This window comes from Streptomyces sp. NPDC058308 (assembly GCF_042880275.1).
In the GTDB taxonomy this organism is placed as follows: Bacteria; Actinomycetota; Actinomycetes; order Streptomycetales; family Streptomycetaceae; genus Streptomyces.
On sequence record NZ_JBHVZA010000020.1, the window covers coordinates 1 to 54952 of the forward strand.

The following is a 54952-nucleotide window of genomic DNA, read 5'->3' on the forward strand; positions in this document are numbered from 1 at the left end:
CACCAAGAAGGTGACGTACCGCAACCTCGGCAAGGACGACGTCACCCTCGACCTGACGGCGACCGCCACCGACCCCAAGGGCCGTCCGGCACCGGCAGGCTTCTTCACGCTCGGCGCGAAGAAGGTCACCGTCCCGGCGGGCGGCACCGCCTCCGTCGACCTGACCGCCGACTCCAAGCTGGGCGGCACGGTCGACGGCGCGTACTCCGCGTACGTCGTGGCCAACGGCGGCGGCCAGTCCGTGCGCACCGCCGCCGCGGTGGACCGCGAGGTGGAGTCGTACGACGTCACGCTGAAGTACCTCGGCCGTGACGGGCAGCCGACGAAGAACTACGACGCCTCGCTACAGGGCATCACCGGCACGGCCATCGGCGTGGACCTGTCGCCCTACGACGCGTCCGGCACCGTCAAGGTCCGGGTGCCCAAGGGCGCCTACATCCTCGACTCGAGTGTCGCGGTCGACCTGGAGGACCTCTCCAAGGGCATCGACTGGCTGGCCCAGCCGAAGCTCGACGTCACCAAGGACACCACGGTGACGGTCGACGCGCGGACCGCCAAGCCGGTCGATGTCACCGTGCCCGCCACCGGCGTCAAGGGTGTGCTGGCCGCGCCCGACTACACGGTCGAGACGGCGGACCTCGCCAGCGGCTACGGCTGGCTGCTCGACGAGTTCCAGAACTTCCGCACCGGCGCCGTCGGGCCCGTCCCGACCGGCGTCAAGGTCAGCCAGCAGTGGGCGGCCGTCTGGACCAAGGGCGACGACACCGAGTACAACACCCTCGCCGGCGGTCCGGTGAAGCAGGTCGCCACCGGCTACACCAAGCACTACAAGGCCGCGGAGCTCTCCACGGTCAAGGCCGGTCTGGGCGCCTCCACGCGCGGCAAGACCGGTGCGCTGCGCGCGTCCGGCGAGCTGCCCTCGACCGGGGGCGGCTGGTCCGTCGGCGTGCCGACGAAGCTGCCCACCACCCGCACCCTCCACGTCTCCACCGGGGACAAGGTGAAGTGGGGCCTGGAGTTCGAGCAGAACGGCCCGCTGGACGAGGACGGTTTCCCGACGACCGAGGCGGCCTACTCGCTGGGCACCCCGCAGACCTTCGAGGCGGGCAAGACCTACGAGAAGACGTTCAACACGGCCGTCTTCGGCCCGCGCATCGGCGGTGCGTACGGCGTCTTCCGGCGGGGCAACGAGATCGAGGGCTACCTCCCGCTCTACGCGGACGGCCAGACGCACACCGGCTACTCGCTGTACTCGTCGGTGAAGACGATCCTGTACCGCAACGGCACCAAGGTCGGCGAGAACGACGACCCGCTGGTCGGCGACAAGCCGTTCAAGGTGCCCTCGGGCGATGCCGCGTACCGGCTGACCACGTCCGTGAAGCGCAGCGTCCGGATCGGCGCGGCCACCACGCGCGTCGACGCGAGCTTCTCGTTCCGTTCCAAGAAGGCGGACAACGCGAAGCTCCCCGTCTCCGCGGCGCGGTTCAGCCCGGCGGTCGACCTGTGGAGCAGGGCGAAGGCCGGCGAGAAGCAGTCCGTGCCGGTCAAGGTCCTCGGCTCGGCGGCCGGTGCCAACCTCAAGTCCCTGGCCGTGTACGTCTCCTACGACTACGGCCAGACCTGGAAGAAGGCCACGGTCAGCAACGGAAAGATCTCCGTGAAGAACCCGGCGAAGGACAAGGCGATCTCGTTCCACGCCAAGATCGCGGACAAGAAGGGCAACAAGTCGACGCTGTCGATCTACAACGCGTACTACGGCAAGTGAGGTTGCCGTCCTGACGCGTTGTCAGTGAGTTCGGTTGACTGACCCCGGCGCGGCGCCGAAGGGACTGACGGTCACGTACCGCCAGAACCCCCTCGGCGCCGCGTCGCTCATGGGGGCCGGGCCTGGCTACTGTGCCTCCATGACGAAGAGCCTGCCGGACGCCTCCGAACCCCTTCCCAAGGCCGAGTTCGGCTTTCCCGGACCGCTGCGCGACCAGCTCGTGGCGGCCGTCCTCGACGGGTCCAAGACCTCGACGACGGGACTCGTCGCCGACTACGAACACGCGGGCGACGCACTGCCGGCCGTGGGGGAGCGCGCGCTCGTCGTCGACTCCGACGACCGGCCCGTGGGCGTCATCGAGACGACCGAGGTGCGCCTCGCGCCGCTCGCCGACGTGGACCTCGCCCATGCCGTGGACGAGGGCGAGGGATACACGACGGTCGCCCAATGGCGGGCGCAGCACGAGGAGTTCTGGCACGGCCCCGAGATGCGCGCCGCGCTCGACGACCCCTCCTTCACCGTGGACGACACGACCCCTCTCGTCCTCCAGCGCTTCCGGCTCGTGGCCGACCTGCGGGAGAAGTGACCGGCCGGGCCCCTGGTGCTGATCGCCGGGCAGCCGAACGACCGCCACGGGTGGGATCTGGCTCAGGCCCCGCTGCCGTAGGGCCTGGTGATGATCTCCAGGTTGTGGCCGTTGGGGTCCTCCCAGTAGAGGCCCCGGCCGCCGTCGTTCGTGTTGATCTCGCTGACGCGCCGGTGGTACGGATCGGCCCAGTAGGTGAGGCCGCGGCTCTTGATGCGCCCGAAGATCTGGTCGAAGTCGTCGTCGGAGACCAGGAAGGCGTAGTGCTGCGGGGCGAAGGGGCCCTGGTCGCCGTCGTAGTAGTCGAGGGTGACGCCGTTGGGGATCTCCACCGGGATGAAGGGGCCGAACGGGGGGCCGACCTCAAGACCGAGGATGTCCGCGAGGAACTGGGCCGAGGCCTTCTTGTCCTGCGCGGCGACGATGGTGTGGTTCAACTCGATCGACATCGTGTGACCTCCTGCTGTCCGTCGCTGATGCCGACCACGGTAGGTCCGCACACCCGGCCGCCGTATCGGCCGCGGGAACGAAACAGTGCGCCATGGGGCCTAAGCCCCATGGCGCACTGGATTCAGGCCACGTCCCCCGGGCCGCTCAGGCCCCTGGGACTGCCGGGACTCCCGGGAGTCCCAGGACTCAGATCGTCGCCGTGTCGATCACGAAGCGGTAGCGCACGTCGCTGGCGAGGACCCGCTCGTACGCCTCGTTGATCTGGTCGGCGCGGATCAGCTCGATCTCCGACCCGAGCTTGTGCTCCGCGCAGAAGTCCAGCATCTCCTGCGTCTCCTGGATGCCGCCGATCATGGAGCCCGCGAGGGTCTTGCCGCCGGCGATCACCGAGAAGAGGTTGAGGGAGACCGGCTCCTCCGGGGCGCCGACGTTCACGAAGGCGCCCTCCGAGCGCAGCAGGCCCAGGTACCTGTCCAGCGGCAGCGGCGCGGACACCGTCGAGAGGATCATGTCGAAGGAGCCCGCGAGCTGCTCGAAGGTGGCCTCGTCGCTGGTCGCGTAGTAGTGCTCGGCGCCGAGCCGCAGGCCGTCGTCCTTCTTGCGCAGGGACTGCGAGAGCACGGTCACCTCGGCGCCCATGGCGTGCGCGATCTTGACGGCCATGTGTCCGAGGCCGCCGAGGCCCACCACGGCGACCTTCTTGCCGGGGCCCGCGTTCCAGCGCTTGAGCGGGGAGTACGTGGTGATGCCGGCGCACAGCAGCGGCGCGGCCACGTCCAGGGAGATCCCCTCGGGGATGCGGACGGTGAACGCCTCGTCGACGACGACGTGCGTGGAGTAGCCGCCGTAGGTCGGCTCGCCGTCCTTGCCGATGCCGTTGTAGGTCGGGACGTTGCCCTTGACGCAGTACTGCTCCAGACCGGCCTTGCAGTTCTCGCACTCGCGGCAGGAGTCGACCATGCAGCCGACACCGACGCGGTCACCCACGGTGAACTTGGTGACACCGGGGCCGACCTCAGTGACGACTCCGGCGATCTCGTGGCCGGGCACCATCGGGTAGATGCCCTCGCCCCAGCCGTCCCGGGCCTGGTGGATGTCCGAGTGGCAGATACCGGCGTACTTGATGTCGATCAGGACGTCGAACTCGCCGACGGCGCGGCGCGGCACGGTGGTCCGCTCCAGGGGCGCCTCGGGGGCGGGAGCGGCGTAGGCGGAAACGGTGGTGATCTGCTCAGTCATGTCATCGAGGCTGCCAGTGACCTGTGCGTTCGCCCAGACACCCGTTCTGCCTACGACCACTGTGCCTACCACTGGCGGGGTCAGGCTCAGGGACGTACGCGCCTGGCCACGGGGAGGCGAGCCTGGATACTGGGAAGCATGGACGAGAACCCCGCGCTCCTCGACAGTCGGGCGGAGCTGAGTGAGTTCCTGCGCACCCGCAGGGCACGGCTGCAGCCCCAGGACGTGGGTCTGCCGGACTTCGGGCGGCACCGCAGGGTGCCCGGCCTGCGCCGCGAGGAGCTCGCCCAGCTCGCCGGGGTCTCCGTCGCGTACTACACCCGGCTCGAACAGGGCAACGGCCGCAACGTCTCCGGCGAGGTCCTCGACGCCATCGCGCGCGCCCTGCGCCTCACCGACGCCGAGCACGCCCACCTGACGCGCCTCGCGAAGCCGAAGGCCCTCAAGAAGAAGCGGGCGGTGCGTCAGCAGCACATGCGGCCCGCGCTGCAGCAGCTCCTGGACACCATCCAGACCGTGCCCGCGTACGTGGTGGGCCGTCGCACGGACATCCTCGGCTGGAACGCGCTCGCCGCCGCGCTCTTCGGCGACTGGGGGCGGCTCGCGCCGGCCGACCGGAACTGGGCGCGGATCTGCTTCCTCGACCCGCGCTCGCGCGACCTCTTCGTGGACTGGGACAAGAAGGCGTCGGACATCGTCAGCTACCTGCGCATGGACGCGGGCTGCTACCCCAACGACCCGGAGCTGTCCGCTCTGGTCGGCGAACTCTCCGTGAAGAGCGAGGAGTTCAGGGGCCTGTGGGCCACGCACGACGTCAAGGAGAAGGGACACGGTGTCAAGCGCATGCACCATCCGCTGGTGGGCGATCTGACGCTGTCGTTCGAGACGCTGCGGCTGCCCGACGACTGCGACCAGTCCCTGATGATGTACCACGCGGAGCCGGACTCGGCGTCGGCGCAAGGGCTTCGGCTGCTCGCCAGCTGGGGGCGGGACGCGTCGTCGGTGGGCTCGACGCCGAAGTAGCCCTCCCGGGGCGGGATTTCGCGCCCGGCGGAACGCCGCGTGCTGACCCGGTGGCGGTACGGCTCCTAGGCTGGCCAAGTGAGCAGCCACGAGGCCCAAGAGCCGCAGAAGTCGCAGACGTCGCCGGAGCGCGAGCAGCAGCCGAAGCCGGGCACGGCCCGCGTGATCCCTTTGCGCCCTCCGGGCAAGGAGGGCACGGCGGCCAAGGAGCCCCTCTGGCGGGACCTCGTCGGTGACGTCCTGCGCCGCGAGCGCCTGGCCCAGGAGCGCACGCTCAAGGACGTGGCGGACGCCGCCCGGATCTCCATGCCCTACCTCTCAGAGCTGGAGCGCGGCCGCAAGGAGGCCTCGTCCGAGGTCCTCGCGGCCGCCGCCCGTGCCCTCGGTCTAGGCCTGCCCGACCTGCTGTCCCTGGCCCAGACGCGGCTGGCCGGCCTTCCCCGCGCGAGGCCGGCCAGGGCGTCGTACCAGGCCGAGGTCCGCCTGGCGGCCTGACCCAGGGTCTCTCCGGGGGGTGCCCGGCCCTCAGGCGGCGACGGGCAACGCCCGTCGGCCGAGCACCTGGTCGGCGAGTCCGTACGCGACGGCCTCCTGCGCGGTGAACACCTTGTCGCGGTCCATGTCCGCGCGCAGGGTGGCCACATCGTGGTGCGTGTGCTGGGCGAGGACCTCCTCTACCTGCGACCGGATCCGCAGCATCTCCTTGGCCTGCAGGCTCAGGTCGGACACGGTCCCCTGCTGCCCGCGGCTCGCGGGCTGCCCGAGCAGCACGCGCGCGTGATCGAGCACGAACCGCCGTCCCGGGTCGCCGCCGGCGAGCAGCACGGCGGCCGTGGAGGCGGCCTGGCCGACGCAGAACGTCGAGATGGGGGCGGTGATGAAGCTCATGGTGTCGTAGATCGCCATGAGTGAAGTGAAGGAACCGCCCGGCGAGTTGATGTAGATGGCGACCTCGCGGTCGGGGGCGGACGACTCCAGATGGAGCAGTTGCGCGATGACGACGTTGGCGACGCCGTCGTCGATCTCCGTCCCGAGGAAGATGATGCGCTCGGAGAGCAGCCGGCTGTAGATGTCGTACGCCCGCTCACCCTGCGGAGTGCGCTCGACGACGGTCGGAATCGTGTACTGACTCATTCTGCTCAGTCCCCTCGTTCTCTCAGATTCCCAGACCGATGCGCCGCTTCGACCCCGCGGGCCGTACGTCCTCCAGGGACTGGACGACGTGGTCGACCATCCCGTACTCCTTGGCCTGCTCGGCCGTGAACCACCGGTCCCGGTCGCCGTCCCGCGAGATCGTCTCCTCGCTCTGGCCGGTGTGCTCGGCGGTGATCCGCTCGATGGCCCGCTTCGTGAACTCCAGGTTCTCCGCCTGGATGGCGATGTCGGCGGTGGTGCCGCCGATACCCGCGGACGGCTGATGCATCATGATCCGCGCGTTCGGCAGTGCGAAGCGCTTGCCGCGCGTCCCCACGCTCAGCAGGAACTGCCCCATGCTCGCGGCGAATCCCATGGCGAGGGTCGCGACGTCGTTCGGGATGAGCCGCATGGTGTCGTAGATGGCGAGCCCGGCGGTGACGGAGCCGCCCGGGCTGTTGATGTACAGACTGATGTCGGTCTTCGGATCCTCCGCCGAGAGCAACAGCATCTGCGCGCAGACGCGGTTGGCGGACACCTCGTCGACCTGTGTTCCGAGGAACACGATCCGCTGGTTGAGCAGTTGTGCGGCCAGGTGGTCGTCGAACCGCGACGGGGCGGTCTCCCCGTCCTCGGCCCGCGGTCGCGCCACCGCGTTCCAGCCGCTGTCGAGCCCTGTCATCGCGCCTCCCTGAAGTCCCGCGGCACTCGACGCCGCGCAGTGACTTCACTGTTGACCGGGGAGGCGCCCGCTGTCAGAGATCTCGTCTTGTGGCAGATTCGCTGAGGGCAGAGCGTCCAAGACAGGCTCTCAGGGGTCGGAGGGCCCCGGCAGAGGCGGCAGGCGCAGGCCGTGGTGGACGACGGCCCGGGCGAGGTCGGACAGGTCCGTCTGGCGGGTGTGGGCGTGCGCGCGCAGCAGAGCCAGCGCCTGACCGGCGGTGAGGGAGTGGCGGTAGCTGATCATCCCGGTGGCCTGGTGGACGGCTGCGTCGGTCGGCAGGAACCAGGCGTCAGTGGCGTCGTCCGCGTCGGGCACGGGCACGGTCAGGAGAAGGAGTTCGGCCGCGTCGACGTGGGTGCGGGCCGTGTTCAGGTCCGCGTCGGCCAGCTGGCCGGGCCGGTCGCGGTAGACGCACAGGACGAGCCCCGGCTGGGGCCGGGTCTGACGCCGGCCGGTGGTGGGGAGCGCGAAGACCGCGCGGATGCCGTGCCCGCGCGCCTGCTCCGCGTAGACGGGCCAGGCGCCGGTGACGTCCGTGTCGTCGAGGTCGGGGGCGAGCACCGCCTCCAGACGTGCGAGGGCCTCGACACACGGCCCCTCTCCCAGGTTGACCTGCAAGGCTTCGCCCCGGGCGGCCAGCGGGCCGACAGCGGCCAGGGAGACGCGCTGCGCCAGGGCCGCGTCCGCCGCCAGCGTCAGCCCCACCGAGCAGGTGTCACGCAGCTCGGTCCGGCAGGCCTGTACGAGGCTGCCGGCCGGGTCGGGATCGTCCAGGTGGAGGGCGGCCAGCTCGACAACTGCCGCCCGGGGCGTGGTCATGTCAGACAGACGGAGAGGACGGCGAACGAGCGCGCGCCCGGGAAAGTACGCATGGCGGTGGATCCGATCTTTGGCACTCACCGCCGATGCTGCCCGTGATCGGAAGCCAATGTCAGGGTTATCGTGCGAGACGAAACCATCTGTTCGGGCGGGAGACAGCCTGCCTCTCCACCCTACGCCCGCGCGCCACGCATTGTGGCGCGAACCCGCCACGGGTCGCTGTCGCGCCTAGACTGAGTAAGCCGTTTCCTCGATGGTCTCGGCCTGGCAGGAGGGTGGCGGGCCATGGGCGAGGGCGACCTTGCCGCCGTACTGGAAAGCCTGCGCCCGGCCCCCGAAAGCGGAGGGCTGGCCGACGCGGACGCGGAGGTGTGTGCCCGTGCGCTGGGGGTCGACGGCGTTGCCGTGTCCGTGACGTTCGGCAACGGACACAACGAACTGCTGTGGTCCACCCCCGGTACCAGCACCCGCCTCGAAGACCTGCAGTTCACCCTGGGCCAGGGGCCGGGCCCGGAAGCCGCGGCCTCCGGCACGGCCGTCTCGGTGCCCGACCTGGCACGCGAGCCCGCGGACCGCTGGCCCGTCCTGCTGCCCGAGGCGCTGGCCCTGGGGATCCGGGCGGTGTTCTGCCTTCCGCTGCGCGTCGGCAGCGCCTGTCTGGGCGCCCTGACCCTGCAGCGTGCGACGGCCGGCCCGGCACAGGAGGAACCGCTGCCCGACGCGTGGATCGTCACGCACGCACTGAGCGCCGCGCTCATCCAGGACGGGGAGTCGTGGGAGGCCTTCGGCGCCGCCGAGGACGGCTCCCACTTCTACCGGGCCGCGGTGCACCAGGCCGCCGGGATGATCAGTGTGCAGGTGGGCATATCCCTGGCCGAGGCCTTGATCCGCCTGCGGGCTTACGCCTTCCGCCAGGGCCGTCCGTTGAACGAGGTCGCCGATGACGTGGTGGCCCGACGGGTGCGCTTTCACCAGGATGATGGAGACGAGCCGGGCGTTCGTGGCCGGCGGAAGGACTGAAGAGCCATGACCCGAGAAGAACGCCTGCTGGCGGCCGTCATCGACGCGGTCGACACGCTCGTCGACGACTTCGATCTGATCGACTTCCTGCACACGCTGTGCGATCGCTGCACCGAGCTGCTCGACGTGTCGGCGGTGGGCGTCATGCTCGAAGACCCCGGCGGCACGCTCCAGCTGATCGCCGCCTCCGACGAGCACACCCGCCTGCTGGAACTCTTCGCCGTCCAGCACGACCAGGGGCCGTGCGTGGAGTGCCACAAGAGCGGCGCGGCCCGGCTCAACATCGACCTCGTCTCGCCCGTGCTGACCAGCCCCTTCCCGGTCTTCGCCGCTCGCGCCCGGGAAGCCGGCTTCCTCGTCACCCACGCGCTGCCGATGCGGCTGCGCGAGGAGGTCATCGGGGCGCTGAACCTCTTCGACTCCCGTGCGCAGGGCCTCTCGGCCGCCGACGCACGGGTCGCGCAGGCGCTCGCGGACGTGGCGACCATCGCCATCCTGCAGCACCGCACCGTCGCCCACGCCAACCAGCAACGCGCCCAGATGCACGCCGCCCTGACCAGCCGCGTCGTCATCGAGCAGGCCAAGGGCATCCTCGCCGAGCGCTGGAACACGAGCGTGGACGACGCCTTCGACGCCCTGCGCCGTTACGCCCGGTCCCATCAGCTCGGCCTGTCCCCGCTGTCCCGGCAGCTCGTCGACGGCCGGCTCGACACCGAAGCCCTACGACGTCCCTGACCCGCCATCCCGTCGAGGCGGCCGCGAGCGGAAGCAACCGGTCCGCCGACTCGGCCACCCTCTCCTGCCGAGGCACTCCATGTACGAAGACCATGCCGCCGTCTGGCGCCGGATCGCCGCCGCCGTAGGCGGGCTCACCCTCGCCGCCGCCGCCCGGGCCTGCGCGTCGGATCTGGCCATCGACTGCCTCGGCGTGAGCCTGGTCGTCGCCGGTGAACTGCGCTTCATGGGCCACGCTACCGACGAGCGCGCCCGGCACCTGGAGGACGCTCAGCTCACCACCGGAGAGGGCCCCTGCACCGACGCGTACGTGCAGCGCACGCTGGTCGAAGAGGCGGACCTGCACCAGGCGTTCAGCCGGTGGCCGGTCTTCACCCAGGTCGCCGCCGAGCAGAACGTGCGCTCCGTGGCAGCACTTCCGCTGGCCATCGGCCACCTGTGCGTCGGCGCCGTGGACTTCTACCGCACCGAGCCCGGGCTGCTCACCGACCGGGACAAGTCCCGGGGCCGCTCCTACGCCCGCATCCTCACCCTGCTCGCCCTCGACGAACACCCGCACCTGCTGACCGCCCAGCACCACCCCACCCGGCCGGGACCGCAGGGCTACCCGCCCAGCGTCCACATGGCCGCCGGTGTCCTCGCCGAGAAGTATCAGCTCCCCCCGGATGACGCCCTGGCCCGCATGCGGGCCCACGCCTTCCGGCACAATCAGCCCCTCCATCAGACCGTGGACCACGTCCTCACGCACCACAGCCTCGACTGACTCCCGAGGGCCGCTCTCGGATCAGACCGCATGCGCCGGGTCTCAGTGTTCGCGGTCGAGGGCCTCCTGGACGGTGTCGAAGAGTTCGAAGTGCTTGCCGAGGCCGGCGGCGTGCAGGATCCGCAGGTGCCAGGGCCGCACGCACACCAGCGCCAGACGCCCGTCGCGCTGCCCCGCCCTGCGCCGGGTCCGGCAGAGCAGGCCGAGGGTGGCGCAGTCGAGGAAGGTCACCGGCCGCAGATCCACGATCAGGTGGGCGCCCTGCGCTTCCGAGGCGGCGTCGGTGTGTGTGCGTACCTCGGCGAGAGTGCTCACGTCGACGGTGCCCCGGATCTCGACCACGGTGACGCCGCGGCGCAGGAAACTGCACGCGTGCCGACTGGGGGGCGGCAGCTTCCCCGGCACCGGGCGGTCGGGATGCTGCCCAGACGCGTCCTGCGCGTCCTGTGTGTCCATGGAGATTTTCCTAAGCGGGAGAACCCCCGGGGAACAGGGATTTCACGGGCGTTGGACCATCACCAGGGACTGGGGCAACGCGATCACCTTAGGAAGCGCGGAGGAGAAGGAACGTTCATGCTTGCAGTGATTCACCCTTCGAGGGGGACCTGCCGGGGAACGGGCTCTGACCAACGCCTCTTGTGCTAGGCAGTCCTACTGCTCCGCCGCCTCCGGCGCGGGCGCGATCCCGGTGGGGCAGGCGCGCCCCCAGTTCGTCTCCGACGGGGCGTCGAGGACCGCGCCCGTGCCGCCGATGCCGCAGTAGCCGTCGGGGTTCTTGTCCAGGTACTGCTGGTGGTACGGCTCGGCGGGCCACAGCGGGCGGGTGTCGGCGGGCAGGACCGTCGTCGTGATCGTGCCATAGCGCGCGGTCGTCAGGACCTGCTGGTATGCCTCCAGGGAGGCGGTCGCCGCCTCCCTCTGGGCGGGGGAGTGGGTGTAGATCGCCGAGCGGTACTGCGTGCCGACGTCGTTGCCCTGACGGAAGCCCTGCGTGGGGTTGTGGGACTCCCAGAACAGCTTCAGGAGCGAGGCGTACGAGACCTCGGCCGGGTCGAAGACGACGCGGACCGCCTCCGTGTGGCCCGTCAGGCCGGAGCACACCTCTTCGTAGGAGGGGTTTTCGGTGTAGCCGCCCTGGTAGCCGACGTACGTCGTCCAGACGCCCGCGGTCTGCCAGAACTTGCGCTCGGCGCCCCAGAAGCAGCCCAGCGCGAAGTCGGCGACCTCAAGGCCGGCGGGGTAGGGACCGAGCAGCGGGTTGCCGAGGACCGTGTGGCGGGAGGGGACCTCGAATTCCGGGGTCGCCCGGCCCTTCAGGGCCTGCTCGGGGGTGGGGAGCTCGGGCGTGCGGCCGAAGATCATGGGGTCTCTCCTCGTGCGTGACAGGGGTCTACGAGGTCAACGTGGGCGGGCGCCGCCGCATTCCGTCAGTGCGGGAGCGTCGCCGGGCTGCCGCCGTTCGCCTCGTAACCGGCGACGGCGAGCGCGCGGTACACCGCGTACCCCCCGGCCGGGTCCTCGGTCAGGGTCCAGGGCAGGGCGCCGACGTGGCCGTCCACGTGCACCAGCTGGTTCATGGCCTCGCCCCAGCGCTCGCCGCGGACCAGGAAGAGGACCAGGAGGTGGCGGACGTGCGCCAGCATCGGGTCGTCCGGGCGGGCGGCGTGCACCGCGAAGAGGGCGCCCTCGACGGCCTTGGTGACGACCTCGCTCTCGTAGAAACCACGGACGAGGGTGACCTCGGGGAGGTGTTCGTAGACCGCGAAGAGGGGGAGCGCGGCGAGCAGGGAGCCCCGGGGGGCGCGGGCGGCGGCCGCCTCCGCGAAGCCGTACGCGAGGTCCCGCGAGCCGTGCCACTTCTCGCACCAGTAGTGCAGCGCCGCCAGGTGCGCGCCCATGTGCGCGGGCGCGCGGTCCAGGATCTTCAGCCACAGCTGCTCGAACTCCTCGCGGGAGTACGCGAGTCCGCGCGCGATGGAGAGCTCGATGACGTACGGGACGGGGTCGCCGGGGGAGAGCAGCGCGGCCTGCCCGCACGCCTCCCTGGCCTCCTCCAGGATGATCCGGAACTCGTCCGTCCCCTGCACCGCCGTGCGCCACGCCTGCTGGACGAGGAACTCCGCGTGCACCGCCGCGCCGCCCGCGTCCTTGGGCGCCTCCGCACGCCAGACCCGCAGCCACTGCCCGCCGGGGCTGTCGCTGACGCCGCCGGGCCGCTGCTGGAGCTCCAGGGAGGCCGCGCCCGCGAAGGCCTGCACGCGCTGCCAGCGCCGCTCGCCGTGCGTCTCCGTGCCCGCGAGGAGCTGCGAGGCCGCCTTCCACTCCTGCGTGCGCTGCACGAGGTCGAGGACTTCCAGGAGGTCGGCGTCCGGACCCGGCATGCGGATGTCCAGCTCTTCCTGGCGCAGGAAGCCGTAGTTCTCCGGGTCCGCGGCGTCCGGCGAGCCCGGGGCCACCTGCCGGATTCCGCCGCGCCTGCGCAGCAGTACGGGCCCGAGGACCGCACCGATCATGATCACCGCGAACAGGAACCAGAGAATCTCCATGACACAAGCGAACCAGAAGCGTCGGACAATTGGCCAACCTGCCCGGACGTACCGGGACCGACCCTCCGTAAGAGGCCGTGCGCGCACTACGCTCAGGCCGCATGAGCGACTCGCACAGCACCCAGAACTTCGAGACCGTGGCGATCCACGCGGGCAACACCGCCGACCCCCTCACCGGCGCCGTCGTCCCGCCCATCTACCAGGTCTCCACCTACAAGCAGGACGGCGTCGGCGGCCTGCGCGGCGGTTACGAGTACAGCCGCAGCGCCAACCCGACGCGGACCGCCCTGGAAGAGAACCTGGCCGCACTGGAGGGCGGCCGCCGCGGACTCGCCTTCGCGTCCGGCCTTGCCGCCGAGGACTGCCTGCTCCGTACGCTGCTCGGCCCCGGCGACCACGTCGTCATCCCCAACGACGCGTACGGCGGCACCTTCCGCCTCTTCGCCAAGGTCGTCTCGCGCTGGGGCGTGGAGTGGTCGGTGGCCGACACCTCCGACCCGGACGCCGTGCGGGCCGCGCTGACCGACCGTACGAAGGCGATCTGGGTGGAGACCCCCTCCAACCCGCTGCTCGGCATCACCGACATCGCCGCGGTCGCGCAGATCGCCCGCGAGGCCGGCGTCCGGCTCGTCGTCGACAACACCTTCGCGAGCCCTTACCTCCAGCAGCCGCTCGCGCTCGGCGCGGACGTCGTCGTGCACTCCATGACCAAGTACATGGGCGGCCACTCGGACGTCGTCGGCGGCGCGCTCGTCGTCGACGACGCCGAACTGGGCGAGGAGCTGGCGTACCACCAGAACGCGATGGGCGCCGTCGCGGGCCCCTTCGACGCCTGGCTGGTGCTGCGCGGCATCAAGACCCTCGCGGTGCGCATGGACCGGCACAGCGAGAACGCCGCCAAGGTCACCGAGATGCTGACCCGGCACGCGCGCGTGACGCACGTCCTCTACCCGGGTCTTGCGGACCACCCCGGCCACGAGATCGCCGCCAAGCAGATGAGGGCGTTCGGCGGCATGGTGTCCTTCCGGGTCGAAGGCGGCGAGGAGGCGGCCGTCGAGGTCTGCAACCGCGCCGGACTCTTCACCCTGGGCGAGTCCCTGGGCGGCGTCGAGTCCCTGATCGAGCACCCGGGCCGCATGACGCACGCCTCGGTCGCGGGCTCGGCCCTGGAGGTCCCCGCGGACCTCGTACGCCTCTCCGTGGGCATCGAGTCGGCCGACGACCTCGTCGCCGACCTGCAGCAGGCGCTGGGCTAGGTCCTGTCGTCGAACTCGCGTCGTCCGCCCGGAGGGCGGCCTCGCGGCGTCCGGTGCGTGCGCTCGTAAGGCGGAGGCTCATCCCGGTACTGGGCGTACCGGGATGAGTCCGACAACGCGGCGAGCATGCGTGCCGGGCGTCCAGCACGACGGCCGGGACTCCCTGGCCAACGGCAGACGTCCGGCGCGTCACGCAAGACGCGACAGGGCCGCTTCGGACGGACTCCCGGCCGTCGCCTGGTACACGATGATCACCTGTTGCCCGGCGCCGCCGACGGTGAGCGCCTGTCTTCGCAGGGCGAGGCTGCCGACGACCGGGTGCGCGAAGCGCTTGAGTTCGTCACGGGCGGGCCGCGTCTCGTGCCGCAGCCACAGACGACGGAACTCCTCGTCCGTCTCCAGCTCGGCGACCAGGCGGACGGTTCTGGGGTCGCGTGGGTCGGCTTCGGCGCGCAGGGCCGCCGCGGTCTGCGCGGCCACCTCCGGCCAGTCGGGGAAGAGCCGACGGGACGCCGGGTCGAGGAACACCGCTCGGACCAGGTTGCTCCCGGGCTCGTACATCGGGGCGAGCGCACGGGCCTGCTTGTTCGCCGCCAGCACGTCGAAGCACCGGTCGCGGACGTACGCAGGGCGGTCCGCCCACGCGTCGAGCAGCCGGTGCACGTCCGAGGACGCCTCGGTCCGCGACGGCGGCACGGGACCGGGGTCGACGAGGGCGTGCAGGTGAGCGGAGGCGTCGGCGTCCAGCTCCAGCGCCCGCGCGAGGGAGCGCAGCACCTGGGGCGAAGGGTGCCGGTCGATGCCCTGTTCGAGCCGGACCAGGTACGGCTCGCTGATCCCGGCGAGCCGGGCCAGTTCCTCCCGGCGCAGTCCCGTGACCCGGCGACGTCCGCCGACGGGTCCCGCCATGTCCACCGGAGCGACCCGCCCGCGACGGGCCTTGAGAAAATCTCCCAGAAGGTTGTCGGCCGCCATGGCGCGAGGGTAACCCTGCGGGGGTGCTGGCTGCCGAGGTGCGGGCGGCGCAGGCTCGGTGCCATGAAGACTTGGTTCATCACCGGCGCGTCCCGCGGCTTCGGCCGTGTCTGGGCAGAAGCCGCTCTCGAACGCGGCGACCGCGTCGCCGCCACCGCACGCGATCCCGAGACCCTGCGACCCCTCCTCGACGTCCACGGGGACGCTGTCCTCCCGCTCCGCCTCGACGTGACCGACCGCACCGCCGTGACCACCGCGGTGGGGCGGGCCGCCGAGGTCTTCGGCCGCCTCGACGTGGTCGTCAACAACGCGGGTTACGGCCTGTTCGGCATGGTCGAGGAAACCACCGAGGAACAGGCCCGCGCGCAGCTCGACACCAACCTGTTCGGCCCGCTGTGGGTGACGCAGGCGGCCCTGCCGTACCTGCGGACCCAAGGCAGCGGACACATCCTGCAGGTTTCCAGCCTCGGTGGCCTCGCCGCCTTCCCCACGCTCGGGCTGTACAACGCCTCCAAGTGGGCCCTGGAGGGGATGAGCGAGGCCCTGGCCCAGGAGGTCGCTCCGTTCGGGATCAACGTGACCCTCGTTGAACCCGGTCCCTACGGCACCGACTGGGCGGGCGCCTCCGCGGTGCACACCGAGCCGCTCCCCTCCTACGAACCCGTCCGCGCAGCGCGCCGGGCCGGTGCGTCCGACCGCACGCCCCAGGACGCGCGAGGCACCGCCGCCGTCGTCCTCGACCTCGTCGACACCGACGAACCACCGCTGCGGCTCTTTCTGGGCACCTACCCCTATCCGGTTGTCGAGTCGGCCTATCGGAAGCGGCTCGACATGTGGGACGAGTGGCGACACCTCGCCTCCCGTGCGTGACCGGTACGGAGCGCGTTCGACGAGCAGCCCGCCTAGCCCCACCGGGTCAGGGGTGGAGTCGTGTCCGAGGGCGGCTCCACCCACGGCCGGGTGAGCGAGGCCCACACCACGAACGCCACCGCCGCGGCGAACAGCAGGGTCCAGAACAGCCGCCGCACCGCCGTACGGCGCCGCAGCAGCCGGCTGCCGCGCCGCACCGCGTCGTGGAGGAGTTCGGGCGGCACAGCGGGCGCCGTGCCCTCAAGGAGGCGCCGCACGGCCTGTTCCTTGCGCTCGTACTGGCTCATGAGGGGGCCGTCCCGCTCAGCGCCGCGGGCGGGGCGGGCCCGCCCCGCGGGTGCAGGGCCGTCGCCGTGGCGCGGGCGCAGATCAGCGCGACCCGCTCCGCCGGCAGCCCGAGGAGCGCCGCCGTCTGCTCCTCGGCCACGCCCTCGTACACCCGCAGGACGAGTATCAGCCGCTCCTGGGGGCTGAGCCCGGCCAGGACCCCGCCGTGGCCGCGGTGACGGCGCCAGGCCGCGCGCCCGAAGCGGACGGCGAGCTGCTGGCGGGTGCGGTCGTAGGGGTCCTCGCCGCGCAGCCGGTCCCACGTCGCGTACGTGTGGGCGAGGGCCGCGGTCAGCAGGGCACGCGCGCGTGGGTTGTCGTCCGGGAGCTCGGCGGTGAGCAGCGTCGAGGCATGCAGGAGCCGCCCTGCCGCGCCCGCGACGAACGCCTCGAACTCCCGGGCACGGCGGGCGCTCTGGAGCGCCTGCCGTTCTCGCACCACGCCTCCCGGCCAAAAGGAAGGGGGGTCCCGGTCTCATCCGATGCCAGATGCGGGGCCGGGGTCAAGACTCCGGAGTGGCCGGAACTTCTCCCGCGGGGGCCGTCTGGGACGTCTGTCGTGCCGAGAGGGCGGAATTGAAGCGTGTGAGGAGCGCGCAGAAGCTCTCGCGCTCCTCCGGAGCCCATTCCTGGGTCAGCTCGGCCATGAGTTCGCGGCGCGAGGAGCGCACCTCGTCGAGTCTGGCCTGGCCGCGCGGTGAGAGCTGCAGGACCACGGCGCGGCCGTCCTCGGGGTGCGAGGTGCGCTTGACGAGTCCGGTGTCGACCAGCGGGGCGACCTGCCGGGTGACCGTCGAGGAGTCGATGCCCATGCTCGCGGCAAGCGCCTTGACGCCCATCGGGCCTTCCTTGTCGAGCCGGTTGAGCAGCAGGTACGCGGCGCGGTCCATGGAGTTGCGGACCTGGCCTACGCCGCCGAGGCGCGTCTGCTCCGCGCGGCGTGCGAAGACGGCCACCTGGTGCTGGAGGCTGTCCAGGAGGCCGGGGTCGCTGGCGGTCGTCATGTCCGGAGTTGTGGGCATGGCCGGGGGCTCACTTCATGCGAGGGCGATGGGTTGGGGGACAGGGTACGCGGCCGGGGCGCGCCCCGTACCTGCGCTGCGCAAACCTACGAGGAGAACGGTCTCGTCCCTTGGTCGTCCCAGGAGGAACGGGGCGCCGGCTGCAAGACTTGCCGACATGAGCTACCGCACGCCTCACTCCTTGCCGACGGTCACCCTCGACGACGTGCGCGGCGCGCAGAAGATGCTCTCCGGAGTGGCCCGGACGACCGCGATGGAGGGCAGCCGGCACCTGTCCCAGCTGGTCGGGGCTCCAGTGCACCTCAAGTGCGAGAACCTCCAGCGGACCGGCTCCTTCAAGCTCCGCGGCGCGTACGTACGGATCGCGGGCCTGCTCCCCGAGGAGCGCGCCGCCGGTGTCGTCGCCGCCAGCGCGGGCAACCACGCGCAGGGCGTGGCCCTCGCCTCCTCGCTCCTCGGCGTGCGCTCCACGGTCTTCATGCCGGCCGGGGCGCCGCTGCCCAAGGTCGCGGCCACCCGGGAGTACGGCGCCGAGGTGCGGCTGCACGGTCAGGTGGTCGACGAGACGCTGGCCGCCGCGCAGGAGTACGCGTACGAGACGGGCGCCGTCTTCATCCACCCCTTCGACCACCCGGACATCATCGCGGGCCAGGGCACGGTCGGCCTGGAGATCCTGGAGCAGTGCCCGGAGGTGCGCACCCTCCTCGTCGGCGTCGGGGGCGGCGGCCTCGCGGCGGGCATCGCGGTCGCGGTCAAGGCGCTGCGCCCGGACGTGCGGGTGGTCGGCGTGCAGGCGGCGGGCGCCGCGGCCTATCCGCCCTCGCTGGCCGCCGGGCGCCCGGTGTCGATCGAGAACCCCGCGACGATGGCCGACGGCATCAAGGTCGGGCGCCCCGGCGACGTGCCGTTCCAGCTCTTCGAGGAGCTGGTCGACAGCGTCGTGACGGTCTCCGAGGACGAGCTGTCCAGCGCCCTGCTGCTCTGTCTGGAGCGGGCCAAGATGGTCGTGGAACCGGCCGGGGCCAGCCCGGTCGCGGCCCTGCTGAGCGATCCGAAGGCGTTCGAGGGGCCGGTGGTGGCGCTGCTGTCCGGCGGCAACGTGGACCCGCTCCTGATGCAGCGGATCCTGCGGCACGGCATGGCGGCGGCGGGCCGCTACCTCTCGCTGCGGTTGCGCCTGACCGACCGCCCGGGCGCGCTGGCCACGCTCCTCGGGGTCCTGTCGGAGGTGGACGCCAACGTCCTGGACGTGAGTCACGTACGGACCGACCCGCGGCTGGGGCTGACGGAGGCGGAGGTCGAGCTGCACCTGGAGACGAAGGGGCCCGCGCACTGCACGGAGGTGGGCGCGGCGCTGCGGGCGGCGGGTTACACGGTCATCGGCTGAGGCCGTAGGGGGCGCGGGGACCGGGGCCGTAGGGGCCCGGCGGCCGGGGCCGTAGGGGTCTCCCGGATTCTTGGCCCGTCTTTCGGAAAACAGCTGAGGCAACGCGATGTATCGCGTTATGGTGTGTCCCGTGTCACCCGTTCGCCGGGCGGGCCAAGTCCGGCAAATCTAAGCTCTTTTGCAGGAAGTCACCCACACCCTGGGAGAACCCACATGCCAGGCGCCATCTACGCCGAAGGCCTGGTGAAGACCTTCGGCGACGTAAGGGCTCTGGACGGCGTCGATCTCGATGTCCCGGAAGGAACCGTACTCGGCCTCCTCGGGCCGAACGGCGCGGGAAAGACCACGGCGGTCCGCTGCCTGACCACGCTGCTCACACCGGACAGCGGCAAGGCGGTCGTCGCGGGCGTCGACGTCCTCAAGCACCCCAACGAGGTGCGGCGTTCCATCGGCCTCTCCGGTCAATTCGCCGCCGTGGACGAGTATCTGACAGGCCGTGAGAACCTGCAGATGGTCGGCCAGCTCTATCAGATGAAGGCCAAGGAGGCCAAGGCCCGGGCGGCCGAGCTGCTCGATCGGTTCAACCTCGCCGACGCCGCCGACCGCCCCTCCAAGACGTACTCGGGCGGTATGCGCCGCCGCCTCGACCTCGCCGCCGCGCTGGTCGTCTCCCCGCCGGTGATGTTCATGGACGAGCCGACCACCGGCCTCGACCCGCGCAACCGCCAGCAGCTGTGGGAAGTCATCCAGGAACTCGTCGCGGGCGGCACCACCCTGCTCCTGACCACCCAGTACCTGGAAGAGGCCGACCACCTGGCGCACGACATCTGCGTCGTCGACCACGGCCGCGTCATCGCCCGCGGCACCTCCGACCAGCTCAAGGCCAGGACCGGCGGTGAGCGCGTCGAGGTCGTGGTGCACGACGCCGACCACATCGCCACCGCCGCCGAGGTGCTGCGGGGCTTCGGCAAGGGCGAGGTCGCCGTCGCCCGGCACACCCGCAAGCTGACCGTCCCGGTCACCGGCGGCGCCAAGCTGCTCGCGGAGGTCATCCGCGAACTGGACACCCGCGGTATCGAGATCGACGACATCGGTCTGCGCCGCCCGACCCTCGACGACGTCTTCATCTCCCTCACGGGCCATGTCGCCGAGCAGTCGGCCGAGGGCAACGGCGAGAGCGCCGTGACCGACCCCCAGCGCGAGGAGGAGGCCGACAAGTGAGCACCGCCACCGACGCCGTGCCCACGGCGGGCCCCAGGCCCTCCGGCGGCATCGGCCAGTCCGTCAGGGACTCCCTGGTCATCGCCCGCCGGAACCTGATCCGCATGAGCAGGATTCCCGAGATGGTCCTGTTCGGGCTCATCCAGCCGGTGATGTTCGTGATCCTGTTCACGTACGTCTTCGGCGGCTCCATCCAGGTCGGCGGCTCCCTGTCCTCGCAGGACTACCGCAACTTCCTGATGGCGGGCATCTTCGCGCAGACCGTCACCTTCGCCACCGCGGGCGCGGGGGCGGGGATCGCCGACGACATGCACAAGGGACTCATCGACCGCTTCCGGTCGCTGCCCATGGCCCGGGGCGCGGTCCTCACCGGGCGCACCGTGGCCGACCTGGTGCAGACGGCCCTGACACTGGTCGTGCTCGCCCTGGTCGCGCTCCTCATCGGCTGGCGCACCCACGAGAACTTCGGCAAGGTCCTCGCGGGCTTCGGCCTGCTGCTCCTGCTCGGCTATGCCTTCTCGTGGATCGGCGCCCTGATCGGCCTCTCGGTCCGTACGCCGGAGGCGGCGACCTCCGGTGGCCTGATCTGGCTGTTTCCGCTGACGTTCATCTCGAACGCCTTCGTGGACTCCAACAAACTGCCGACGTTCTTCCGGCACATCGCCGAGTGGAACCCGTTCAGCACCACGGTCCAGGCCTGCCGGGAACTCTTCGGCAATCTGCCGCCCGGCTTCAGGACCCCGGACGCCTGGCCCATGCAGCACCCGGTGTGGGCGTCGCTGCTGTGGTCCGTGATCATCCTCGTGGTCTTCCGGACGCTGGCGGTCCGCAAGTACCGCTCGGCGACGGCCTGACCGCACGGGAGCGGACAGGACATGACAGGGCCCCCGGTGCTCACGGCGCCGGGGGCCCTGTCATATGCGGAGCTCGAGGAGCGCGCTAGGCCTTGTACGGCTTGGCCTCGAGGATCTTCACGGAGGCGAACTTGCCGTTCGGCAGCTCGTACTCCGCGTTCTCGCCGATCTTCTTGCCGTTCACGCCCGTGCCCAGCGGGGACTGCGGCGAGTACGTCTCGATGTCGCCGCTCGCGTACTCACGGGAGGCGAGCAGGAACGTCGTGGTGTCGTCCTCGTCGCCGTCGAAGGCGATGGTCACGACCATGCCCGGCTCCACGACACCGTCGTCGGCGGGCGCCTCGCCGACCCGCGCGGTCTCCAGGAGCTGGGTCAGCTGGCGGACGCGGAGCTCCTGCTTGCCCTGCTCCTCCTTGGCCGCGTGGTACCCGCCGTTCTCGCGCAGGTCGCCCTCCTCACGCGCTGCCGCGATCTTCGCCGCGATCTCGGTGCGCGCGGGACCAGACAGGTACTCCAGCTCGGCCTTGAGCTGGTTGTACGCCTCCTGGGTCAGCCAGGTGACGTTTTCGCTGGTCTGGGTCACAGGTGCTCCTCGTAGGTACTGGGAATACAAAGCATCGCCCTACCCAGAAGGATGTTCCTTCACGGGTGGGCGAAACCACGAGCCTAACAATTCAGGCGCCCCAGGGGGAGGACATAAGCCGTCAGATTTGCGTCAACGCAGGTGAGCGCGGTAAAGCCGGTCGATTCAGTCGGAGTGGCAACCCAGCAGCTCGACGTTGGTGGCCTTCCCCGTTGTACGCAGCGTGACGGTCCGGTCGATCCGGCCCGAGCGCTCGTCGAAGCGGAAGTCCGCACGGCCCACCTCGGCACCGGACTCGGCCTGCGAGCGCAGGGTGCAGTAGCCGCGCGCGTCGGCGTCCTTGCGCACTTCCAGGTGGGCCTCGACGGCGTGGTCCGACACGACGTCGAACTTGATGACCTCGCCGCTGACCTTCGTGCCGTCGATGTAGTCGTAGCCGAACCAGCCGACCATGCCGAGCAGGAGCACGCCGAGCACCGAGCCGATGATCTTCAGCTTGCGGTCGGCCGCTTCGTCGGCCGTGCGCGAGCGGCCGTACCGACCCTCGGGGAGCCCGCCGGAAGGTCCCTCGGGGAGCTTCGCGCTCGCCGCCGCCATGATCGTCCTCCAGGAACAGGGGATGCCGGAATTTTCCGCCCCCCGGTTCCGTCACTATAGAAGCCGCGTGTTGCGCCGGATGACCGAGGGCGCCCAAAAACTTGAGGATCGAGTCTTGACTGAGCAGCTGCGACTGATGGCCGTGCACGCCCACCCCGACGACGAGTCGAGCAAGGGCGCGGCCACCATGGCCAAGTACGTGTCCGAGGGGGTGGACGTGCACGTCGTGACCTGCACGGGCGGCGAGCGCGGCGACATCCTCAACCCCAAGCTCCAGGGTGACACCTACATCCAGGAGAACATCCACGAGGTGCGCAGGAAGGAGATGGACGAGGCGCGCGCGATCCTCGGCGTCAAGCAGGACTGGCTCGGCTTCGTCGACTCCGGCCTGCCCGAGGGCGACCCGCTGCCGCCGCTGCCCGAGGGCTGTTTCGCCCTTGAGGACGTCGACAAGGCGGCCGGCGAACTGGTCCGGCAGATCCGTTCCTTCCGTCCGCAGGTCATCACGACCTACGACGAGAACGGCGGGTACCCGCACCCCGACCACATCATGACCCACAAGATCTCGATGGTCGCCTTCGACGGTGCGGCCGACGCCGAGAAGTACCCGGAGAGCGAGTTCGGCCCGGTCTTCCAGCCCCAGAAGCTCTACTACAACCAGGGCTTCAACCGGCCGCGCACCGAGGCGCTGCACCACGCGATGCTCGACCGCGGCCTGGAGTCGCCGTACGGGGACTGGCTCAAGCGCTGGGACGAGTTCGGGCGGGTCGAGCGCACGCTGACCACGCACGTGCCGTGCGGCGACTTCTTCGAGATCCGCGACAAGGCGCTGATCGCGCACGCCACGCAGATCGACCCCGAGGGTGGCTGGTTCCGCGTGCCCATGGAGATCCAGAAGGAGGTCTGGCCCACGGAGGAGTACGAGCTCGCGAAGTCGCTCGTCGATACTTCCCTCCCCGAGGACGACCTCTTTGCGGGCATCCGCGACAATGCCTAGCGTGAACGCACATCTGGCAATGACGCATCTCGTCCCTCTTGCCAAGGAGGTCGACGACGACAAGGTGACTCCCGGCGTCCTGGGCTTCATCGTCTTCGCGGTGATGGCACTGGCCGTCTGGGGCCTGATGAAGTCGATGAACAAGCACATGCGCAAGGTCGACTTCAAGGATCCGGAGAAGGACTCGGTCGGCGCCGCCGCCGGTGACGGCGAGAAGCCCGCTTCCGGAGAGCAGCGCTAGGACTGTCGGAGCAGCGCCAGGACCGCAGCGCCAGGACCGCAGCGCCAGGACCGTCCCGGAGCCGTCATCGCCGTGAGTGACGGCCGCCGCCGCTCATGAGTGCGGCGGCGGCCGTCGGGCGCGCGAGGCGGCGGGCTCCCCTCCGACGCCTCCCCGCGCGCGGGTGTCCTCCTGGGCCGGCAGGAAGCGGGAGTTTCCTGGCCGTGCGGTAGGAGAACGGCGGCTGGAGCCGTGTCGTCGGCGAGCGGCTCCAGCAGGCATGTCCTGGTGCGAAACCGTGCGCGACCCGGGGTCTGGGAGCCGTGCTCAGGGATGGGCGCCGACCCGTAAGGCAGTCGCGCTCCAGTCCTCTCTACGTGAGGGTAGAGCGACGACGGCACCGGTGGGAATGCCGCCTGGGCGTTCTGCGGGATACCTGTCCGAAAACGGACACCGGAGATCGTGCGGGGCGCGGAGCCTCCTGGCGTAGAGGAATTGCGCACCACGGTTTTGGCCGTGAGCCCGCGCGAAGAGGAGGGTGGAGACAGGGCGTGCCGCCCGCGTACAGCTCCCCTCCCCGGGCGGCGCCGTCCGACCCATGGGCGCCGGTGCCGCGGGAATGTGTCGGCGCCCATGGCGGACCGGACGAGGCCCCCGACCCCACAGCGGGCGAGGCTCCCGGCCCCCGAGCGGCCGGGACCCATGGCGGACGACGCCCCCGGCCCCCCAGCGGCCGGGAATCACTGCGGCTGGGGCACGTCGACCCCCATCACCTCCCGCGCATGGCGGCTCGGCACCATGCCCAGCTGCCAGGCCTGCCAGCCCGTCTCCAGGTCGGCGCCCCGCTCCAGGAGCAGACCGTACGCCTGGACGTAGTCGGCGAGCTTGCCGTCGCGGGTCGGGTGGTCGGCGCGGGCGAGCCGGCTCAGCTCCTCCTGCGCGACGGCCGTGCCGATCTCCCAGCCGCCCGGTGAGGCGTACGGCAGCAGGGTGCAGCGCAGGAAGCGGGCCCAGTCCTCACCGCGCCGGTCGCCGTACGAGGTGAACAGGCCGATCGCCTCGTCGCACAGCGCGAGCGCCTGCTGGGCGCGGGTGTTGCCCGCGTCCACGACCACCAGCTCCAGGCAGGTCCAGGCCTCGCCGTGCGCGACACCGATGCGCTGGAAGTCGGCGCGGGCGTCCACCAGGAGCTGCCGGGCGAAACCGGAGTTGCGCAGCGAGCCCGTCTGGGCTGCGCGCTGGTCGCGGGTCACGCGCGCCGAGTGGTGCCGGGCGCACGCCAGGCCGTACACGTCCCGCATCCGGGAGAACATCGTGCGGGCCCGCTCCAGCTCCCGCACCGCCTGGTCGAGGTCGCCGGTCTCCTCCAGGGCCTGGCCCAGGTAGTACAGCGACCAGGCTTCACCGCGCGCGTCGTCGTTGTCGCGGTGCCGGGACACCGCCTGACGCAGGCCGTCGACCGCGGGCGACGGATCGCCGTCCACCAGCCGGGCCCTGGCCAGCTGCGTGAGGGCCCAGGCCTCGCCGCGCGCGTCGTGGGTGCGGCCGTACAGGTCGAGCGCGTCCCGCAACTCGCCCTCCGCGCGCGGTACGTCGCCCATGCGCAGGCAGAGCTGGCCGAGCTGGAAGTGCGTCCAGGCCTCGCCGTGCACCGAGCCGCTGTTGCGGTGCAGAGCGAGCGCCGTACGGAGCATGTCGAGCGCGTGCGCCAGGTGGGCGCGGTCCCGCTCGACCGCCGCGAGCGCGTGCAGCGTCCACGCGCGGTCGCCCGCCAGCTCCTCGGCGGTCTGCAGCTCAAGCGCCTCGGTGAGGCGGGCCGCGGCCTCCGTCAGATTGCCCTGGTGGTGCAGGGTGATGCCGAGGGAGCCGAGCGCACGGGCGGCCGCCGCGTCCTGGTGGGCCTCGAAGTACAGGTCCACGACGGAGTTGAGCGTCGTGCGCGACTGGTCGAGCTCGCCGAGCTGACGGGCCGCGATGCCCGTGCGCCACTGCACGCTGCGGCCGAGCAGCCCCTGGTCGATGGCCTGGGTGAGCTCGTTGATCTCGCCGAGCCGGTAGAGGTCGCCGCGGAGCAGGCAGTAGTCGCACAGGGCGCCCAGGAGATTGAGCACGGCCCGCTGGTCGACGCCCTCCGCGTACCGCAGGGCCGCCGTGATGAACGTCGACTCGTCGTCCAGCCAGCGCAGCGCCGCGTCGAGGGAGGCGAAGCCGTGCTGGCCGAACTGGTCCGCGCGCGTGGACGTCTTGCCGTCGACCAGGCGGATCACCGTGTCGGCGAGCTCGCCGTAGCTGGCGATGAGGCGCTCCTGCGCGGCGGTGCGCTCGGCGGGCTCCTCCTCGTCGAGGAGGCGGGCCCGGGCGAAGGAGCGTACGAGGTCGTGCAGGCGGTAGCGGACGGTCGGGGACGGCGCTCCGCCGCCCGCGCGGGGGCGGGGCAGGTCGACCAGACCGGCCCGGGAGAGCGCGGTCAGCTGCCGGGCCGCCTCCTGCTCGTCGGTGCCGAGCAGCGCCGCCGCGGCGGCCGTGCCCAGCGAGGCGCGCCCGGCCAGCGCGAGGCGGCGCAGCAGCCGCCGGGCCGGTTCGGACTGGTCGCCGTAGCGCAGCCACAGGACGCGCTCGACCGGGCCGACCTTCTCGGCGGGCCCGTACACCGACAGGTCCGCGGCCAGCCGGCGCGGCGTCCGCGGGCCGAGCGAGGAGCCCGCGGCGCGCAGGGCCAGCGGCAGGCCGCCGCACAACTCCCGCACCTCGTCGCCCGCTTCGGCGTCGTAGGGCCCGGAGAGGTCCTCGGCGGACTCCCGCAGCAGTTGCTCCGCCGCCGCCTCGTCGAGCGCCTCGACCGGCAGCGCGTGCACCCAGGCCGGCAGGTCGGCGGGCAGCTCAAGGGGCTCCCTCGCGGTGATCAGGACGAGGCTGTCCGAGCGCTCCGGGATCAGCGTACGGACCTGCTCGATGTCGCTGGCGTCGTCGAGGACGACGGTCACCGGAAGGCCCGTCAGGTACTGGTGGTAGAGCTCGCTGAGCCGCTTGACCTGCTGCTCCTGCGAGGAACGCTCCCGGAACAGCAGCTGTTCGCGCGGGGCGCCCAACCGGTTCAGGAGGTGAAGCAGGGCGTCGCGGGTGGACAGCGGGGTGTCCTCGGGGGCGTCGCCGCGCAGGTCCACCACGCACGCCCCGCGGAACTGGTCGCGCAGATCGTGCGTGGCCCGCACCGCCAGCGAGGTCCGCCCCGAACCCGGCACACCGTGCAGCACGACCACCGTGGGCCGCGTGTCGGTGCTGGCGCGCGCCGCGTGCACCCACTGGGCGATCCGCCCCAGCTCGGCCCTGCGGCCCACGAACGGGGCGGCGGTCTCCGTGAGTTGGCCGAAGGACTGCTGCAGCACATTGCGCCGCCGCGCCGCCGCGCTCTTGTCCGTGCCGCGCAGCTGGGGCGCGGTCTTCTTCGTCGCGTGCGCACCCGTCGAGGCGGCCAGGACGCGCTGCTGGTCGAGAAAGGGCCGGATGCCGCGCACCTCCAGCGCCGTCAGCCACTGCAGCCGCAGCTGCTCGGGGCCGCCCGGCCTGCTCAGCTCACCCGCGCGGCGGCTGGCCGCGGGCACGTGGGACGCCGTCACCTTCACGACGGTCGCCGCCGCGCCCGCCACGGCGACGACCGTGCCGGTGCCGAGGGCGGTGCCGGCGCCCGTACCGAACGACAGGTCGGATACACCGGCCGCGACCGCCGCAACCACCGCCACCAGCAACGGAGTTCCGGCCCCCTCCTTCGCGTAACGCTGCCCGAAACTGAGCCGTCCCGCGTCGGCCTCGTCGAGCGCCGCGGTGTAGGTCTCGTACTCCTCGGCCGCCGTCAGCGCCATGGCGTCCAGCGCGCCGCGCGCCCGCGAGAGCAGAACGCCCCCGTCGACGCGCCCGCCGGAACGCCGGACCTCCTCCTCCACGGCCCGTACCAACAGCCGCTCGGCCTCGGCCCGATGGCTGTCCCGCATATGGGTTCCCCCTCCGAGAGCAACAGTTGCCTGCGGTCACAAGTGTCCTGCGTACGGGGCGCGGGCGCGAGGGTGAGCCGGAACTTCCGGCGCTGTCAGATGGCTCCCAGGTCGACGGTGACGGAGAACGGCACGGCCGCCTCGATCACGCCGGTGAACATCTCGCCGTCCCTGTAGGCCTTGGTGGCGGGATCGAGAACGTAGGTGTAGACGATGGGGACACCGGTGGCGGCCTGTTCGACCCGCCAATAGAAGGGGATTCCGGCCTTGGCGTACTGGTCCACCTTCACGATCCGGTCGGTGGTTTCCGAGCCGGGCGACACGACCTCGACGACCAGGAGTACATGTTCGGGGCGGGTGGGGGTGAGGTCGATGGTCTCTGCCCGGTAGACGACGACGTCCGGACGGCGGTTGGTGAGGGGGGCGTCCTGCAGGCGGACGTCGAAATCCGTGTCGGCATTCCAGTCCGGGCCTGCGACGGCGTCCAGGGCGTTGGCCAGGATTCGGGCCAGCCGATTGTGCCGCTTGGACGCGCTCGGGCTCACCACGACCATCCCGTCCACGATCTCAATGCCGGCGCACTGCTCCTCGGACCAGGAGTCGTACTGCTGCGCGCTGATCTGCGTATGCATCCACGCGGGCGCCACCATCTCGGCGGTCATGGTGTACCTCCTTCGAGGAGCCTCGACAGGTCCAGCGCTGCTGGGCTCAGCCTACTGTCCTGTGATGCCAGGGCACCTGAGCAAGGCAGGCTGCGCGCGCTTCGCCGGCAGGGTTGGGCGTTGTGAGAGGCTGGATCGCATGAACCGGCTGGCTGGTGTGACCTCGCCCTATCTGCTTCAGCACGCTGACAATCCGGTCGACTGGTGGCCCTGGACGCCGGAGGCTTTCGAGGAAGCGCGGCGGCGTGATGTACCCGTCCTGCTGTCGGTCGGCTACTCGGCGTGTCACTGGTGTCATGTCATGGCACACGAGTCCTTCGAGGACGCCGCGACGGCCGCGCTCATGAACGAGAAGTTCGTGAACATCAAGGTCGACCGCGAGGAGCGGCCCGACGTCGACGCCGTCTACATGGAGGCCGTGCAGGCCGCGACCGGCCAGGGCGGCTGGCCCATGACCGTCTTCCTCACCGCCGACGCCGAGCCCTTCTACTTCGGTACGTACTTCCCGCCCGAGCCGCGGCACGGCATGCCGTCCTTCGCGCAGGTCCTCGACGGCGTGCACCGGGCGTGGACGGACCGGCGCGGCGAGGTCGCCGAGGTGGCGGGCAAGATCGTGCGTGACCTCGGCGAGCGACAGCTCACGCCGGGCGCCGAGGAGAAGCCCGGCGAGGACGAGCTCGCCCAGGCGCTGCTCGGCCTGACCCGCGACTACGACGCGACCCACGGCGGCTTCGGCGGCGCGCCGAAGTTCCCGCCGTCCATGGCGATCGAGTTCCTGCTGCGGCACTACGCCCGCACGGGCGCCGAGGGCGCGCTGCAGATGGCCGCGGACACCTGCGAACGGATGGCGCGCGGCGGCATCTACGACCAGCTCGGCGGCGGCTTCGCGCGCTACTCCGTTGACCGCGAGTGGGTGGTGCCCCACTTCGAGAAGATGCTGTACGACAACGCGCTGCTGTGCCGCGCCTACGCCCACCTGTGGCGGGTCACGGGCTCCGAGTCGGCGCGTCGGGTGGCTCTGGAGACCGCGGAGTTCATGGTCCGCGAACTGCGCACCGATGAAGGCGGCTTCGCCTCCGCGCTCGACGCCGACAGCGCGGACCCGGTGACGGGCGAGCATGTCGAGGGCGCGTACTACGTGTGGACGCCGCGGGAGCTGCGCGAGGTGCTGGGGGAGGCCGACGCGGAGCTGGCGATGAGCTGCTTCGGCGTGACGGAGGAGGGCACCTTCGAGAAGGGGGCGTCCGTGCTCCAACTCCCGCAGGCGGAGGGGCCGTTGGCGGATGCCGCGCGGCTCTCCTCCGTACGGGAGCGGCTCCTCGCGGCCCGCGCCGAGCGGCCCGCGCCGGGCCGCGACGACAAGGTGGTGGCCGCGTGGAACGGCCTCGCGATCGCCGCGCTCGCCGAGGTCGGTGCCTACTTCGACCGGCCGGACCTGATCGCGGCCGCCGTTGGCGCGGGCGACCTCCTCGTACGGCTCCACATGGACGACCGCGCACGGCTGGCCCGTACCTCCAAGGACGGCCGTGCGGGCGCCAACGCGGGCGTCCTGGAGGACTACGCCGACGTGGCCGAGGGCTTCCTCGCGCTGGCGTCGGTGACCGGCGAGGGCGTGTGGCTGGAGTTCGCGGGATTCCTCCTCGACCACGTCCTCGCGCAGTTCGTCGACGCGGAGAGCGGGGCGCTGTACGACACGGCGGCCGACGCGGAACAGCTCATCCGCCGCCCGCAGGACCCCACGGACAACGCGGCGCCCTCCGGCTGGACGGCGGCCGCGAACGCGCTCCTCTCGTACGCGGCCCACACGGGCGCCGAGCCGCACCGCACCGCGGCGGAGCGGGCGCTCGGCATCGTCAAGGCCCTCGGCCCCCGAGTGCCGCGCTTCATCGGCCACGGTCTCGCGGCCGCGGAGGCGGCCCTTGACGGCCCGCGCGAGGTGGCGGTCCTGGGCGAGGTCCTCGGGGACCTGCACCGGACGGCGCTGCTCGGCACCGCGCCGGGAGCGGTCGTCGCGGCGGGCCCGGAGGGCGGCGACGAGCTTCCGCTGCTCGCCGGCCGGCCCCTGGTCGAGGGGCGCCCGACGGCGTACGTCTGCCGCAACTTCGTCTGCGACGCGCCCACCACGGACCCGGCGGTCCTCGCGGGGCTGCTCTCCTAGGCCCTGTCGTCAAACTCGCGTCGTTCGCCCGGAGGGCGGCCACCCACCGATCAGTCGTGTGGACAACACTCCGGGTCAATACACCTAGGGCGTCGCCGCGGCGCGGGGGCCGCCGAACTCCGCCACGGCCCGCTCCACGATGTCTTCGAGGCGGTCGTGGTGGGCGCCCCGCCAGAACACGCGGGCGCAGGACTCGCACTGGGCGAAGACGTCGTACGTGCCCCGGGTGCCGCCCTCCAGACGGTCGGCCACCTCCTCCTTCGTGGCCGGGCGGAGGGCGCCGTTGCAGGCGCTGCAGCGGGTCCAGGGGCGCAGCTCGGGGGTGAAGCGGCCGAGGACGTCGCGGAGTTGGTCGTCGGGGCGGTCGCTGTAGACGTACGCGCCCGCCCACAGTTCGCGGCGGCGCAGCAGGCCCCGGTCACGGCTGAGCAGGACGCGGCGCTCGGCCGCCGAGCGTGCGGCGAGCGCCGGGTCGCCGATGTCCGTGCTCTCGTACGCCGTGTCGACGCCGAGGAGGCGCAGGCGCCGGGCCAGCGTGCCGAGATGGACGTCGAGGAGGAAGCGGAGCGGGGCGCCGGGGACGGGCTGGGGGCGGGTGACGGCGTGCACGGTGACGGTCTCGCCCGCCGCGGGGACGTGCGCGGTGGCGACCTCACGGCCGTCGACCACGAGCGCGCCGGCCTCGGTCAGCGGGACGCCGAGCGACTCGACGACGTGCCCGAGCGTGGACGCGCCGTCGGTGACGGCCGTGGTGGGTCCGCTCCTTCGCTCGGGCGGGACGAAAATCCCCAGCTCGGGGGCGAAACTGATGAGGATCTCCGGACCGTTCATGCCCGTCAGGATGGCATGGCGGGACGGGGATCAGCGGAGATTTTCCGGTCCTGCGAATCCGCTGACCAGGCTGTCCAGTGTCCGGTCCACGAGGGTGGGCAGGTCGTCCCTGTGGTCGTGCTCGGCCCAGTACGCCGCGGTCTCGGCGAGCGCGGCGATCAGGCCCATGGAGAACGTCCGCACCTCCAGGTCGCCAGCCTCGCGTCCGGTGCGTTCCGCGATGACGCGGCACAGGACGGCGCCGGTGACCGACATGCTCTCCAGCATCCGGGAGCGCACGGCGGGCACCTCGGTCATCAGCTTCGTCCGCAGCCTGGAGACCTCGGGCTCCTCCGCGAAGCCGAGGGTGACGGCCCGGCGCAGCACGTGCCGGAGGGATTCCACGATCGGCTCGTCGGCGGGCCGCTCCCGCAACGCGCTCTCCAGGAACGGGTCGTACTCGTCGGTGAGGACGATGTCCTCCTTGGTGGGGAAGTAGCGGAAGACCGTGGAGGGGGAGACCTCGGCGGCCTCCGCGATCTGCTCGACCGTCGTCGACTCGTACCCCTGTTCCTCGATCAGCCGGTACGTCGCCGCACGGATCGCGATGCGGGTCTTGAGCTTCTTGCGCTCGCGCAGGCCCGGCTGGGGGGAGCCCGCGGGGGCGGAGATTCGTACGGCCGTCATGACGTCATTGTCGGGCATCGGCCGGAGCCCCTCCTCAAGTGGCCGCGACTCCGGGTCGCGGCCACTTGAGGAGAGGAGGGGCGGCTCAGCCGTGCTGGTAGGCCACCAGCGAGATGCCCACGTAGTGCACCGCGAACGCGGCCAGCGTCAGGGAGTGGAAGACCTCGTGGAAGCCGAAGAAGCGGGGGGAGGGGTTGGGGCGCTTGATGCCGTAGATCACGCCGCCCGCGCTGTAGAGGAGCCCGCCGACGACGACCAGGACGAGCACCGCGACGCCGCCCGTGTGCATGAAGTCCGGCAGGAAGAAGACCGCGGCCCAGCCCATCGCGATGTAGCAGGGGGTGTAGAGCCAGCGGGGGGCGCCGACCCAGAAGACCCGGAAGGCGATGCCGGCGACGGCCGCGCCCCAGATGCCCCAGAGCAGCCACTGTCCCTTCCCGTCGGGGAGGAGCAGCATCGTCAGCGGGGTGTAGGTGCCCGCGATGATCAGGAAGATGTTGGAGTGGTCGAGCCTGCGCAGGATGCCGTCGGCTCTGGGGCCCCAGTTGCCCCGGTGGTACAGCGCGCTCACGCCGAACAGGAGGCAGGCGCTCAGGGCGAAGATGCCGCAGGCGAGACGGCCGCGCGGGGAGTCCGCGAGTGCGGTGAGCACCAGACCGGCGATCACCACCGCGGGGAACATGCCGGCGTGCAGCCAGCCGCGCATCTTCGGCTTCGCGGGAAGCGGCATGGCTTCCGGGGGCGGAACGAGTGACGGCTCGCCCGCGCTCTGCGGGCTCGCTTCGGGGACAGACGCGGTCATGTGCCGCATCGTACCTACGGGCTGTTAAGTCGCACATCAGTCGCACGTCAGCCGGACGGATCCGCGGCCGGACGGATCCGCGCCCGGACGGATCCGCGCTGCAAACAGGCAGGTACGCCGTACAACAGGTACGCCGTACAAGAGGACGGATCCGCGCCCTCGCACCCGTACCCGTACAAGTGGCGATGCTCACGCCGCTCAAGTGTGAAGCCCTCTGGACAGATGCGCGAACGCGTCGGATGATCAAATGAGTGCGGTCGGCACCGGATGAGCGCCTAGGGAAGTTCACGTGAAGCGTCCGGGTCGCAGCCCCCACGGGGCATACATCCCAAAAACCCCTCGATTAGGAGCAATCGTGGCGCGCGACATCGCGGCTCCCCTGTCCTTGGGCACTGCCCCGACCAACCACCGGGAGCTCGTCTCCTGGGTCAACGAGATCGCCGGACTGACGCAGCCGGACCGTGTGGTCTGGTGCGACGGCTCAGAGGCCGAGTACGAGCGCCTGTGCGAGGAGCTCGTCGCCAAGGGCACGTTCAAGAAGCTCGACCCGACTCTGCGCCCGAACTCGTACTACGCCGCATCCGACCCGACCGACGTCGCGCGCGTCGAGGACCGCACCTTCATCTGCTCCGAGAAGGAGGAGGACGCGGGCCCGACCAACCACTGGAAGGCCCCCGCCGAGATGCGGGAGATCTTCCAGGGCTCCGACGGCAAGGGTGGTGTCTTCCGCGGCTCGATGCGCGGCCGGACGATGTACGTCGTGCCGTTCTGCATGGGCCCGGTCGGGTCACCGCTGTCCGCCATCGGTGTGGAGATCACCGACTCCGCGTACGTCGCCGTCTCCATGCGCACCATGACCCGCATGGGTCAGGCGGTCCTGGACGAGCTCGGCGAGGACGGTTTCTTCGTGAAGGCCGTCCACACGCTCGGCGCGCCGCTGGCCGACGGCGAGGCCGACGTGCCGTGGCCCTGCAACTCCACCAAGTACATCTCGCACTTCCCCGAGGACCGCGAGATCTGGTCGTACGGCTCGGGCTACGGCGGCAACGCCCTGCTCGGCAAGAAGTGCTACGCCCTGCGCATCGCCTCCGTCATGGCGCGCGACGAGGGCTGGCTGGCCGAGCACATGCTCATCCTCAAGCTCACGCCCCCGAAGGGCGAGAGCAAGTACGTCGCCGCCGCGTTCCCGAGCGCCTGCGGCAAGACGAACCTCGCCATGCTGGAGCCGACCGTCCGCGGCTGGACCGTCGAGACCATCGGTGACGACATCGCCTGGATGCGGTTCGGCGAGGACGGCCGCCTCTACGCGATCAACCCCGAGGCCGGTTTCTTCGGCGTCGCGCCCGGCACCGGCGAGCACACCAACGCCAACGCCATGAAGACCCTGTGGGGCAACTCGGTCTTCACCAACGTCGCGCTGACGGATGACGGCGACGTCTGGTGGGAGGGGATGACGGAGGAGACTCCCGCCCACCTCACCGACTGGAAGGGCAACGACTGGACCCCTGAGTCGGGCGTCCCCGCGGCCCACCCGAACGCCCGCTTCACCACGCCCGCCTCGCAGTGCCCGATCATCGCGCCCGAGTGGGAGGACCCCAAGGGCGTGCCCATCTCGGCGATCCTCTTCGGCGGCCGGCGCGCCAGCGCGGTGCCGCTGGTGACGGAGTCCTTCAACTGGCAGCACGGTGTCTTCCTCGGTGCGAACGTGGCGAGCGAGAAGACTGCCGCGGCCGAGGGCAAGGTCGGCGAGCTGCGCCGCGACCCGTTCGCGATGCTGCCGTTCTGCGGCTACAACATGGGTGACTACATGGCCCACTGGGTCAAGGTCGGCGCGGACAAGCCCGACCAGTCCAAGCTCCCGAAGATCTACTACGTGAACTGGTTCCGGAAGAACGCGGACGGCAAGTTCGTGTGGCCCGGCTTCGGTGAGAACTCCCGCGTCCTGAAGTGGATCGTGGACCGCCTCGACGGGAAGGCCGAGGGCGTCGAGACCCCCATCGGCATCCTGCCGACGGTCGACTCGCTGGACACCGAGGGCCTCGATCTGGCCAAGGACGACCTGGAGTTCCTGCTCACGGTCGACAAGGAGGTCTGGCGCGAGGAGGCCTCGCTGGTCCCCGAGCACCTCAACACCTTCGGCGACCACACGCCCACCGAGCTGTGGGACGAGTACCGCGCGCTGGTGCAGCGTCTCGGCTGACCTCTGCCGTTCCGCTTTCGGCCGGGCCCCCGCACAACGGCGTGCGGGGGCCCGGCCGTGTGACGCGGTCGCATCTTTAACACCTTGCCTTCACACTCCTCTCACATGCTTCAATGACCCCACACGGGGGCCCGTTGATCGTCACGGGCCGTCAAACAGGTCTGTGGGGGGCACAGTTGAAGAAGAACCGGCACTTAGGGCGTGTGACGGGAACCGCCCTCGCGGTGGCGCTCGGCTCGGCCGGGCTCGTGGCGGTGGGCACGCCCGCCGCGTACGCCGCCACCGCGTCGGACGAGGTCGTGAAGCTGCCGATCTCCTCCTACTCCGCGATGGCCGTGGACTCCGTGCACGAGCGGGTCTACGTCTCGGACAACAACCGCGGCACCTGGAGCAATACGGGCGTCATCGCCGTCTACGACTTCCAGGGGCACCTCGTCTCCCGGCAGACCACGGAGACCCGGGTGTCGGGCCTCGCGCTGAGCGCGGACGGCAACACCCTGTACACCGGCGAGCGCGCCAGGATCGTGACCTACGACGCCACCACGCTCAAGCCGACCGTGGTCACCAGCACCTACGAGGAGACCTGCGGCCGCGAGGTGGCCGTCACGGGCGACAAGGCCTGGTGGACCACCCAGAGCGCCACCTACGTGTCCGACTGTCCCGAGACGCGGAGCGACCTGGACGGCCTGGTCGGCGGCGCCCACAGCCGGACCAACTGGAACGCCAAGGGCCGGCTCCAGCTGGAGGCCGCGCCCGACGGGGCGAAGCGGCTCTTCATGGGACAGGAGAACAGCACCGCGGAGCCCGACCCCTTCCTGGCCTCCTTCGACACGGAGGGCGACAACCCCGTCCGTGACGCCGTGCGCCGCTTCGGCGACAGCGAGGGCAAGGGGGCGCTGCAGCTGAAGGACGTCGCGGTCAGCGCCGACGGGAAGCGGGTGGCGGTCGCGGACGCCGCGTACGGCACCAGGCTCCTGAACGCCGGTGACCTGTCGGACGCCGGCACGCCCTATCAGGCGCTGCCCGAGGGGGCCAGGTCCTCCGCGGTGGCGTTCAGCGGTGACGGGAAGTACGTGGCGCGCGGCGCCGCGTCCGCCGGGAGCACCGCCGACCTGCTGGTGCAGCCCGCGGATCCGGCGGACGGCGTGACGCCGTTCGAGTTCGCCTTCGAGGGGCCGCTCGACGGCAGCCGTGTCGTGCCGCGCGGTCTGGACTGGTCCAAGGACGGGAAGAGGCTGTTCGCCGTCACGACCAGCGCGGCGGGCGGCGAGTACTGGATGCACATCATCCAGCCGCCCGCGGCCCAGTACGACTCCCGCTTCACCGGCGCGCTCACCACCACGCCGTCGAAGCCCGTCGTCGGCGAACCCCTGGGCATCCGCGGAAAGCTGGAGCTCGACGGGCCCGCGCCCACGGAGCCCGTGAAGGTCGCCGCGGTCCGCAAGGACGCCGACGGCACCCAGGAGGTGGCGGCCGCCAAGGTCGCGGCCGACGGCAGCTTCACCGTGCTCGACGTGCCGGACCGGCTGGGCGGGGCGACGTACACGCTGCGCTTCCTCGGCGACGTGACGCACCGCCCGGCCGAGGACGTCACCGTCACGGTGGACGTGGCCAAGGCCGCTACGGCGATCGAGCTGACCGCGCCCGCCGAGGCGAGCCGGGCGGGCGGCGTCGAGATCACCGGCAGCCTCACCGGACAGGGCCGCGCGCTGCCGTCCGGGACCGAGCTGAAGGTGACCCGCACCGACCGGCTCGGCACGACGGGGGAGCTCACGGCGGCGCGGGTGGCGGCCGACGGCACCTTCAAGGTCAAGGACCTGCCCGGCAGGAAGGGCAGGACGGTGTACGCGGTGAGCTACGAGGGTGACGCCCTGCACGAGGGCTCGTCCGCCCGGGCCACGGTGAGGATCACCGGCTGAGGAGCACCGCCCGGCGGGACCCGCCCAAGAACATCGACGGCGGCGCGCACCCCCAGTGCCGCCGCCGTTGGTGGCGCCCGGTCCGCGGCCTTCCCGGCCGCGGACCGGGGCCGTTCAGGAGGCGCCGACCAGGCGCGTGGCGTCCGCGTGGGCGTCCATGCGCCCGGCGGCCAGGATCGCCGCCGCGGTGTCGGCGCGAGAGGCCGCCACGACCAGGGCGCGGCCCGCGAGGGAGTGGGCGCGCCGGTGCAGGGCGGCGAGGTGCGGGTGGGGGGACTCCCCACCCGTTGAGCTGTGGGGGAGCACGGCGGCCGCGACCGCGGAACGCGGCGGGAGCACGCCACCGCGCAGGCGCGCCACCTGGTACGACAGCTGCTCGGCGGCGTCGTCCAGGTCGGCGGAGGGGGACAGGGCGCGCAGCTCGTCGGTGAGGGCGAGCAGGGCCGCGAGGTGTCCGGCGAGCTGGATGTCCAGCTCCTCCTCGCGCGAGCGGTGCGGATAGCCGGCGTCGTCGGCCATCGAGTGGACCGACTTGGTGCGGATCGGCTCGTACATGGGATGACCTCCGAACGATTGCTTGAAAGCCATCCTAGCTTAGATCCTGTCTAAAGTTGAGTCCGGAACAAACGCCCGCCGTCACGGCTGGCTGTAGCCGTCCAGGAAGTTCCCGATCCGCGTGACCGCCTCCGCGAGATCCGTCGCCGTCGGCAGCGTCACGACGCGGAAGTGATCGGGCTCCGGCCAGTTGAACCCCGTGCCGTGCACGACCATGATCTTCTCGGCGCGCAGCAGGTCGAGGACCATCTGCCGGTCGTCCTTGACCTTGAAGACCTTCGGATCGAGCCGCGGGAAGAGATAGAGCGACCCCTTCGGCTTCACGCAGCTCACGCCGGGGATCTGCGTCAGCAGGTCGTACGCGGTGTCGCGCTGTTCGAGCAGGCGCCCGCCCGGCAGCACCAGGTCGTTGATCGTCTGCCGTCCGCCGAGCGCCGCGACGACGCCGTGCTGGCCCGGCATGTTCGCGCACAGGCGCATGTTGGCGAGGATCGTCAGCCCCTCGATGTAGGAGGAGGCGTGCGCCTTCGGGCCGGAGATCGACATCCAGCCGACGCGGTAGCCCGCCACGCGGTACGCCTTCGACATGCCGTTGAAGGTGAGGGTGAGGAGGTCGGGGGCGATGGCGGCGGTCGCGGTGTGCGTCACGCCGTCGTAGAGGATCTTGTCGTAGATCTCGTCCGAGCAGATGAGCAGGTTGTGGCGGCGCGCGATATCCGTGAGCCCGCGCAGCATCTCGTCGCTGTAGACGGCGCCGGTCGGGTTGTTCGGGTTGATGATCACGAGCGCCTTGGTGCGGTCGGTGACCTTGCGCTCGATGTCGGCGAGGTCCGGCATCCAGTCGGCCTGCTCGTCGCAGCGGTAGTGCACGGCGGTGCCGCCGGAGAGCGAGACCGCGGCCGTCCACAGCGGATAGTCCGGCGCCGGTACGAGGACCTCGTCGCCGTCGTCGAGCAGGCCCTGCATGGCCATCACGATGAGCTCGGAGACGCCGTTGCCGATGAAGACGTGCTCGACGTCGGTCTCGATGCCCAGGGTCTGGTTGTGCATGACGACCGCGCGGCGGGCGGCGAGGAGGCCCTTCGCGTCGCCGTAGCCATGGGCGTCGCCGACGTTGCGGAGGATGTCCTCCAGGATCTCGGGCGGACACTCGAAGCCGAAGGCGGCGGGGTTGCCGGTGTTGAGCTTGAGGATGCGGTGTCCGGCCGCCTCCAGCCGCATCGCCTCCTCGAGCACCGGGCCCCGGATCTCGTAACAGACGTTGGAGAGCTTCGTCGACTGGATGACCTGCATGTCCGCGAGCTTACGGCCGGGCCGGACGGGCCGCTCCGTGTTTTGGGACACAAGGGGGACGCCCGGGGGAGGCGTGGGGAGCGCGAGGGGATGTTCTCTCAGCGGTCAGTTGTGTCCGTTTGTGGTCTTGTCCCGGCGGCCGGAGCCCTCAACAATGCGCATGACAAAACCGTAAGAACTCCGGTCACACAGTCATCATCAGAGGGGACCCCCACATGAAGAAGCCTCTCGTCGGTGCGTGCTTCGCCGTCCTCCTTCTCGGAGCGACGGCGGCGCCCGCGGCGGCCGTCGGCGACGAACGGCCCGCGCAGCCGAAGGCCCGGGCCGTCGGTTTCGCGGGAACGGTGGCGCTCAGCAACTGTTCCGGCTCCGTGGTCCGCGTGCCCGACTCGAAGCCCGGCGACCCGGCGCTCGTCCTGTCCAACGGGCACTGCCTGGAGAGCGGCTTCCCCGCGCCCGGCGAAGTCGTCCTCAACAAGCCCTCGACGCGCAGCTTCACCCTGCTCAACGCCTCCGGCGGCAACGCCGGGAAGGTCAGGGCCAGCAAGGTCGCGTACGGCACGATGACCGACACGGACATCTCGCTGTACCAACTCACCAGCACCTACAGCGACATCGAGAGCCGGTACGGGATCAAGGCGCTGGAGCTGAACGCGGCGCGGCCCGAGCAGGGGCGGGCGATCACCGTCGCCTCGGGCTACTGGAAGAAGCTCTACAAGTGCAACGTCGACGGCTTCGCGTACCGCCTCAAGGAGGGGAGCTGGACCTGGAAGGACTCGGTCCGCTACACCCCCGCCTGCCAGACGATCGGTGGCACCTCGGGCTCCCCGGTGATCGACGACGCGACCGGCAAGGTCGTCGCCGTCAACAACACCGGCAACGAGAACGGTGAACGGTGCACGGACAACAACCCGTGCGAGGTCGACGAGAACGGCAAGGTCACGGTGCGCAAGGGCATCAACTACGCGCAGCAGACCTACTGGATCGTGCCGTGCGTCGGCGCCGGCAACAAGATCGACCTGAACCGCGCGGGCTGCCAGCTGCCCAAGCCGTCCGGCGTGAAGTAGCCACCAGATAGTTCCTGGTTCCCCACTCCCGGGCGGGGCCGACACCTCGTGGTGCCCGCCCCCGCCCGGGACGGGGCGGATATCTGTCACGGCCGAAGCAGACATGTGCATACCCCGTTGGTAGCGTTCCCCGGTGACCTCCTCGCACGGCCCCGAGCGCCTCGATGACGACGACTACCCCGCCTACACGATGGGCCGGGCCGCCGAGCTGATCGGTGCCACGCCGGCCTTCCTCCGGGCGGTCGGCGACGCCCGGCTGATCGCGCCGCTGCGCTCCGAGGGCGGCCACCGCCGGTACTCCCGCTACCAGCTGCGCATCGCCGCGCGCGCACGGGACCTCGTCGACCAGGGCACGCCGGTCGAAGCGGCCTGCCGCATCGTCATCCTGGAGGACCAGCTCGAAGAGGCGCTCCGTCTCAACGAGGCGCTGCGCCGCGAGCCCGGGGACGAGGGGCGCGACCAGGGGGGCGAAGGGGCTGCGCCGTCCTGAGGGCCTGTCCTTGAGGGCGCCGGGCGCGAAACGCTGTGCCCCGTGACTGCGCAAACCTGTGACGGCAAAAGCAGAATTCCTTGAGGTGTGCGCGGCAGAATATCCGGCGGCCGCGCCGACGGCTTCGACGCGATATGGAAAAACGCGCGCCGCGGCCGATGCCGTGCTACTGTCGATATCAGTTGCAGTTGTGGTTCCCAGAGACTCCAAGTGCTCCAGTTGGCTTTATGTGCCGACGGGGGCACTTTGTATTGCCGGTCATTTCCGGACGGGGTAATCATCGCGGCGACGCGGAGTGCGCACAGTGCGGGCTCCCGGGCACTGCCCCGAAGGAGATATGACATGGCTACTGGCACCGTGAAGTGGTTCAACGCTGAAAAGGGCTTCGGCTTCATCGAGCAGGAGGGCGGCGGCGCCGACGTCTTCGCTCACTACTCGAACATCGCCACCCAGGGCTTCCGTGAGCTGCAGGAGGGTCAGAAGGTGACCTTCGACGTCACGCAGGGCCAGAAGGGCCCGCAGGCCGAGAACATCGTTCCCGCCTGACGCTGACGCTCACGCGTACTACGTAGCTGGGGCCCGCACCTTGGGTGCGGGCCCCAGCTCGTTGTTTTTTCGGGGAAGACGCTCCCTGTTTCCCCGCTTTTCACCCGCCGACGCGGAATAATTCCGTCCCGGCGGGGAATGTATTTTATTTTCTCCGGCCGTTCCTGCGATTCTCGGCACCGGTCGTGCCGGTCGAATTCCTCGATACGCGCCGCATCGAGGAAGGTTCTCCTTGAACCGCTCAACTCGCACGAACAGCCGACGTCCCCAGAGCTCCGGGCGCCGCCCCGCCGCGCTCCAGGGAGAGTTCGCGCTGCCGGTCACCGTCACCCCCGCGCTCCCGCCCGTCGAGGACTTCGCCGCGCTCGGTCTGCCGGACGGGGTGCTGCAGACCCTGACCGGTCTCGGCGTCACCGCCCCCTTCCCGATCCAGGCGGCCACGCTGCCCAACTCCCTCGCGGGCCGGGACGTCCTGGGCCGCGGGCGCACCGGATCCGGCAAGACCCTCGCCTTCGGCCTCGCGGTGCTCACCCGCACCGCCGGGCAGCGCGCCGAGCCGCGCCGCCCCCTCGCGCTGATCCTCGTCCCGACGCGTGAGCTCGCCCAGCAGGTCACGGACGCGCTCACCCCCTACGCCAGGTCGCTCAGGCTGCGCATGGCCACCGTCGTCGGCGGCATGTCGATCGGACGGCAGGCCGGTGCCCTGCGCTCCGGGGCCGAGGTCGTCGTCGCGACGCCCGGACGGCTCAAGGACCTCATCGAGCGCCGCGACTGCCACCTGGACCAGGTCGCCGTCACCGTGCTCGACGAGGCCGACCAGATGGCCGACATGGGCTTCCTGCCCCAGGTCACCGAGCTCCTCGACCAGGTACGGCCCGACGGCCAGCGCATGCTGTTCTCGGCCACCCTGGACCGCAACGTCGACCTCCTGGTCCGCCGCTACCTCAGCGACCCGGTCGTCCACTCGGTCGACCCGTCGGCGGGCGCGGTCACCACGATGGAACACCACGTGCTGCACATCCACGGCGCCGACAAGTACGCCGCCACCACGGAGATCGCCGCCCGGGACGGGCGGGTGCTCCTCTTCCTCGACACCAAGCACGCGGTCGACCGGCTCACCACGCACCTGCTCAGCAGCGGCGTGCGCGCGGCGGCCCTGCACGGCGGCAAGTCCCAGCCCCAGCGCACGCGCACGCTCGCCCAGTTCAAGTCCGGCCAGGTCACCGCGCTGGTCGCCACGAACGTCGCCGCCCGCGGCATCCACGTCGACGACCTCGACCTCGTCGTCAACGTGGACCCGCCCGCCGACCACAAGGACTACCTGCACCGTGGCGGCCGCACCGCCCGCGCCGGTGGTTCGGGCAGCGTCGTCACCCTGGTCACCTCGGCGCAGCGGCGCGACATGACGCGGCTGATGACGGCCGCCGGTATCCGGCCGCACACCGCGCAAGTCCGTTCCGGCGAGGCCGAGTTGACGCGTATCACCGGCGCCAAGGCTCCCTCGGGCATCCCGGTCACCATCGCGGCGCCGCCCAAGCAGGACTCCCACCGCGGCGGATCCACGTCCCGCGGCCGCCGTCCCCGCGACGGCCGCGCGCGCCGCGCCTACGCCGCCCGCTCGCGGAGCGACAACGCAGCCTGACCACGGGCCCGGCCGGCTCCCCGCGCCGGTGCCCCCGTCCGACCACCGACCCTCTCCCCTGTGAGGCACCATGCGCTGTGTCATCGCCCGCTTTCCGTTCGACCTGTTCAAGAGTGAGGTGGAGCAGGTCATGAAGGGCGTCAAGCCCGAGCCGATCACGGGCGAGTCCGTGATCATCGGCCGACGTCACTACCCGGTCAAGCAGGTGGGGGAGGTCATCACGCGTCAGGACCGCCGCGACTTCTCGGCGGGCGAGGTGATCAGGGCGCTGACCGGCCTCGGCTTCACGATCCGGCAGGCTCCCGTGCCCGTGGCCCCCGAGCCCGCCCCGGCGCCCTGGCCGACCTCGGTCGTCTAGGACTCCCCTGTCCCGGGGGTCCGCGGCGCATCACACCCCGTGGGTGAAAGGGAAGAGCTCCCACCCCTTGCCCGGCTGCACAGTGACCTCAAGAATGCCCCTGACATACGTACGACTGGTGTACGTCGTAAGGGGGGTTCCACGGATGGGACAGACGAGCAAAGCGGTGGCGGGCGGGCTGCTCGCCCTCGCACTGGCCGGTGGCGGTGCGGTACCCGCGTTCGCGGGGAACGGCCAGCAGGACCGGCAGGCACAGGCCAAGACCAAGGCCGTCGACTTCGCGGGGACGGTGGCGCTCAGCAACTGTTCCGGCTCGGTCGTGCGCACACCCAAGTCCAAACCGGGCGACCCGGCACTCGTGCTCACCAACGGCCACTGCATAGAGTCCGGGTTCCCCGCGGCCGGTGAGGTCATCGTCGACCAGCCGTCCACCCGCACCTTCAAGCTGCTGGACGCGAAAGCGAACGCGGTCGCCACGCTCAAGGCGTCCAAGGTGTCGTACGCGACGATGACGGACACCGACATCACGCTCTACCAACTCACCAGCAGCTACCGCGACATCACCGAGAAGTACAAGATCAAGCCGCTGGAGCTGGAGGACGGCCACCCGGTGAAGGGGCGGCCCATCACGGTCGTCTCCGGCTTCTGGAAGAAGACCTACAGCTGCCGCATCGACGGGTTCGTCCACCGCATCAAGGAGGGTGAGTGGACCTGGAAGGATTCCGTCCGCTACACCCCCGAGTGCAAGACCATCGGCGGCACCTCGGGCTCGCCGGTGATCGACCGCAAGACCGGCAAGGTCACCGCGGTCAACAACACGGGCAACGAGGACGGCGAGCGCTGCACCCTCAACAACCCCTGTGAGATCGACCGCAAGGGCCGGGTGACCGTGCGCAAGGGCATCAACTACGCCCAGGAGACGTACGGGATCGTGCCGTGCGTCGGCAAGGCCGGCAAGATCGACCTCGGCCGGAAGGGCTGCAAGCTGCCCCGCCCGGCCGCCACCAGGTAGCCGACAGGCGCCGCCTCAGGGAGTCCGGCGTACGGCGCGTCCCGCGAGGACGTCCGTGCGCCGGCCGTCCCGCATCACGAACCTGCCGTCGACCAGGACGTGCGGGACGCCGACGGGCAGGGTGCGCGGCGCCTCGAACGTCGAGCCCGCCGCGACCGTCTCCGGGTCGAAGAGGACCAGGTCGGCGCGGTAGCCCTGCCGGACGACGCCCCGGTCGGGCAGGCGCAGCCGGGCCGCGGGCCGCGAGGTGAGGTGCGCGACGGTCTCCTCCAGGGACAGGACGCCGAGGTCGCGGGCGTAGCGCCCCAGGTACTGCGGGAACGTGCCGTACGCGCGCGGGTGCGGCTTGAAGCCCTGCAGGATGCCGTCGCTGCCGCCGGTGTGCACCCGGTGCCGCATGATCGCCTGCACGTTCTCCTCGTGACCGACGTGCTGGAGGATCGTCGAGCCGAGGTTGTCGTTGATGAGGAGACGGCGGGCGGTGATCCACGGCTCCTCGCCGCGCTGGGCGGCCGAGTGGGCGATGGTCTTGCCCACGCAGGAGGCGAGACCGGGGTCGGAGACGCCGGAGACCTCGATCGTGTCCCACTCGATCGGTACGCCGTGACAGCCGTCGGCGCCGATGACCTCCATGTGGTGACGGATCTTCTCGGAGGTCTCGTCGTCCCGGAGGCGGGCGAGGATGGCGTCGGGACCCCCTTCGCTCGCCCAGCTGGGCAGCATCGCCACGAGTGTCGTGCAGCCCGGGGTGTAGGGGTACGTGTCCAGGGTGATGTCCGCCCCGTGCGCGAGGGCGTCGTCGAGGAGGGCAAGGAGATCCGGCGCCTTGCCCTTGTTCACGCCGAAGTTCATGGTGGCGTGCGCGAGGTGGAGGGGGCAGTTCGCGGTCCGGGTGAGGTTCACCATCTCCTCGTACGCCTGCAGGGCGCCGGCGCCGTAACTGCGGTGATGGGGGCAGTAGTAGCCGTCGTGGGCCGCCACCACCTTGCAGAGCTCGGTGAGTTCGGAGTCGTCGGCGTACATGCCCGGCGTGTACGTGAGCCCCGACGACATGCCGACGGCGCCCTCCCGCATCCCCTCGGCGACGAGCTCCTTCATCCGGTCCAGCTCGGCGGCGGTGGCCGGGCGGTCGTCCCAGCCCAGCGCGTGCATGCGGACGGTGCCCTGCGGGATGAGGTACGCGGCGTTCACCGCGATGCCGCGGCCGCCGTGGGCGGTGTCGAGGGCGTCGAGGTAGCCGCCGACCGTGCGCCAGGTGAAGTCGATGTCGCTGCCGTCGCCGTTCCAGCCGGTGATGGCCTGGCGGACCTGGGCGAGCGTGCGGTCGTCGACGGGGGCGTAGGACAGTCCGTCCTGGCCGATGACCTCCAGGGTCACGCCCTGCGCGGCCTTCGCGGAGTGGTCCGGGTCCCTGAGGAGGGCGAGGTCGCTGTGCGCGTGCATGTCGATGAAGCCGGGCGCCAGTGCGAGGCCTTCGGCGTCGAGGGTGGCCTGCCCTGTGGGGCGGGGGCCCTTTGATTCCCCCTCTCGGTGGATCTCCGTGATCCTGCCCTCGTGTACGCCTACGTCGGCGCGGTAGGAGGCACCTCCGGTGCCGTCTATGACGCGGGCGTCTCGGATCACCAGGTCCATGGGAGGTGCCTTTCCTCTGCGTTCGGCTGCAGCTGGGTTTTGGTGCGCCCGGCCTCCGGCCGGGTCTTTTTTGTTCCCACCCGCACCACCCGTGCGGGTTTCGTCGTCGGGTGCGGGTGGCCTGGGTGGGGCGGGCCCGCCGTCGGCGGCGAGGGGGTGGGTGGGGGTGCTCCTACTCCCACCGGACGTCGCGGGGCAAACGGGTGGGTGGGTGGGATACATCCGCCGCGGAGCGGCGGGACAGGGCACCCGCCACAGACCCCCCGGTCAGAAGAACGTGCGGATGTAGTCCGACACCGTCCCATCCCCCTCCACCAGCGGAATCAGCTGCCACTTGTCGAACGCCGTGCACGGGTGCGAGAGCCCCGTCCCGAGCCAGTCGCCGACCGCGAGGTCCGCCTCCGGAGTCGTCCGGAGCCAGCCGTGCTGGTCGGAGAGACCGGTGACGGTGACCCCGGTCGCGGGGCGCTCCGTGCCGTCCCGGCGGATGACCTGCGCCTCGGGCAGGTCCAGGTCGTACGCCGCGTCCCGCTTGCCCGCGTTGGTGAACGCCTGCTCGGCGGAGGGCCGGGACACCACCTGGGCCCAGAGCCGGAACGCGGGCTCCAGCGCGCCCTCCTCCGGCACCCGGTTGAACGGCGTCAGATGCCTGTAGTGACCGTCGTCGTGCGAGACGTACGCACCGGAGCGCAGCAATTTCAGGACGGGCCGGGAGAGTTCGGGGAGCTCCGCGAAGACGGCGGCCACCGTGTCGAACCACGCGCTGCCGCCCGCGCTGAGCACGACCTCCGGCAGATCCGCGAAGTGCCCGGACTTGTCGAAGTCGACGAGGAGCGCGAGCAGGCGGCGCAGCCACGCCGTGACGGTGGCGCTCGACGCGTCAGGGACCTCGCCCTCGTACCCGGCGACGCCGACGAGCCGCAGCGTGTCGGCGCTCGCGACGGCGGTGGCGATCTCGAAGCACTCCGCCTCGGTGCGTACGCCGGTCCGCGCGCCGTCGCCCGCCGCCAGCTCCACCACCACGTCCACGGGGCGGCTCGCGCCCGCCTCGCTGAGCGCGGCGTGCATCAGCTCGACGCCGCGTACGGAGTCGACGTAACAGATGAAGCGGAAGGAGGGGTCCGCGTCGAGCTCGCCGGCCAGCCACCGCAGCGCCGCCGCGTCGACGAGTTCGTTGGCGAGGAAGATCCGCGGGACGCCGAACTCCCTTGCCACGCGCACCTGGTGGGGGACCGCGAGCGTGATGCCCCAGGCCCCGCGCTCCAGTTGGCGGGCGAAGAGCTGCGGGGCCATCGACGTCTTGCCGTGCGGCGCGAAGGCCAGGCCGTGCCGCTCGGCGTACGTCTCCATGAGGGCGAGGTTGTGCTCAAGGCGTTCGGCGGAGAGCGCGAGGACCGGGGTGGTGAAGCCGCCCGTGAAGAGGTTGCGCCGCTGCGCCGCGAGCTCGCCCACCGTCAGCCCCTCGGCGTCCGGAGGCAGGCCCTTGAAGCGGTGGTCGAGCCGCTCGTCCGCGAGGGCGGCCAGCGGGTCGGCGGGACGTTCGACGGCGTTGTCGGCGGCCATGGGCGCCTCCTCCAGGAATGCGTTGCATGATATGCAACGGTCATTGCGTATGTCGTTTACTGCTGTCTAACATCCGAGCCAACGCCGGGTCAACGGATCCGGAGAGTCGGTTGAGGGGCTGGAAGATCGTGACCGGACAGGCAGCCGCACGGGCGGCCGCGCAGGCAGTGGTGGACGTCGTGGCACTCGGCGAGTCCATGGTCACGTTCCTGCCCGCCCGGCCCGGCCGCCTCGCCGACGTGCCCTCCTTCGACCGCGGGATCGGCGGCGCGGAGTCCAACGTCGCCTGCGCCCTGGCCGCCGCCGGACACACCACCCGCTGGGTCAGCCGCGTCGGCGCCGACGGCTTCGGCGACCACCTCGTCGAGGCCATCGGCCGCTACGGAGTCGACACCTCCGCCGTCGGCCGCGACCCGCACCGCCCCACCGGCATTTACTTCCGCACCGCCGACGACCGCGACACCGACGCCCACGAGGTCGTCTACTACCGCGCCGGCTCCGCCGCCTCCGCCATGGCGCCCGGCTCCGTCGACGAGGACGCCCTCACCGCCGCCCGCATCCTGCACCTCTCGGGCATCACCCCCGCCCTCTCCGCCGACTGCCTCGCCCTCGTACGCCGCCTCTGCACCCGGCGCGCGGACCGCGGCCCGCTCGTCTCCTTCGACGTCAACCACCGGCCGGGCCTGTGGAAGGACGCGGGGGACGGCCCCGGCGTCCTCCTCGACCTCGCCCGCGGCGCCGACCTCGTCTTCGTCGGCGAGGACGAGGCCGCGGCCGCCTGGGGTGTGACCGGCGGGCCCGCCGCCGTCCGCGCCGCCCTCCCCGAGCCCGCCACCCTCGTCGTGAAGCAGGGCAGCCGCGGCGCCACCGTCTTCCGGCACGGCGAGGACCCCGTCTTCCGGGCCGCCCTGCACGTGGACGTCGTCGCGCCGGTCGGCGCCGGGGACGCCTTCGCCGCCGGATTCCTCTCCGCCACCCTGCGCGACCTGCCCGCCGACCGGTGCCTGCGCCACGGCCACCTGATGGCCGCCGCCGCGCTCACCGTCCCCGGCGACCTCGCCACACCCCCTGCCCGCACTCATGCCGACCGCCTTGCCGGCCTGGACGACGCCGCCTGGGGGACACTGCGTCTCGGCCCCGGCTGGACGGACCGCGTCCCGGCGGACAACGAGGTCGAGGAGGAGGTACGTACCCCATGAGCCAGACCGTCGACCGCGCGCTCTCGATCCTGCCGCTTCTCGCCGAGGGCCCCGCCGACCTGGGCCAGGTCGCCGACCGGCTCGACGTGCACAAGTCCACCGCGCTCAGGCTGCTGCGCACCCTGCACGAACACGGCCTGGTCTTCCGCCAGTCCGACCAGCGCTACCGCCTCGGCGCGCGCCTCTTCGCCCTCGCCCAGCAGGCCGTCGAGAGCCTCGACGTCCGCGAGATCGCCCACCCCCACCTCCTCGCCCTCAACGAGAAGTGCGGCCACACGGTCCACCTCGCCGTCTACGAGGAGCAGGAAGTCCTCTACATCGACAAGGTCGAGAGCCGCTATCCGGTGCGGATGTACTCCCGTATCGGCAAGCCGGTGGCGATCACGGTCGCCGCCGTCGCCAAGCTGCTGCTCTCCGACTTCCCCGAAGCCGAGCGCCGCGCCATCGCGGAGAAGCTCGACTACCCCACCTACACGTCCCGTTCGACGCCCAACGCCGCCGCGTTCCTCCGGGAGCTGGCCGCCGTGCGCGAACAGGGCTGGGCCACCGACCTCGGTGGCCACGAGGAGTCCATCAACTGCATCGGGGCCCCCATCCGCGGTGCGGACGGGCGCGTCGTCGCCGCCATGTCGGTCTCCGCACCGAATGTCGTCGTGACCGCCGAGGAACTCCTCACCCTCCTCCCGCTGGTCCGCCGCACGGCGGAAGCCATCAGCCGGGAGTACTCGGGCGCCGCGCCTGACGCAAAGACCGTCCCTCTCAAGGAAGCCTGATCAGCGAATGACCGAGAAGACCGCACTCACCCCGGCCACCCACACCACCCCGCCCGCGAAGTTCTCCCACGGCGTGAAGAAGGGCAACATCCTTCAGGTCGCCGGTCAGGTCGGCTTCCTCCCCGCCGAGGAGGGCAAGGCCCCCACCCCCGCGGGCCCGACCCTGCGCGAGCAGACCCTGCAGACGTTCGCCAACGTCAAGGCGATCCTCGAAGAGGGCGGCGCGACCTGGGACGACGTGATGATGATGCGCGTCTACCTCACGGACGTGGACCACTTCGCGGAGATGAACGAGATCTACAACGCCTACTTCGAGGAGCAGGGCCTGAAGGCCCCCGCCTCCGCCCGCACCACCGTCTACGTGGGCCTGCCCAAGGGCCTGCTCATCGAGATCGACGCGCTCGCCGTCCTCGGCTGACACACATCCACACCCAGCAAGCCGTACGTCGTCACGGCGCGGCGCTCCACTCCGGGGCGCCGCGCCGCGATCCCCCCTGCTCCGAAAGCCCCATGCACTTACGAGGTCAACGATGTCCCCGTCCCACGCCGTGCTCGCGGCCGCCCCCGCCGCCGAGACGCCACCTCACACCGGCGGCCTGCTCGCCCTGATCGACGGCACGCCAGGTCTGCTGACCGTCGCCGCGCTCGGCATCCTGCTCCTGCTCTTCCTGATCATCAAGGTCAGGCTGCAGCCCTTCGTGGCGCTCCTCGCGGTCTCCATAGTCGTCGGGCTCTCCGCGGGCCTCTCCGTCACCGAACTCTTCGGCACCGTCCAGAAGTCCGACGCCGTCTCGGTCGTCGAGTCGGGCATGGGCGGCATCCTCGGCCACGTGGCGATCATCATCGGCCTCGGCACGATGCTCGGCGCGATCCTGGAGGTCTCCGGCGGCGCCGAGGTCCTCGCCTCCCGCCTCCTCGGCCTCTTCGGCGAGAAGCGCGCCCCGCTCGCGATGGGCCTGACGGGTCTGATCTTCGGCGTTCCCGTCTTCTTCGACGTCGGCATCTTCGTCCTCGCGCCGATCGTGTACGCCGCCGCCAAGCGCAGCGGCAAGTCGATCCTCCTCTACTGCCTCCCCCTGCTCGCGGGTCTCTCCATGACCCACGCGTTCCTGCCCCCGCACCCCGGTCCGGTGGCCGCCGCGGGGCTCCTGAAGGTGGACCTCGGCTGGGTCATCCTGATGGGCATCGTCTGCGGCATCCCCGCGGTGCTCGCCGCGTGGGCGTTCTCCGCGTGGGTCGGCAAGCGCATCTTCGTGCCGGTGCCGCAGGACATGGTCGAGGCCGCCGACGAGGCGAAGGCCGCGGTCGTCGCCGAGCAGCGTGCGGCGGGCGTGGCTCCGCAGGAGAAGCCGGTCCCGCTGGGCATCGTCTTCACGATCATCGGCACGCCGCTGGTCCTGATCCTCCTCGCGACGTTCTCCTCGATCGCCTTCGACCCCTCGACGTTCCGCAGCGTCGTCGAGTTCTTCGGCAGCCCCTTCGTCGCCCTGACGATCGCCCTGCTCATGGCGTACTACCTGCTCGGCATCCGGCGCGGCTGGTCCCGCAAGTCCCTGGAGACCGTCTCGACCGCCTCCCTCAAGCCGGTCGGCAACATCCTCCTGGTCGTCGGCGCGGGCGGGATCTTCGGCGCGGTCCTCAAGGCGAGCGGCGTGGCCGGCGCCATCTCGGACACCTTCCAGGACGTGGGCCTGCCGATCATCGTGCTCGCGTACCTGCTCTCCCTGATCCTGCGCGTCGCACAGGGCTCGGCGACGGTCGCGATCGTCACGACGGCGGGCATCGTCGCCCCGCTGCTCGCCGAGGGCGACTACTCCCAGGCGTTCACCGCCCTGGTCATCATGGCCATCTCGGCGGGCTCCATCTTCGCCTCGCACGTCAACGACGGCGGCTTCTGGATGGTCGCGAAGTACTTCGGCATCAGCGAGCGGGACACGCTGAAGACGTGGACGGTGCTGGAGTCGGTGCTGTCCGTGGCCGGGTTCGCGGTCGCGGCTCTGCTGAGTCTGTTCGTCTAGGGCCCGTCAGAAGGGACCGGACCCCTAGCGGTTCGCCCCGCCGGTCTGCCGCGAGCAGGCCCGGTCGCCTGCGGGCAGCTTGCCGGTGGCCAGGTAGCGGTTGACCTGGTTGTCGACGCAGGCGTTCTCGTAGAGGCCGTAGACCGCGTGCCGGTTGGCGCCCTCGACGGTGATCAGCTTGGAGCTCGGCAGCAGGCCGTGCAGGGCGACGGCGCCCTTGTGCGGGGTGCGCGGGTCGCCGGTGGCGGACACGATCATCGCCTCGGCGTCGTGCTTCACCGCGGTGGGCTTCTCAAGGGGCCGGTCCCAGAAGGCGCACGGGCCGATGTTGTTGTTCATCGCGCCGAAGCGCGGGTACGCGGCGCGGCTGCGCTGGATGTCCCGCCAGTAGACCTCCGGGTCGCGCGGGGCCGCCTTGTCCCCGCAGATGACCGCGGTCTGCGAACTGCCCATGTTCGACTGGTCGCCGGTCGTCGCGAGCCGCAGGAGCCCGGTGAACTGCGGCGAGAGCTTGGTCGGATGCCCGGCCGCGGCCCTGTTCAGCACGGACACATGCTCGCCGAGGGACGCCCGGGAGGCGTCCGTGTCGCTGTCGAGCCCGGCGAGGAGGACGAACGGGACCTGGGTGTCGTCGAGTCGGAAGCTCTCCGGGGCGGTGCCGACGGACAGCGGGCCGCGCGCGGACTTCTTGATGACGCGGTCGACGGTGGCGAGGACCTGGGCGCGGGTGCGGCCGAGGTGGTAGGTGTCGTTCCGGGCGGCGGCCCAGGTGGCCCAGGCGGCGAGCGCCCGCTCGTTCTCGCCGACGGCCTCCTTCAGCAGCCGGGGGCCGAACTTGCGCGGGTCGATGGCGCCGTCCAGGACCATGCGGTCGGTGCGGCCGGGGAACATCTGGGTGTATACGGTGCCGAGGTAAGTGCCGTACGAATAGCCGAAGTAGGAGATCTTCTTCTCACCGAGCGCGCCGCGGATGACGTCCATGTCGCGGGCCGTGTTGCGGGTGCTCACGTGCGGCAGTACGTCGGCGTTGGTGGTGCGGCACTTGGCGGCCAGGTCCTTGTGGAGGTCGACCTGGCGCTCGAAGCTCGCCCGGCTCAGGCCCGCCGAGAAGAGGTTCGTGCCGACGTTCCAGCCGCAGTCCAGCGGGGTGCTGCGGCCGACGAAGCGCGGGTCGAAGCCGACGATGTCGTACCGCGGGCCCGTCTTCTTCATCCACGCGTGGAACTCCGGCGGTGACTGCACGGCGCCGTTGCCGGGGCCGCCGTTGTTGAGCAGGATCGAGCCGATGCGGTGGCGGGTGTCGGTGGCCTTGAGCCGGGATATCGCGACGGTGACCGTACGGCCCCCGGGCTTGGAGTAGTCGAGCGGCACGGTGACGTCCGCGCACTGGGCGCCGGCCGTGTCCAGGTCGCGGCCCATGGTGTCGTCCGCGTCCTTGGCGCAGCCGCCCCAGCCCAGGTGCTGGTCGTAGTAACGGTCCAGCCCGGACGCGGACTTCGCCGGGGCGGCGGTCGCCGTGCCGGTCGCGGCGGTCGCGGCGGTCGCGGTGGTCGCGGCGGTTGCGGCGGGGGCCGCGCCGAGGCAGGCGGCGAGGACGAGGCCGACGTTCCGTATATGTCTCATACCGTCAGACGCTAAGTGGATCAGCGGCCCCAGCTCACTACGGCTGTCCCCCCACTTTCGATGGGGGCTGCCCCCGCCCACGGCCGGCGGAGGCGCGGCGTACGCCACTGGGCCGGGCCGTGACAGAGGCGCGGCCCCGGACCATCGCGAGGGTCCGGAGCCACGCCGATGCCGCCGTCAACTCGTGCAGTACTGCTGCTCCTTGCCAATGGACCGGTACATGCAGTCCGCGTTCTCCAGGAGCTGCAGCACCGCGTCGCGGTTGCGCGACGTCTCCCGCTCGATGACCTCGTCGGGCGGGTAGAAGCCGCCGCCGCCGGAGCGCGGGTACATCTCGAAGGTGTAGCTGAAGATCTTCTGGTCGCCCCACAGCCAGTCGTCGATCGTGCCGTCCGTGATGTAGAGGTCACTGGACTGCTCGGGCGTGTAGCCGTTGCTCGCGGCCATCTTCCGGCCGACGGCGGCGTGGGCGTCGCGGTCGTCCTGGGTGAGGCCGGGCGCCGTGTCGTTGTACGTGTAGCCGTACGGCCACAGGACCAGCTCGCTGTACGTGTGGAAGTCGATCCCGGCCTTGATCTGCTGCTTGCCGCCGACGACGCGGCTGCGTACGAAGTTGGCGACGACCTTCACCTCGGGGGCCGACTCGGCGGCCGAACCCCGGTAGGTCTCGGATCCCGGGGTGCCCGAAGAGCCGCCGCAGCAGCCCCACTTGTAGCCCCAGTTGCGGTTCAGGTCGGTGCCGGTGCGGCCGCCCGGGTTGGGCTGCCGGTTGAGCCGCCAGCTGCGGTACGAGCCGGTCGCGATGTCGTACTCGCCGCCGTCCGGGTTCATGTCCGGGACGATCCAGATCTCGCGCGAGTCCACCATCTTCTTGATGCGGGCGTCGGAGGCGTAGCCCGCGCCGAGTTCGCGCAGGAGGTACAGCGCCATCTCGACCGTCAGGTGCTCGCGGGCGTGCTGGTGGTGGGTGAAGAGGACTTCCGGCTCGGCCTCGTCGGTGCCCACGTTGTCGCTGATCTTGATGGCGACGATGTCCCTGCCGGAGTACGACTTGCCGATGACCTTCTTCGTCATCAGGCCCGGGTAGGCCGCGACGCGCTGGTCGATCTCCGCGTTCATCTCGGCGTAGTTGTGGTACCTCGCGTCGGCGGGCGGGAAGTCCTTGACCCGCACCTCCTGCCCGTTCGTACGCTTCGGGGGCCCGGCCAGGGGCCTGAGCTCGTAGCCCGACTCCCGCAGCTTCGCCGCCTGCCGGGCGTCCGCCGACACGACCACCGCGCGGGCGTCCACCTCGTCGATGGCGACGCCGGTGCGGGCGAGTGCGGTGCGCGCGGCGCGGTCGTCGCGCAGGGGTATCTCGTACTGGCGCGTTTCTTCGTCGGCCGCCGTCGCCGCACTGCCTGCGGTCCGGTCGTCCGATCCCGGTGCGGCGTTGGCGGTGAGGGGCGCCGCCAGGGCGAGGGTGAGGAGGGTCGCGAGAGCGGCGGATCTCCTGCCGCGTATGCGGAGTCGCATGAAGTCTCCTGAGGGGGTGGGGGGGTGTTCAGTGCGACACGTGCGGGGCGTGCGGTGCGGGGTGCGCGGTCGCGCGGTGCGGGGCGTGCGGTGGTGCGGTGCGGGGCGCGGGGTGGTGCGGTGCGGGCGTGAGGTGGTGCGGTGCGGGGTGCACGGTCGCGCCGTGCTGCGTGTGCTGTCGTGCGGTGCGGGTCGCGCGGGCCCATCGTCGGGCTGTGGCATGCCCCCGTCAATGCTCTCTTCGGCCAACCCCCTTGTGCCGGAGGCGGCGATGCGCTTTCTTGATCGGCATGGCTGAAACGACAGGCAGTGGCACCACCGCCGACGCGGCGGCCCCCCGGCCGCGGAAGTCGAGTTGGAAGTACATCGGCCCCGGCATCGTCGTGGCCGCGACCGGCGTCGGCGCGGGCGACCTCGTCGCGACCCTCATCGCGGGCAGCAACTTCGGCTACACCCTGCTGTGGGCCGCGGTCATCGGCTGCGTCGTGAAGATCTCGCTCGCCGAGGCCGCGGGCCGCTGGCATCTGGCCACCGGCCGTACCCTCTTCGACGGCTGGGCCAGCCTCGGCCGCTGGACGACATGGTTCTTCGTCGTCTACGTGGTGATCTGGGGGTACGTCTACGGCGCGGCCGCGATGTCGTCGTCCGGCCTGCCCCTGCAGGCCCTGTTCCCCGACGTCATGGAGCTCAAGTGGTGGGGCATCCTCACCGGCGTCGTCGGTCTCGCCTTCGTCTGGTTCAACAAGTACGCCGTCTTCGAGAAGGTCATGACGGTCCTCGTCGGCGTGATGTTCCTCGTGACCGTCTACCTCGCCGTCCGGGTCACCCCGCATCTGGGCGACGCCTTCGCGGGCCTGCTGCCCGTGCTCCCCGACGAGAAGGACTCCGTCCTCAACACCCTCGGCCTGATCGGCGGCGTCGGCGGCACCATCACCCTGGCCGCGTACGGCTACTGGGTCAACGCCAAGGGCTGGACCGACGCCGGCTGGATGAAGGTGATGCGGCTCGACAACCGCGTCGCGTACATCACCACCGGGATCTTCGTCGTCGCCATGCTCTTCGTCGGCGCCGAGATGCTGCACTCCGCCAACGTCGCCATCGCCAGCGGCGACAAGGGCCTCGTCCAGCTCTCCGGCATTCTGGAGAAGGAGTACGGCGACGCCACCGCCAAGATGTTCCTCGTCGGCTTCTTCGCCACGTCCTTCACCTCGCTGATCGGCGTGTGGCACGGCGTGAGCCTGATGTTCGCGGACTTCGTCGAGCGCTACCGCAAGCAGCGCGTCGGCGCCGACGACCAGGCCACGACCGGCAAGGAGGTGGCGTCCG

At 71.1% G+C, this 54952-nt stretch carries 52 protein-coding genes and 1 pseudogene (1 of these 53 cut by a window edge); 28 read left to right on the top strand and 25 right to left on the bottom strand.

The window, feature by feature from the left end:
- Together ACFVYL_RS25300 and ACFVYL_RS25305 are read left to right on the top strand one after the other, a co-directional pair.
- A pseudogene (locus ACFVYL_RS25300) lies at positions 1–1765 on the top strand (peptidase S8); the annotation flags it as partial.
- A gap of 139 nt (positions 1766–1904) precedes the next feature.
- Complete coding sequence (locus ACFVYL_RS25305) at positions 1905–2351, top strand: ASCH domain-containing protein (protein WP_389719691.1); 447 nt, start codon at positions 1905–1907, stop codon at positions 2349–2351.
- 62 nt (positions 2352–2413) lie between these two features.
- Here ACFVYL_RS25305 and ACFVYL_RS25310 read toward each other — a convergent pair whose 3' ends face one another.
- Positions 2414–2800: a VOC family protein gene (locus ACFVYL_RS25310; RefSeq protein WP_389719692.1), complete on the bottom strand. Its 387-nt coding sequence runs from the start codon at positions 2798–2800 to the stop codon at positions 2414–2416.
- Positions 2801–2987: 187 nt separating this feature from the next.
- Positions 2988–4040 (bottom strand): NAD(P)-dependent alcohol dehydrogenase, encoded by a 1053-nt coding sequence (locus ACFVYL_RS25315; RefSeq protein WP_389719693.1) that lies wholly within the window; start codon positions 4038–4040, stop codon positions 2988–2990.
- Between the two features lie 138 nt (positions 4041–4178).
- Here ACFVYL_RS25315 and ACFVYL_RS25320 point away from each other — a divergent pair, with 138 nt between their 5' ends.
- Both ACFVYL_RS25320 and ACFVYL_RS25325 read left to right on the top strand, forming a co-directional pair.
- Entirely contained in the window at positions 4179–5063 is an 885-nt protein-coding gene (locus ACFVYL_RS25320; RefSeq protein WP_389719695.1) for a helix-turn-helix domain-containing protein, read from the top strand.
- Positions 5064–5141: 78 nt separating this feature from the next.
- Entirely contained in the window at positions 5142–5558 is a 417-nt protein-coding gene (locus tag ACFVYL_RS25325) for a helix-turn-helix domain-containing protein (protein ID WP_389719696.1), read from the top strand.
- Between the two features lie 30 nt (positions 5559–5588).
- On the opposite strand, the gene ACFVYL_RS25330 is transcribed toward ACFVYL_RS25325, so the two are convergent.
- The 3 genes from ACFVYL_RS25330 to ACFVYL_RS25340 form a co-directional block, all read right to left on the bottom strand.
- On the bottom strand, positions 5589–6197 hold the full coding sequence (locus ACFVYL_RS25330; RefSeq protein WP_389719698.1) for a ClpP family protease: 609 nt from the start codon (positions 6195–6197) through the stop codon (positions 5589–5591).
- A 22-nt stretch (positions 6198–6219) separates the two neighbouring features.
- The gene (locus ACFVYL_RS25335) at positions 6220–6879 is read right to left on the bottom strand and encodes a ClpP family protease (RefSeq protein ID WP_389719699.1); all 660 of its coding nucleotides are present in this window, start codon (positions 6877–6879) and stop codon (positions 6220–6222) included.
- A gap of 129 nt (positions 6880–7008) precedes the next feature.
- Positions 7009–7740, bottom strand: a complete 732-nt coding sequence (locus ACFVYL_RS25340) for an ANTAR domain-containing protein (RefSeq protein WP_389719701.1) — start codon at positions 7738–7740, stop codon at positions 7009–7011.
- A gap of 285 nt (positions 7741–8025) precedes the next feature.
- Between ACFVYL_RS25340 and ACFVYL_RS25345 the strand changes: the two genes are divergently transcribed.
- The 3 genes from ACFVYL_RS25345 (at position 8026) to ACFVYL_RS25355 (ending at position 10258) form a co-directional block, all read left to right on the top strand.
- Positions 8026–8760 carry a GAF and ANTAR domain-containing protein gene (locus tag ACFVYL_RS25345; protein WP_389719702.1) on the top strand — a complete coding sequence of 245 codons (735 nt, stop codon included), beginning with the start codon at positions 8026–8028 and terminating at the stop codon, positions 8758–8760.
- A gap of 6 nt (positions 8761–8766) precedes the next feature.
- Positions 8767–9495 (top strand): GAF and ANTAR domain-containing protein, encoded by a 729-nt coding sequence (locus tag ACFVYL_RS25350; protein WP_389719703.1) that lies wholly within the window; start codon positions 8767–8769, stop codon positions 9493–9495.
- Between the two features lie 79 nt (positions 9496–9574).
- Positions 9575–10258, top strand: a complete 684-nt coding sequence (locus ACFVYL_RS25355; protein WP_389719705.1) for an ANTAR domain-containing protein — start codon at positions 9575–9577, stop codon at positions 10256–10258.
- Positions 10259–10300: 42 nt separating this feature from the next.
- On the opposite strand, the gene ACFVYL_RS25360 is transcribed toward ACFVYL_RS25355, so the two are convergent.
- The 3 genes from ACFVYL_RS25360 to ACFVYL_RS25370 all read right to left on the bottom strand — a co-directional run bounded on the left by ACFVYL_RS25360 (position 10301) and on the right by ACFVYL_RS25370 (position 12804).
- Positions 10301–10714, bottom strand: a complete 414-nt coding sequence (locus tag ACFVYL_RS25360; protein WP_389719707.1) for an STAS domain-containing protein — start codon at positions 10712–10714, stop codon at positions 10301–10303.
- A gap of 195 nt (positions 10715–10909) precedes the next feature.
- Entirely contained in the window at positions 10910–11620 is a 711-nt protein-coding gene (msrA, locus tag ACFVYL_RS25365) for a peptide-methionine (S)-S-oxide reductase MsrA (protein ID WP_389719708.1), read from the bottom strand.
- Between the two features lie 65 nt (positions 11621–11685).
- On the bottom strand, positions 11686–12804 hold the full coding sequence (locus ACFVYL_RS25370; RefSeq protein WP_389719710.1) for a hypothetical protein: 1119 nt from the start codon (positions 12802–12804) through the stop codon (positions 11686–11688).
- Between the two features lie 101 nt (positions 12805–12905).
- On the opposite strand from ACFVYL_RS25370, the gene ACFVYL_RS25375 reads away from it, so the two are divergent.
- Positions 12906–14060, top strand: a complete 1155-nt coding sequence (locus tag ACFVYL_RS25375) for a cystathionine gamma-synthase (RefSeq protein WP_389719711.1) — start codon at positions 12906–12908, stop codon at positions 14058–14060.
- A gap of 189 nt (positions 14061–14249) precedes the next feature.
- Here the strand turns inward: ACFVYL_RS25375 and ACFVYL_RS25380 are convergent, their stop codons facing one another.
- Positions 14250–15035: a helix-turn-helix domain-containing protein gene (locus ACFVYL_RS25380; protein ID WP_389719712.1), complete on the bottom strand. Its 786-nt coding sequence runs from the start codon at positions 15033–15035 to the stop codon at positions 14250–14252.
- Positions 15036–15098: 63 nt separating this feature from the next.
- Between ACFVYL_RS25380 and ACFVYL_RS25385 the strand changes: the two genes are divergently transcribed.
- Entirely contained in the window at positions 15099–15905 is an 807-nt protein-coding gene (locus ACFVYL_RS25385) for an SDR family oxidoreductase (protein WP_389719715.1), read from the top strand.
- Positions 15906–15937: 32 nt separating this feature from the next.
- Here ACFVYL_RS25385 and ACFVYL_RS25390 read toward each other — a convergent pair whose 3' ends face one another.
- From ACFVYL_RS25390 to ACFVYL_RS25400, 3 genes are all read right to left on the bottom strand, one after another.
- Positions 15938–16192, bottom strand: coding sequence for a hypothetical protein (locus ACFVYL_RS25390; RefSeq protein WP_389719717.1), 255 nt, complete (start codon positions 16190–16192; stop codon positions 15938–15940).
- Positions 16189–16671 carry a sigma factor-like helix-turn-helix DNA-binding protein gene (locus tag ACFVYL_RS25395; RefSeq protein WP_389719719.1) on the bottom strand — a complete coding sequence of 161 codons (483 nt, stop codon included), beginning with the start codon at positions 16669–16671 and terminating at the stop codon, positions 16189–16191. Before ACFVYL_RS25395 ends, ACFVYL_RS25390 begins: the two co-directional genes overlap by 4 nt.
- Before the next feature lie 64 nt (positions 16672–16735).
- The gene (locus ACFVYL_RS25400) at positions 16736–17254 is read right to left on the bottom strand and encodes a MarR family transcriptional regulator (RefSeq protein WP_361715922.1); all 519 of its coding nucleotides are present in this window, start codon (positions 17252–17254) and stop codon (positions 16736–16738) included.
- A gap of 157 nt (positions 17255–17411) precedes the next feature.
- Between ACFVYL_RS25400 and ilvA the strand changes: the two genes are divergently transcribed.
- The 3 genes from ilvA (at position 17412) to ACFVYL_RS25415 (ending at position 20716) form a co-directional block, all read left to right on the top strand.
- A complete protein-coding gene (ilvA, locus tag ACFVYL_RS25405; RefSeq protein ID WP_389719720.1) occupies positions 17412–18641 on the top strand; it encodes a threonine ammonia-lyase in 1230 nt (409 codons plus the stop codon).
- A gap of 213 nt (positions 18642–18854) precedes the next feature.
- Positions 18855–19862, top strand: coding sequence for an ATP-binding cassette domain-containing protein (locus ACFVYL_RS25410; protein ID WP_389719721.1), 1008 nt, complete (start codon positions 18855–18857; stop codon positions 19860–19862).
- Entirely contained in the window at positions 19859–20716 is an 858-nt protein-coding gene (locus tag ACFVYL_RS25415) for an ABC transporter permease (RefSeq protein ID WP_389719723.1), read from the top strand. Before ACFVYL_RS25410 ends, ACFVYL_RS25415 begins: the two co-directional genes overlap by 4 nt.
- An 85-nt stretch (positions 20717–20801) precedes the next feature.
- Here ACFVYL_RS25415 and greA read toward each other — a convergent pair whose 3' ends face one another.
- Together greA and ACFVYL_RS25425 are read right to left on the bottom strand one after the other, a co-directional pair.
- Complete coding sequence (greA, locus tag ACFVYL_RS25420) at positions 20802–21299, bottom strand: transcription elongation factor GreA (protein WP_389719725.1); 498 nt, start codon at positions 21297–21299, stop codon at positions 20802–20804.
- A 165-nt stretch (positions 21300–21464) separates the two neighbouring features.
- Entirely contained in the window at positions 21465–21896 is a 432-nt protein-coding gene (locus tag ACFVYL_RS25425) for a DUF4307 domain-containing protein (RefSeq protein WP_389719726.1), read from the bottom strand.
- A gap of 115 nt (positions 21897–22011) precedes the next feature.
- On the opposite strand from ACFVYL_RS25425, the gene mca reads away from it, so the two are divergent.
- Positions 22012–22893, top strand: a complete 882-nt coding sequence (gene mca / locus ACFVYL_RS25430) for a mycothiol conjugate amidase Mca (RefSeq protein ID WP_389719728.1) — start codon at positions 22012–22014, stop codon at positions 22891–22893.
- The gene (locus tag ACFVYL_RS25435) at positions 22886–23134 is read left to right on the top strand and encodes a hypothetical protein (protein WP_389719730.1); all 249 of its coding nucleotides are present in this window, start codon (positions 22886–22888) and stop codon (positions 23132–23134) included. Before mca ends, ACFVYL_RS25435 begins: the two co-directional genes overlap by 8 nt.
- Positions 23135–23853: 719 nt before the next feature.
- On the opposite strand, the gene ACFVYL_RS25440 is transcribed toward ACFVYL_RS25435, so the two are convergent.
- Together ACFVYL_RS25440 and ACFVYL_RS25445 are read right to left on the bottom strand one after the other, a co-directional pair.
- Entirely contained in the window at positions 23854–27102 is a 3249-nt protein-coding gene (locus tag ACFVYL_RS25440; RefSeq protein WP_389719732.1) for a tetratricopeptide repeat protein, read from the bottom strand.
- A 95-nt stretch (positions 27103–27197) separates the two neighbouring features.
- A complete protein-coding gene (locus ACFVYL_RS25445) occupies positions 27198–27764 on the bottom strand; it encodes a Uma2 family endonuclease (protein WP_389719733.1) in 567 nt (188 codons plus the stop codon).
- A 139-nt stretch (positions 27765–27903) separates the two neighbouring features.
- Between ACFVYL_RS25445 and ACFVYL_RS25450 the strand changes: the two genes are divergently transcribed.
- The gene (locus tag ACFVYL_RS25450; RefSeq protein WP_389719734.1) at positions 27904–29922 is read left to right on the top strand and encodes a thioredoxin domain-containing protein; all 2019 of its coding nucleotides are present in this window, start codon (positions 27904–27906) and stop codon (positions 29920–29922) included.
- Positions 29923–30006: 84 nt separating this feature from the next.
- On the opposite strand, the gene ACFVYL_RS25455 is transcribed toward ACFVYL_RS25450, so the two are convergent.
- From ACFVYL_RS25455 to ACFVYL_RS25465, 3 genes are all read right to left on the bottom strand, one after another.
- Positions 30007–30753, bottom strand: coding sequence for a Mut7-C RNAse domain-containing protein (locus ACFVYL_RS25455; protein ID WP_389719736.1), 747 nt, complete (start codon positions 30751–30753; stop codon positions 30007–30009).
- 30 nt (positions 30754–30783) lie between these two features.
- A complete protein-coding gene (locus ACFVYL_RS25460; RefSeq protein ID WP_389719737.1) occupies positions 30784–31419 on the bottom strand; it encodes a TetR/AcrR family transcriptional regulator in 636 nt (211 codons plus the stop codon).
- Positions 31420–31504: 85 nt separating this feature from the next.
- Complete coding sequence (locus ACFVYL_RS25465; protein ID WP_389719739.1) at positions 31505–32221, bottom strand: hemolysin III family protein; 717 nt, start codon at positions 32219–32221, stop codon at positions 31505–31507.
- 355 nt (positions 32222–32576) lie between these two features.
- Between ACFVYL_RS25465 and ACFVYL_RS25470 the strand changes: the two genes are divergently transcribed.
- Positions 32577–34421: a phosphoenolpyruvate carboxykinase (GTP) gene (locus ACFVYL_RS25470; RefSeq protein WP_389719740.1), complete on the top strand. Its 1845-nt coding sequence runs from the start codon at positions 32577–32579 to the stop codon at positions 34419–34421.
- 203 nt (positions 34422–34624) lie between these two features.
- Complete coding sequence (locus ACFVYL_RS25475; RefSeq protein ID WP_389719742.1) at positions 34625–36340, top strand: Ig-like domain repeat protein; 1716 nt, start codon at positions 34625–34627, stop codon at positions 36338–36340.
- Positions 36341–36454: 114 nt separating this feature from the next.
- Here the strand turns inward: ACFVYL_RS25475 and ACFVYL_RS25480 are convergent, their stop codons facing one another.
- A complete protein-coding gene (locus tag ACFVYL_RS25480; RefSeq protein ID WP_389719744.1) occupies positions 36455–36895 on the bottom strand; it encodes a hypothetical protein in 441 nt (146 codons plus the stop codon).
- Between the two features lie 81 nt (positions 36896–36976).
- Positions 36977–38188: a pyridoxal phosphate-dependent aminotransferase gene (locus ACFVYL_RS25485; protein ID WP_389719745.1), complete on the bottom strand. Its 1212-nt coding sequence runs from the start codon at positions 38186–38188 to the stop codon at positions 36977–36979.
- A 215-nt stretch (positions 38189–38403) separates the two neighbouring features.
- On the opposite strand from ACFVYL_RS25485, the gene ACFVYL_RS25490 reads away from it, so the two are divergent.
- From ACFVYL_RS25490 to ACFVYL_RS25515, 6 genes are all read left to right on the top strand, one after another.
- The gene (locus tag ACFVYL_RS25490) at positions 38404–39255 is read left to right on the top strand and encodes a serine protease (protein ID WP_389719747.1); all 852 of its coding nucleotides are present in this window, start codon (positions 38404–38406) and stop codon (positions 39253–39255) included.
- Between the two features lie 133 nt (positions 39256–39388).
- A complete protein-coding gene (locus ACFVYL_RS25495) occupies positions 39389–39745 on the top strand; it encodes a MerR family transcriptional regulator (RefSeq protein ID WP_389719749.1) in 357 nt (118 codons plus the stop codon).
- 342 nt (positions 39746–40087) lie between these two features.
- A complete protein-coding gene (locus tag ACFVYL_RS25500; protein WP_030788646.1) occupies positions 40088–40291 on the top strand; it encodes a cold-shock protein in 204 nt (67 codons plus the stop codon).
- Positions 40292–40523: 232 nt separating this feature from the next.
- On the top strand, positions 40524–41933 hold the full coding sequence (locus ACFVYL_RS25505; protein WP_389719750.1) for a DEAD/DEAH box helicase: 1410 nt from the start codon (positions 40524–40526) through the stop codon (positions 41931–41933).
- Between the two features lie 70 nt (positions 41934–42003).
- Positions 42004–42291, top strand: a complete 288-nt coding sequence (locus ACFVYL_RS25510) for an SCO5918 family protein (RefSeq protein ID WP_389719752.1) — start codon at positions 42004–42006, stop codon at positions 42289–42291.
- A 145-nt stretch (positions 42292–42436) separates the two neighbouring features.
- Positions 42437–43303: a trypsin-like serine peptidase gene (locus tag ACFVYL_RS25515; RefSeq protein ID WP_389719753.1), complete on the top strand. Its 867-nt coding sequence runs from the start codon at positions 42437–42439 to the stop codon at positions 43301–43303.
- 15 nt (positions 43304–43318) lie between these two features.
- On the opposite strand, the gene ACFVYL_RS25520 is transcribed toward ACFVYL_RS25515, so the two are convergent.
- Both ACFVYL_RS25520 and ACFVYL_RS25525 read right to left on the bottom strand, forming a co-directional pair.
- Positions 43319–44935, bottom strand: coding sequence for an amidohydrolase family protein (locus tag ACFVYL_RS25520; RefSeq protein ID WP_389719755.1), 1617 nt, complete (start codon positions 44933–44935; stop codon positions 43319–43321).
- Between the two features lie 267 nt (positions 44936–45202).
- Entirely contained in the window at positions 45203–46498 is a 1296-nt protein-coding gene (locus tag ACFVYL_RS25525; protein WP_389719756.1) for an amino acid deaminase, read from the bottom strand.
- 128 nt (positions 46499–46626) lie between these two features.
- Here ACFVYL_RS25525 and ACFVYL_RS25530 point away from each other — a divergent pair, with 128 nt between their 5' ends.
- The 4 genes from ACFVYL_RS25530 (at position 46627) to ACFVYL_RS25545 (ending at position 50488) form a co-directional block, all read left to right on the top strand.
- Complete coding sequence (locus tag ACFVYL_RS25530) at positions 46627–47697, top strand: sugar kinase (RefSeq protein WP_389719758.1); 1071 nt, start codon at positions 46627–46629, stop codon at positions 47695–47697.
- On the top strand, positions 47694–48470 hold the full coding sequence (locus tag ACFVYL_RS25535) for an IclR family transcriptional regulator (protein ID WP_389719760.1): 777 nt from the start codon (positions 47694–47696) through the stop codon (positions 48468–48470). Before ACFVYL_RS25530 ends, ACFVYL_RS25535 begins: the two co-directional genes overlap by 4 nt.
- Before the next feature lie 7 nt (positions 48471–48477).
- Positions 48478–48888 (top strand): RidA family protein, encoded by a 411-nt coding sequence (locus ACFVYL_RS25540; RefSeq protein WP_383331629.1) that lies wholly within the window; start codon positions 48478–48480, stop codon positions 48886–48888.
- 112 nt (positions 48889–49000) lie between these two features.
- The gene (locus tag ACFVYL_RS25545) at positions 49001–50488 is read left to right on the top strand and encodes a GntP family permease (RefSeq protein ID WP_389719762.1); all 1488 of its coding nucleotides are present in this window, start codon (positions 49001–49003) and stop codon (positions 50486–50488) included.
- Between the two features lie 24 nt (positions 50489–50512).
- Here ACFVYL_RS25545 and ACFVYL_RS25550 read toward each other — a convergent pair whose 3' ends face one another.
- Together ACFVYL_RS25550 and ACFVYL_RS25555 are read right to left on the bottom strand one after the other, a co-directional pair.
- Positions 50513–52111: an alpha/beta hydrolase gene (locus ACFVYL_RS25550; RefSeq protein WP_389719764.1), complete on the bottom strand. Its 1599-nt coding sequence runs from the start codon at positions 52109–52111 to the stop codon at positions 50513–50515.
- A gap of 177 nt (positions 52112–52288) precedes the next feature.
- Positions 52289–53626, bottom strand: coding sequence for a M14 family metallopeptidase (locus ACFVYL_RS25555; RefSeq protein ID WP_389719766.1), 1338 nt, complete (start codon positions 53624–53626; stop codon positions 52289–52291).
- A gap of 290 nt (positions 53627–53916) precedes the next feature.
- Between ACFVYL_RS25555 and ACFVYL_RS25560 the strand changes: the two genes are divergently transcribed.
- Positions 53917–54952, top strand: partial view of an Nramp family divalent metal transporter gene (locus ACFVYL_RS25560; protein WP_389719768.1) — the 5' portion only. 296 nt of this gene lie beyond the right edge of the window; 1036 of the gene's 1332 nt are visible here — the first part of the coding sequence; it begins with the start codon at positions 53917–53919; its stop codon lies beyond the right edge, outside the window.

What these genes read in the sequence shown, in the direction of transcription:
- ACFVYL_RS25480 (WP_389719744.1), bottom strand. Translation starts at nt 36,895, where the DNA reads ATGTACGAGCCGATCCGCACCAAGTCGGTCCACTCGATGGCCGACGAC.
- ACFVYL_RS25455 (WP_389719736.1), bottom strand. Translation starts at nt 30,753, where the DNA reads ATGAACGGTCCGGAGATCCTCATCAGTTTCGCCCCCGAGCTGGGGATT.
- ilvA (WP_389719720.1), top strand. Translation starts at nt 17,412, where the DNA reads ATGAGCTACCGCACGCCTCACTCCTTGCCGACGGTCACCCTCGACGAC.
- ACFVYL_RS25375 (WP_389719711.1), top strand. Translation starts at nt 12,906, where the DNA reads ATGAGCGACTCGCACAGCACCCAGAACTTCGAGACCGTGGCGATCCAC.
- ACFVYL_RS25535 (WP_389719760.1), top strand. Translation starts at nt 47,694, where the DNA reads ATGAGCCAGACCGTCGACCGCGCGCTCTCGATCCTGCCGCTTCTCGCC.
- ACFVYL_RS25540 (WP_383331629.1), top strand. Translation starts at nt 48,478, where the DNA reads ATGACCGAGAAGACCGCACTCACCCCGGCCACCCACACCACCCCGCCC.
- ACFVYL_RS25305 (WP_389719691.1), top strand. Translation starts at nt 1,905, where the DNA reads ATGACGAAGAGCCTGCCGGACGCCTCCGAACCCCTTCCCAAGGCCGAG.
- ACFVYL_RS25515 (WP_389719753.1), top strand. Translation starts at nt 42,437, where the DNA reads ATGGGACAGACGAGCAAAGCGGTGGCGGGCGGGCTGCTCGCCCTCGCA.
- ACFVYL_RS25410 (WP_389719721.1), top strand. Translation starts at nt 18,855, where the DNA reads ATGCCAGGCGCCATCTACGCCGAAGGCCTGGTGAAGACCTTCGGCGAC.
- ACFVYL_RS25555 (WP_389719766.1), bottom strand. Translation starts at nt 53,626, where the DNA reads ATGCGACTCCGCATACGCGGCAGGAGATCCGCCGCTCTCGCGACCCTC.
- ACFVYL_RS25490 (WP_389719747.1), top strand. Translation starts at nt 38,404, where the DNA reads ATGAAGAAGCCTCTCGTCGGTGCGTGCTTCGCCGTCCTCCTTCTCGGA.
- ACFVYL_RS25390 (WP_389719717.1), bottom strand. Translation starts at nt 16,192, where the DNA reads ATGAGCCAGTACGAGCGCAAGGAACAGGCCGTGCGGCGCCTCCTTGAG.
- ACFVYL_RS25435 (WP_389719730.1), top strand. Translation starts at nt 22,886, where the DNA reads ATGCCTAGCGTGAACGCACATCTGGCAATGACGCATCTCGTCCCTCTT.
- ACFVYL_RS25550 (WP_389719764.1), bottom strand. Translation starts at nt 52,111, where the DNA reads ATGAGACATATACGGAACGTCGGCCTCGTCCTCGCCGCCTGCCTCGGC.
- msrA (WP_389719708.1), bottom strand. Translation starts at nt 11,620, where the DNA reads ATGATCTTCGGCCGCACGCCCGAGCTCCCCACCCCCGAGCAGGCCCTG.
- ACFVYL_RS25320 (WP_389719695.1), top strand. Translation starts at nt 4,179, where the DNA reads ATGGACGAGAACCCCGCGCTCCTCGACAGTCGGGCGGAGCTGAGTGAG.
- ACFVYL_RS25465 (WP_389719739.1), bottom strand. Translation starts at nt 32,221, where the DNA reads ATGACCGCGTCTGTCCCCGAAGCGAGCCCGCAGAGCGCGGGCGAGCCG.
- ACFVYL_RS25370 (WP_389719710.1), bottom strand. Translation starts at nt 12,804, where the DNA reads ATGGAGATTCTCTGGTTCCTGTTCGCGGTGATCATGATCGGTGCGGTC.
- ACFVYL_RS25400 (WP_361715922.1), bottom strand. Translation starts at nt 17,254, where the DNA reads ATGCCCACAACTCCGGACATGACGACCGCCAGCGACCCCGGCCTCCTG.
- ACFVYL_RS25445 (WP_389719733.1), bottom strand. Translation starts at nt 27,764, where the DNA reads ATGACCGCCGAGATGGTGGCGCCCGCGTGGATGCATACGCAGATCAGC.
- ACFVYL_RS25520 (WP_389719755.1), bottom strand. Translation starts at nt 44,935, where the DNA reads ATGGACCTGGTGATCCGAGACGCCCGCGTCATAGACGGCACCGGAGGT.
- ACFVYL_RS25440 (WP_389719732.1), bottom strand. Translation starts at nt 27,102, where the DNA reads ATGCGGGACAGCCATCGGGCCGAGGCCGAGCGGCTGTTGGTACGGGCC.
- ACFVYL_RS25485 (WP_389719745.1), bottom strand. Translation starts at nt 38,188, where the DNA reads ATGCAGGTCATCCAGTCGACGAAGCTCTCCAACGTCTGTTACGAGATC.
- ACFVYL_RS25360 (WP_389719707.1), bottom strand. Translation starts at nt 10,714, where the DNA reads ATGGACACACAGGACGCGCAGGACGCGTCTGGGCAGCATCCCGACCGC.
- ACFVYL_RS25545 (WP_389719762.1), top strand. Translation starts at nt 49,001, where the DNA reads ATGTCCCCGTCCCACGCCGTGCTCGCGGCCGCCCCCGCCGCCGAGACG.
- ACFVYL_RS25310 (WP_389719692.1), bottom strand. Translation starts at nt 2,800, where the DNA reads ATGTCGATCGAGTTGAACCACACCATCGTCGCCGCGCAGGACAAGAAG.
- ACFVYL_RS25340 (WP_389719701.1), bottom strand. Translation starts at nt 7,740, where the DNA reads ATGACCACGCCCCGGGCGGCAGTTGTCGAGCTGGCCGCCCTCCACCTG.
- ACFVYL_RS25500 (WP_030788646.1), top strand. Translation starts at nt 40,088, where the DNA reads ATGGCTACTGGCACCGTGAAGTGGTTCAACGCTGAAAAGGGCTTCGGC.
- ACFVYL_RS25425 (WP_389719726.1), bottom strand. Translation starts at nt 21,896, where the DNA reads ATGGCGGCGGCGAGCGCGAAGCTCCCCGAGGGACCTTCCGGCGGGCTC.
- ACFVYL_RS25330 (WP_389719698.1), bottom strand. Translation starts at nt 6,197, where the DNA reads ATGAGTCAGTACACGATTCCGACCGTCGTCGAGCGCACTCCGCAGGGT.
- ACFVYL_RS25355 (WP_389719705.1), top strand. Translation starts at nt 9,575, where the DNA reads ATGTACGAAGACCATGCCGCCGTCTGGCGCCGGATCGCCGCCGCCGTA.
- ACFVYL_RS25380 (WP_389719712.1), bottom strand. Translation starts at nt 15,035, where the DNA reads ATGGCGGCCGACAACCTTCTGGGAGATTTTCTCAAGGCCCGTCGCGGG.
- ACFVYL_RS25450 (WP_389719734.1), top strand. Translation starts at nt 27,904, where the DNA reads ATGAACCGGCTGGCTGGTGTGACCTCGCCCTATCTGCTTCAGCACGCT.
- ACFVYL_RS25335 (WP_389719699.1), bottom strand. Translation starts at nt 6,879, where the DNA reads ATGACAGGGCTCGACAGCGGCTGGAACGCGGTGGCGCGACCGCGGGCC.
- ACFVYL_RS25385 (WP_389719715.1), top strand. Translation starts at nt 15,099, where the DNA reads ATGAAGACTTGGTTCATCACCGGCGCGTCCCGCGGCTTCGGCCGTGTC.
- ACFVYL_RS25350 (WP_389719703.1), top strand. Translation starts at nt 8,767, where the DNA reads ATGACCCGAGAAGAACGCCTGCTGGCGGCCGTCATCGACGCGGTCGAC.
- ACFVYL_RS25510 (WP_389719752.1), top strand. Translation starts at nt 42,004, where the DNA reads ATGCGCTGTGTCATCGCCCGCTTTCCGTTCGACCTGTTCAAGAGTGAG.
- ACFVYL_RS25315 (WP_389719693.1), bottom strand. Translation starts at nt 4,040, where the DNA reads ATGACTGAGCAGATCACCACCGTTTCCGCCTACGCCGCTCCCGCCCCC.
- ACFVYL_RS25460 (WP_389719737.1), bottom strand. Translation starts at nt 31,419, where the DNA reads ATGACGGCCGTACGAATCTCCGCCCCCGCGGGCTCCCCCCAGCCGGGC.
- ACFVYL_RS25525 (WP_389719756.1), bottom strand. Translation starts at nt 46,498, where the DNA reads ATGGCCGCCGACAACGCCGTCGAACGTCCCGCCGACCCGCTGGCCGCC.
- ACFVYL_RS25345 (WP_389719702.1), top strand. Translation starts at nt 8,026, where the DNA reads ATGGGCGAGGGCGACCTTGCCGCCGTACTGGAAAGCCTGCGCCCGGCC.